This is a genomic window from Staphylococcus felis (genome assembly GCF_003012915.1).
GTDB classification, from domain to species: Bacteria; Bacillota; Bacilli; order Staphylococcales; family Staphylococcaceae; genus Staphylococcus; species Staphylococcus felis.
In genome coordinates, this window is the sequence record NZ_CP027770.1 from 2,133,843 (window position 1) to 2,191,513 (window position 57,671).

Genomic DNA, 57,671 nt, shown 5'->3' on the forward strand with positions numbered 1-57,671 from the left:
GAGATTCAGGATCATTTTTAGCACCGTCAATTAATGTCTCTGTAAATCCTTTCATTGATGTAATCGGCGTCTTTAGCTCATGAGAAACATTCGCAACAAAATCACGTCTTAAATTTTCGAGTTTTTTTAATTTAGTGATATCATGTAAAACAACGACCATACCCTCAAGTTTCTTTCTTGTACGAGATAAGATTGGAACACAAGATGTATCAAAAAACTTTTGATGTATATTATTAACATAAAGTTCAACTTGACCATGAACAGCCTGTTCCGTTCTGAATCCCTCGACTACCAGTTTTTTTAAAGTATCATTTAAAAATTGTTGATAATTTTTGTTTTCAACATTGTCACTCTGATTAAATATTTCATAGTACGTTTGATTAGCGACTACAATCTTTCCATTTTTATTGATCATTAATACTGCGCTTGGAATATTTTCTAAGGTTGTCACTAATCGATTACGTTGAATTTTTTGCGCACGATTTAGCGCTTCCAATCGTCTTGCCAAAACATTGATAGTGACATATAAATCTTTTGTTTCTTTGACACTACTCTCAGGTACACGTACTTTATAGTTACCTTCCGTTAATAAAGATGCAGCATATGATACCTCGTTAATCGGTTGAATATATGTACGATTAATATAACGCACTGAAAAATATATGAGCGCAATGATAAACATCCCAACCAAGATGAGATATTTCCAAAACTCTAATTGCAAGTTATAAACCATTGTATATTTACCACTAATTAATATTGTAACGTCATTATTCTTATAACCGAATAAATACTCCCCTTTTTTACCATTTAAAATATAGGCACTTGTTTCTGTCGATAACTGATTAGTGATTTCGCGTTCCCGTTTTTCTATTGAATAATTATCACTCGAATTAAACTTATATTTACGATTGCCTTCTATGATAAGCATATTAGCTTTATAAATATCAGACAACAGTTGAATTCGAGCATCATTATTTTCGTAGTGTAATGACAGAATTTGTTGTGATTGTTTCGTTAATTCATTTTTTTGATCTTCAACTGAGATGGTATAAATCGCATTATGTACAATAAATCCTAATAGAAGAAAACTTACAACAGTAATTGTTGTAAGTATTATTAATAATTTATGATAAAATTTAAGCATTTATTTAGGTCTCTCCAATTTATAGCCTAAACCACGAACCGTTTTAATAAATTGAGGTTGTTTAGGATTTTCTTCAAGTTTATCACGCAAATGGCTTATATGTACATCTACTATACGAGAATCCCCTGCAAATTCATAGTTCCAAACTGAGTTTAACATATGCTCTCTAGTAATAACACGTCCTTGTCTTTCAACTAGATAGAGTAATAGTTCAAATTCTTTAGGAGTCAGCTCAAGCAATTCATCGTTGCGATACACCTCAAAGAAGTCCGGCCGAATTCTTATCGCCCCAATGACAATATCTTCATCTTGTTCGGAGCTATTTGCAACTTGTGTATATGAAGAGCGTCGCAAAATCGCTTTAACACGTGCAACAACTTCTCTTGGCGAAAAAGGTTTTGTCATATAGTCATCCGCACCTAGCTCAAGACCTAAAACACGATCAAATTCATCGTCTTTAGCTGTTAACATTAATATAGGGACTTGATTCTTGTCAGACCTTATAGTCTTACACACTTCAATACCATCTTTTTTAGGCAACATAACATCTAATACAATAAGATCTGGTTTTGTTTCTTCAACTTTTATTAACGCTTCTTCACCATCTTGAGCAATTTCCACAATATACCCTGCTTGTTCAAGATTGTATTTTAATAATGTAACAATGGATTGTTCGTCATCAACAACAAGCACTCTTTGAGCCATGACGTTACCTCCTAATCATCTTTTTCTTCATTATAACTTAAAATCAACTTAAAAATCATATGTCATTAAGTGATTTTACAGTATCTTAATACAATCATTACATAAAGTTAAAGTTATATTCAATTTCTCTTTTAAATTGATAATATTTAAGCCCTTTGATTAACAACTTGATAATTATATTAAAAAAAGGATAAGATTGACCTTTTTTGGCAATCTTATCCGAAATTGATTAAGCTATAGATTTATTACAAATTTTGTATTAATGCATCTGCAAATTCAGATGTTTTAACTTCAGTCGCACCTTCCATTAAACGAGCAAAATCATACGTTACTACTTTTGAAGCAATCGTTTTTTCAACTGATTGCGTGATTAAATCTGCAGCTTCTTGCCAACCTAAATGTTCTAACATAAGCACACCTGAAAGTAATACAGACGATGGATTAACTTTATTTAATCCTGCGTATTTTGGTGCTGTACCGTGAGTCGCTTCAAAAATGGCATGTCCTGTTTCGTAGTTGATATTGGCACCTGGTGCAATTCCTATACCACCGACTTGAGCAGCAAGAGCATCAGAAATGTAATCACCATTTAAATTCATTGTCGCAACTACATCATGATCTTCTGGGCGAGTTAAAATTTGTTGTAAGAAAATGTCAGCAATTGAATCTTTAATTACAATTTTACCGTCTTTAACCGCTTGATCTTGAGCAGCATTTGCTTCGTCTTTACCTTTTTCATCAACGATTTTGTCATATTGTTGCCAAGTAAACACTTTATCTCCGAATTCTCTTTCAGCTAAATCATAACCCCATTGTTTAAATGCACCTTCAGTAAATTTCATAATGTTACCTTTATGCACTAACGTCACAGTTTTTCGGTTATTATCTAAAGCATATTGAATCGCTGAGCGAACGAGTCTTTCAGTTCCTTCTTTAGAAACTGGTTTGATACCAATTCCTGACGTTTCAGGGAATCGGATATTTTTAGCTCCCATTTCATTTTGTAAAAATTCGATGACTTTTTTAACTTCATCAGAACCCTCTTTGAACTCAATACCAGCATAGATATCTTCTGTATTTTCACGGAAAATCACCATGTCAACATCTTCTGGTCGTTTAACAGGAGATGGTACACCTTGGAACCATCTTACAGGACGTAAACATGTAAACAAGTCTAATTCTTGACGTAAAGCAACGTTTAAAGAACGAATCCCCCCACCAATCGGTGTTGTAAGTGGGCCTTTAATAGCGATTAAATATGACTTAATCGTATCTAAAGTTTCTGCTGGAAGCCATTCTCCAGTTTCATCAAATGCTTTTTGACCTGCTAAAACTTCTTTCCACGCTATTTTTTTGTCACCGTTATATGCTTTTTTGACAGCTTCATCAATAACGCGACTTGCTGCACTCCAAATATCCGGGCCTATACCGTCACCAATAATAAATGGGATAATAGGTTCATTTGGTACTTGTAATCCACTTTCAGTTTTTATAATTTTTTCACTCATCGTTTGAATACCTCCACTAATAGCTTTTATGATTAAACATTTTATAATTAACGTTCATCAATTGATGTGTATTTACGATCAACTTCACCAACATAAGTTGCACGAGGACGCATAATTCTGTTGTCTCTTAATTGTTCAAGAATATGCGCTGTCCAACCAGCTGTTCTACTGACTGCAAAAATTGGTGTAAACAAATCATATTCAATATTCATACTATGATAGACAGTCGCACTGAAGAAATCGACATTTGGAAGCAGTCCTTTTTTGTCTTTCATAATATCAGCAATTTTAACTGACATTTCGAATAGTTCTTTTTGACCTGTTTCTTCTGTTATTTTACGACTCATTTCTTTTAAATACTTCGCTCTTGGGTCTCCGTTTTTGTATACTCTGTGACCAAAGCCCATCACTTTTTCTTTATTTTCAAATGCTTTTTCCAAATATGGTTCAACATTATCAATTGAACCAATTTCTTTTAGCATTTTCATTACTCGTTCATTCGCACCGCCATGTAGAGGTCCCTTTAATGAACCAACAGCTGCAGTAATTCCTGAATACATATCTGATAGTGATGATACTGCACAACGCGCTGTAAATGCTGAAGCGTTTAGTTCATGGTCAGCATGCAAAATTAGCGCTTTATTAAATCCTTCAACCTCTACATCAGTAGGTTTTTCCCCTCTTAACATATACAGAAAATTCGCTGCATAACTCAATGATGCATCTGGTTTAACAGGCTCTTTTCCTTCTCGTACGCGTGCAAATGACGTCACTAGCGATGCTATTTTAGCTTGAATTCTAATCGCCCGTTCTTGCAATGCACTTTCATCATTGTCATCAGCATGTTCATCAAAATGTGCAAGATAAGATACTGATGTTCGTAATGCTGTCATTGGGTGAACTTCATCCGTCGCATACTCTTCAAAATGACTGTACATGCGTGGATTCAAAGTCATATATTTATATAACTTTTCTTTTAATTCAGTCAATTCTTTTTGATTCGGCAAACGGTAATTCCACAACAAGAAAATAATCTCTTCAAATTCAGCATTTTCAGTTAAATCATCTATGTCATAGCCTGCATAAGTGAGCTGACTATCGATAATAGAACTGATTTTAGTTTCTGCTGCGATTACCCCTTCAAGACCTTTCTTTAATTCTGCCATAATAATTTCCCCTTTACTTTATATTCGTTCTTTATAATGGCTTTCAATATCATTATAGCCAATAAATATATATTTGTGAACATTTTAAGAACTCCTAAATTCTGAATTATCAAACATTAATGGTGTGTAAATTTCTAAATATATCCTAAAAATCGCATGACATAAGGGTTTATCATTTTTAAATTACGCTTTTATATAAGACTATCATCATCATTCGCATTATTTATCAATATCAATAAAAAGAATTGATAGCGATTGATTTGTTTTTAATTAACACTAATATTGTAAAAATAACATATCATTCAACTGTATGTTTGTCGATTAACGCTTATATTATGTAATACCGCATGCTGCAGTTAGGATATATCTTTTATCATTTTCTCTTAAAATTATTTTATTTTCAATTATTATGTATAGAGAAGAAAATAATAACTTTCATGAAGAACATTGTCTAGGCTATTTTTCTCATGATATGATTAGGAATTAAAAAAGACGAATGCGCATATTATACGAATTCGTCTTCAATGTTTGGGCTTTATGTTTGATTATAGTACGTTAGCGTAGCCCTCGAATATTTTACCTTGTGCAGAATCTACTGTAACAAGTATATCATTTGGTATTTGTTTTGTTACATTGTTAACGCCAACAATTGTAGGGATACCTTTTTCTAAACCGATGATGGCACTTGGAGATGTTAATCCCCCTTCTTCAGTAACAAGTCCTGCAGCTTGATCAAGGAACGGTACAATTTCATTATCTACTGAAGGTGTGATAATAATAGCATTTCTAAGGTCTTTGCCTTCAAGATCTTGTGCTGTTTCAGCTACAACTGTACGCCCACAAACTGATGAACGACCAATACCTTGACCACTAGCGATATCTTCCCCGATTAAATGAAGCTTCATTAAATTAGTTGTTCCAGATTCACCAGTAGGCACACCTGCAGTTATGATGATTAAATCACCATTTTGAACGCGTTCTGTTTCAATCGCAGTTGCTACAGCATTGTTGAGTAGTTCGTCTGTCGTATAATTTCCTTCACGTACAACAGGATAAACACCCCAAACTAAACTACATTGACGTGCAGTTGTTTCAAATGGTGTTACCGCTATAACGTCTGACTTTGGACGGTATTTTGAAATCGTACGTGCTGTATTACCGCTTTCTGTTGATGCTAAAATGGCCTTAACATTTAAATTGAGCGCTGTATGAGCCACTGATACCCCAATTGCATTGACAAGTGATGTTTCAACTAGTTTAGTGCGGTCAGAAAGTAATTTTTTATAATCTTGTGCTTGTTCAGCTGCACAAGCGATACTGTTCATAGCTTTAACAGCTTCTTCAGGATATGCACCTGCTGCTGTTTCGCCCGATAACATAACAGCATCTGTACCATCATAAATCGCATTAGCAACGTCTGATGCTTCTGCTCGAGTAGCACGTGGATTACGTTGCATTGAGTCAAGCATTTGCGTTGCAGTAATGACAGGTTTACCTAACTTATTACATTTTCGGATTAAGTCTTTTTGCACAATTGGTACTGTTTCTGGTGGTATTTCAACACCCATATCGCCACGAGCAACCATTAGTCCGTCAGATACTTCAAGAATATCGTCTATATTATCAATACCTTCTTGATTTTCGATTTTTGGAATAATACTAATGTTTTGATTATTGACATCTTCTAAAATTTTACGAATCTCAAGAACATCACTCGCACGACGTACAAAACTTGCTGCTATAAAGTCAACATCTTGTTCAATCCCAAAACGAATATCTTCTGCGTCTTTTTCTGTTATACCTGGTAAGTTTACTTTAACACCTGGTAAGTTAACACCTTTTTTATTCTTTAATTCACCAGTGTTTAAAACTTCACATAAAATCTCGCCACTATTTTCGTGAATTTCTTTAACTTTTAATTCGATTAATCCATCATCTAATAAAATAAATGAACCAACATGAATATCATTAATTAATTCAGGATATGTTACAGAAAATTTCTCAGGTGTGCCTTCTACTTGTGACATGCTTACAATGACATCTGACCCTTTTTCTAATGTAATGATGCCATCTTTCATATCATGCGTTCGAATTTCAGGCCCTTTTGTATCTAATAAAATACCTATATTTAAATTTAACTTTTTCGCAACTTTACGTATCGATGTGATACGTGCAGCATGTTCTTCATGTGACCCATGTGAAAAGTTTAAACGAGCCACATTCATTCCAGCTCTCATTAACTTTTCTAACATTTCTTCAGATTCTGAAGCTGGTCCAATCGTACATACGATTTTTGTTCTTTTCATAAATAATGCCTCCTAGATTATATCGATAATTCCTTAGTCAAATCTAACATGCGTTGTGTATATTTAACCTCTGAACTTCCGTTAAAGATTGTATTAAAATCTGTAGCGATGAGTTTATTATCCTTAATACCTACACCTTTTGCTGAATCACCAGACATTAATAATTCTACAGCGTATCCACCTAGACGAGAAGCTAAGACTCTATCTGCCCCTGTAGGACTACCACCACGTTGAATATGACCTAATACAGACACACGTGCATCCACATTAATGTATTTCGTTAACTCAGATGCACATGAATCTCCGGTCATACAACCTTCAGCTACTATGATAATGGAGTGCTTTTTACCACGATCAATACCATGTTGGATTTTTTCGGCGATGTCTTTCATGTCATAGCTTGTTTCAGGTGTAATAATTGTCTCAGCTCCTACTGCCAAACCAGACCATAAAGCTAAGTCACCACAGTCGCGCCCCATCACTTCAATAATAAATGTGCGCGCATGACTTGATGCCGTGTCTCGAATCTTATCCACGGAATCGATAATTGTATTTAAAGCTGTATCAAATCCAATAGTGAAGTCAGTTCCATTAATATCATTATCGATAGTACCTGGTATACCAATTGTTTGAATATCCTTACACTCTTCACTAATACGTTGTGCACCGCGATAACTTCCGTCACCACCAATAACAACAAGGCCTTCAATTCCCCGTTTTCTTAAATTTTCGATTCCTTTAGCTCTTACATCCTTTTCTTTAAATTCTGGACATCTTGCAGAATATAAGAATGTTCCGCCTCTTTGTATAGTATCCCCTACTGAACCTAATTCCAGCTTATGGATATCGTCATTAATTAAACCAAGATAACCTTGGTAGACACCATAAACTTCAATATTGTGATAGATTGCTTTTCTCACTACCGCACGAATTGCTGCATTCATGCCAGGAGAATCTCCACCGCTTGTTAAAACTGCAATTTTTTTCATGAGACATACCCTCTTTTGCATAGTTGTTAAGTTAAAAATACCACAAAATAGCGCATCATTCCATTAAAAACAAGCAAACTATAAAGTGTAAACGTTTTTATATAGCGGATTATACAAGATATGACTTAAAAAGATTAATATGGCAAATCCTAATTATATATTTGACTTTTTACATTGCAAAATGAAAGCAAGTTACATTGTTCTTTATCAAAAATCATATAAAAATGGCTCTCAGTCAAATTGGACTGGTCGCATTAAATTAAGGCGTTATGCAATAATGAATTGCTTAACGCCTTTTTCGTTGTGTGATCATAAAGTCTTGAACATTAATGCCTCTTTTAATACAACATAAATCAGTAAAATTGAGTTAGTAAAACATACTTTATAACTTAGAGGTGTGAATAAATATAGCAAATTTGATTGATTCCTAAGCCGAGACTTCTGAGGCGTCTAGAAAAGCGAGGCTTTATGGAACAATCAAATAAATGAAATTATTTATACACCAGTCCGATTTACTATAGAACCATAAAAATTAAAGTAGTAATTACTTTCAAGTCACTATAAAATCAACAAAAAATGATTGAGCGCTACACAACTTATACGCGTTATGTAGTCCTCAATCATTAACAGTTACTCTACAAATGTACCAATATTTCTAAACTTGTTGAAACGGTCTTCTTTAATATCAATAGGTTCCATATGCGTAAAATCTTTTAACTGCGCAACAAATTCTTTTTTAATTTGCTTTGCAAGCATCTCAATATCATGATGCGCTCCACCTAATGGTTCTTTAACGACTTTATCAGCAATATTCAACTCTTGTAAATCATATGCAGTTATTTTCATTGTTTCTGCCGCTATTTTTGCAAGTGAGCTATCTTTCCATAGAATGCCAGCAGCGCCTTCTGGTGATATAACTGAATATGTACTATTTTCAAGCATTAACAAGCGATTGCTAACCCCTAAACCAAGTGCACCACCACTTCCTCCTTCACCAATTACAATAGAGATAATAGGTACATTGATCGAAGCCATTTCAACTAAATTTTTTGCAATAGATTCACTTTGACCGCGCTCTTCAGCCGATTTACCAGGATATGCACCTTTTGTATCAATAAATGTAAAAATAGGGCGATTAAACTTTTCAGCTTGCTTCATTAAACGCAAAGCTTTTCGGTATCCTTCAGGGTGCGCCATTCCAAAATTGCGATATATGTTATCTTTAGTATCTTTACCTCTTTGGTGACCAATCACTGTAACGGGTTGGTTATTTAAATATGCGATGCCACCTACAATAGCTGGATCATCTCTAAAATTACGATCACCGTGAAACTCGATAAAATCATCAAAAATATAAGAAATATAATCTAACGTTGTCGGTCTTTCTTGTAGTCTTGCAATTTGAACACGATCCCATGGTTTTAAATTCAAATAAACTTTTTCCTTCTCATGTTGCAGAGCTGCCTCGAGTAAGTCGATTTCATCGCTAAGGTCGACGTCATTTTTATGTTGGGTTTCTTCTAATGACTTTATTTTATTTTTGATATCTTCAATAGACTTTTCAAAATTTAACATTACTTATTCACCCCATTATGCATTTCAAAAAGCTGTGCTAATGTTTGTTTCATTTCACTCCGATGAACGACCTTATCTAATTGACCGTGCTCTAATAAGAACTCAGCTGTCTGGAAATCTTCAGGTAATTTCTCGTTGATTGTTTGTTCAATAACACGACGCCCAGCAAATCCAATCAATGCTTTTGGCTCTGCTAAATTAATATCACCTATTGATGCAAAACTTGCTGAAACACCGCCTGTAGTTGGATGTGTCATATATGAAATAAAGAGTTGGTTTGCTGCAGAATGTCTCTCGAGTGACACACTCGTTTTCGCCATTTGCATTAAAGATATAATACCTTCTTGCATTCTCGCACCTCCAGAAGCTGTAAATAGTACGAAAGGCAATCGATGATCAGTACAATAATCCACAACTCGACAAATTTTTTCACCAACGACAGATCCCATACTCCCCATACGAAAACGCGAATCCATTACGCCGACACCAAATTTTATGCCATTTAACTCGGCTACTCCTGTAACAACTGCTTCTGTTAAACCCGTTTTTTCTTGGTCTTTCTCAAGTTTTTCTTCATAGCCAGGAAAGTTTAATGGATTTGCAGAGGTCATCCCTTTATCAAACTCTTCAAAAGTTCCCTCGTCAATTATCGCGTTGATACGATCATGTGCTGATATTTGAATGTGATGATCGCAGTTAAAGCAAACATTTAGATTTTCCGTTAGTTCTTTCGTATACATAATCTTTTTACATTTTGGACATTTCGTCATAATACCTTCTGGAACTTCGTTTTGTTTTGAATCTTGAACCGTAATATATTTTTTCTTTTTAGAATTACGATTAAAAAAATCTTTAAACATTTAAAATACCTCCACATAACCATAGGCTAGACTGTTGTTAGGTTTATTTCTTTAAATCTGTAAGCGACAAAGTTTTTTCATATACATCATCTGGATCCACTTCGATTCTCGCCACCCCTGATTCCATGGCTGCACGCGCAACTTCTTTAGCAACAGTTGGTGCTACTCTATAATCAAATGGCTCTGGAATGACATAGTCAGCACTACGAGACGTATCAGAGACTAAGTTTGCAATTGCTTCGACTGCAGCACGTTTCATTTCTTCATTGATATGTGTCGCACGAACATCGAGTGCCCCTCTGAATATTCCAGGAAATGCCAATACATTGTTGATTTGATTTGGAAAATCCGAACGGCCTGTTCCTATCACTTTGGCACCCGCAGCTTTAGCTTTATCAGGCGTTATTTCAGGGTTAGGATTTGCCATTGCAAAGATAATGGGGTCATCATTCATTGATTTCACCATATCTTCAGTCAAAGCATTCGCTACAGAGACACCTATAAATACATCTGCTTCTTGAACCACATCAACAAGTTTACCTTCAACTTTATCTTTGTTTGTCCATTTTGCTACTGTTTCTTTCGTCTTATTCATACCATACGAACGTCCCTCAAAAATTGCACCTTTTGAATCACACATAATCATATTTCTAACACCATATGAATAGAGTAATTTTACAATAGCGATACCTGCAGCGCCCGCACCATTTAATACCACTTTGATGTCTGACAAGTTTTTTTCAACTAAGCGAAGTGCATTAATCAAACCGGCAACTGTCACAATAGCAGTTCCATGTTGATCGTCGTGAAAGACAGGGATTTTTGTTTCTTTTTTCAATCGTTCTTCTATTTCAAAACAACGAGGCGCGGAGATATCTTCTAAGTTAATGCCACCAAAATTCGGCTCTAACAACTTCACAGTTCGAATAATTTCTTCTGTATCTTTAGTATTTAATGATAACGGAATGCCATCTACTCCAGAAAAACTTTTAAATAATACGGCTTTACCCTCCATCACTGGTATACTCGCCTCAGGTCCAATATCTCCAAGACCTAAAACAGCAGTACCATCAGATATGACTGCAACTGTATTACTCTTTAATGTATAATCATAAACTTTACTTTTATCTTCATGAATATCTTTGCAAGGCTCAGCTACACCTGGTGAATAAGCTAAACTTAATTCCTCTTTATTTGTTACTTTAACTTTAGGACAAACAGCTAATTTACCTTGATTTTCTTTATGCATATGTAAAGCGTCGTCTCTTAATGACATTCGCAATCAACTCCCATTAAAATCGTTAATTAACCTTCTAAACGGCTCGTGCATAATCGTCATTATACTATAGCACATATTCACATGATAGCAAAGCCACTACATAGTTATGAAAAAATGTATCAATTATTGCTCCAAATCATATACCTGTACAAGTTAATTAATTAACTGATAAAACACGAATTTGATCTGGTTTAAACTGAGCAATAAATGCCAATATTTTTTCACCATCACCCTCTATACATCCAATTTTTTCATAAGTATGACTTACTTCATCAAAGTAATATACTGGCAACCCTTTTTGACAAGGTGATTGTAAGTACTGGGTTTGAAGAGTGTCTGTCGGCATGACACGTATAATGATTTGTCGCGCACGCTTGATAACATTATTTTCAAATGATTCAAGCGGCTCAATATCATTTATAATCATTTGAATGTTTTGATGACGTCTTTCAAACTTACCTTTTACAATAAAAGCAACTCCCTTATTAAGTTGGAAAGAGATTTTCTGGTAAACATTTGGGAATATGACACCTTCTATTGTTTTCTGTCCGTCATTTAATTCAACGAAGGCCATTTGTTGCCCTTTTTTAGTACGAATAACTCGTATTCGATCTAAATATATTAATACAGGTTTAAACTTCAATTGTGGATTGAGCTGGTAAATACCTAAATACTGTTTTAAATTAAATAGTTTTTCTACTGGATGCGTTGAAACATAGAAGCCCATATACTGTTTTTCATAACGGCTCAATTCTTGGTCAGGCATTTCTTCAGTTTGTTGATAATCTCTCTTTGTAGTAGCGAAACTCTCGAGAAAACTTTGGTCTAAGTCAGATTTTGTATCAATGACCTTATCAATAGATTGAAGTAAAGTGGCTCGATTTTCGCCAAAACAATCCAAAGCCCCAGTCAAAATAAGGGGTTCGAGTAATCGTCGTGATCTTATACGACTCGGTATACGATCACAAAAGTCAAATAAATCTTTAAATGGCCCATTATCCAGACGTTCTTTTACTATTGTATTGACACTTTGGTATCCGACTCCTTTAATAGCACCTAACGAGATGTATACATTATTTCCATCTGAAACATATCGCCACATACTTTTATTAATGTGGGGGCCGTGTATATTGATATTATGCGTTTTCGCTTCATCAATAATGGCTAACGTTTTTTCTTCATGTCCAATGACATTACTCAAAATATTAGCATAAAAATATGTTGCATAATGAACTTTTAAATATGACATAATATAAGCTATTTTTGAATAACTAACTGCATGCGCCCTTGGAAATCCATAATCTGCAAATTTTAAAATCAAGTCAAAGATTTGCTGACTCAACCTTTCACTATAACCGCGTTTATAAGCGCCATCAATAAAATGTTGACGCTCATTTTCTAAAACTGCTCGATTCTTTTTACTCATCGCACGTCTTAAAATATCGGCTTCTCCATACGAGAACCCTGCAAACTGACTTGCTATTTGCATGATTTGCTCTTGATACACAATGACCCCATATGTACGTTTAAGCAGTGGCTCTAAGTCCGCATGTAAATAGGATACCGTATGCGGATGATGACGTCTCTTAATATAAGTCGGGATTTCTTCCATTGGTCCTGGTCGATATAACGATGTCACGGCTACAATATCTTCAAAATGTTCTGGTTGTAAATTCTGTAAAACTTTCCTAACACCCTCTGATTCCAATTGAAAAATACCGGTCGTATCTCCTCTTGATAATAACTCAAATACATGAGAATCATCGAGAGGAATCTTTTCAATATCTATTTCAACACCTTCATAACGTTGAATTTGTTTAATCATTTCATGGATAATGGATAAGTTTCTTAAACCTAAAAAATCAATTTTTAACAACCCAATGCGTTCAGACTCAGTCATCGTCCATTGCGTTAATAATCCTGTATCCCCTTCAGTAAGTGGGATGAATTCATCAAGTGGTTGATCATTTATGATGATTCCTGCTGCATGGGTAGAGGTATTTCTCGGCAACCCTTCTAATTTTTTACAAAGTTCAAACCAGTGCTCATGCTTATGATTTCGATGAACAAAATCCTGAAACGATTGATTTTGATATGCCTCTTCCAGCGTTATTCCTAAGTGACTCGGTATGTTTTTAGAAGCTTCACTTAGCGTTATTTCATCAAAGCCCATCACACGCCCAACATCACGCGCAACAGCTTTTGCTGATAAATGACCAAATGTGATAATTCCTGCCACTCGGTAATCACCGTATTTTTCCTGAACATACTGAATGACTTTCTCACGCTTTGTATCCTCAAAATCAATATCGATATCTGGCATTGTGACGCGCTCAGGGTTTAAAAAGCGCTCAAAAAGCAAATCATATTTTATAGGGTCAATCGTTGTGATATTTAATAAGTAACTGACTAAAGACCCTGCTGAAGATCCACGGCCTGGTCCAACCATAATATGATTGGATTTAGCATAATGAATCAAGTCACTTACAATTAAAAAGTAATCAGAATACCCCATTTTTCGTATAATATTAAATTCATAAGTCATTCTCTCTTTGTATCTAGAATCGTTCATATCTAACTTTTGAAGTGCTTGATTCAACAAATACCACAAATACTCATCAGATGTTTCATTATTCGGCGTAACAAATTCTGGCAACAATGATTGATGGTAATTTAGTTTTGCGTCACATAAATCTGTAATTTCATCTGTTTGAGCAAGTAACGCTTGAGGCACACCTTGGTTAAGAAGTTCTTGTACTGTTAAAATATACGCAGAATCTGAATCTTTCTTCTCAACAAAATTCACTTTTTGATTCTCTCGAATAGCCTCCAACACTTTCAAGGCTTCTTTCTCATCAGGTTCACCATAATGAGCACTTTTGATCCATACTTTTTTTAAATGTTCAAATTGAGATGATAATTGATCAATATATACAGATGTATCGTCTGACAATCCATCTAACCAATGACTATGTTGATCCGAAAATTGCTTGAAAATGACAATATGATGATTGAGGTAATTTTTGAGATGATGAATCGATATAACATGTCGTTGATTGATCTTAATATCTGATGATAACTTGAATAAATGCTTTAACCCTTCGTTGTTTTTGGCTAGTATGACCGCTTCCATTTGATTAAACTCATCTGTGATATGTACGGTCATTCCAAGTAAAGGTTTAATTTGATGCGTCACACATGCATCATAAAATTGTGGCACACCATACATCACATGAAGGTCGGTGATAGCAACTGCAGAATAACCGGCACTTTTAGCGCGTTTCACTGCATCCTCTACCTTTAAAGTTGAATTTAATAAATCATATGCAGTATGAATATTTAAATGTGCAACCATTACATTTTCACTCCTTATTAATCCTAGCCCCAACAGATTAAAGCATTTTACTATTGCTGATTTAACTTCTCTTTCAATCTTATAGCGAGGGCATCAAATGTTTCCCAGTTTTCAACTGAAACACCTGACGCATTAGGGTGGCCACCTCCACCAAATTCTTCTGCAATATCATTTATCGTCATTGCTTTTGAACGGATGCGACATCTGATATCATCACCTTCATCTACTCCAAAAATCCAAACTTTAATCCCTTTTAAATCAGCAACAGCATTTACAAATAATGAGGCTTCATTCGGTTTAACTTGAAAATCTTCCAATACATCTTGTGTAATTCTAACTTGACAAAAACCATCATGATCTAATTCAAAATTTTGTAATACATAACCGTGAAATGGCATTAAATGCGGATCTTTTTCGCCAAGCTGATTTAGTAATTGCTGAGGTTGAATATCAAATTGAATCAGTTCACTAGCAATTTGTAACGTTCTAGGTGATGTATTGTTAAACATAAAGCGCCCCGTATCTCCCACAATACCTAGATATATCGCTTTTGCTATTTCTTCATTCATCAATGATAAATCGCCTAAATCATCTATCATATTATAAATAATTTCACTTGTTGATGACGCATGTGTGTCTACATAATTTAAATCTCCATATTGATCAACAGGTGGGTGATGATCAATTTTTACCACTTTGTTATCAACAGGCAGCACTATTCCGTCTATTCGTGCTGCGTTTGCTGTATCACAAACGATAATCAGCGCATCATGATACTGTTCATTCTTTATCGTATCTAATGTCCCCATAAAAGATAATGTTGGCTCATGGTCTCCTACTGCATAAATGGTTTTATCTGGATATTTTTTTTGTAAATATCTATGGAGTCCGAATTGTGAACCTAATGCATCAGGATCAGGCCTAACATGACGATGAATTATAATTTTATCGTACTCCTCAATCATTTGCTGTATTTGTTTAAATGTAGTCATATAAACGACACTCCTTTTAGTGATCTAGTAATTGGCATAATATCAAAGCTTTTGCAACAGGTTGATGGCCACTCTGCATAGTGACTTCTAATTTTGCAAAATTACGTCCCATGTCAAGAATTTGGTACAATACTTCTACTTCACTTTCAATTTGGACTGTTTTGATGTAGAAAATATTTAAACTCTCAATCATGACTTCTAATTTCTTATATTTTCGCATGATAGTCTTAATCGTTTCTTCAATAATTGCAAGCGATACTGATTTGCTCAAAGTGCCAAATTGATTTGTTAATTGGGGGGTAATCTCAACTAAGATCTGATTGTTACGTATTTCAATATGCTTTGCAACTTGATCATTGATTGTTTCACCTACTTGTGGCTGGCGACCTACAACTTGCATTGCTTTTAATACGTCTTCTCTAGAAATGACACCAATTAATTGTTTGTGTGTACTTGTTACAGGTAATAGTTCGATTCCTTCCCATATCATAAGATGGGCACAGCTTGCCACGGTCGTGTTCATTTGTACGCTAATTGGCGGTTTAGACATTACTTTTTCAATCATCTCATTGGAGTTGCAACCTATTATATCTTTACTCGTAATAAGTCCTACTAGGCGTAATTCATCGTCAACTACAGGAAAACGTGAATGTCCTGACGTTTTCGACTTATATTCAACCTCCGAAATGGTCATTCTTTCCATCAAATAGGAGGTTTGTTCTATAGGTATAACAATGTCTTCTACGACTAGTATTTCTTTTTTGATCATTTGATTATACATCGCACGATTAATAATATTAGCCACCATAAATGTATCGTAATTAGACAAAATAATTGGTAAATCGTATTGATCTGCTATTCTTTTTATTTCATCAGTAGTGTCAAAACCACCTGTTATTAATACTGCACTTCCTTTTTGTAATGCAGCTTTTTGAACATCAAGTCGGTTCCCCACAATCAACAAAGTATTTTTAGATACAAAATTGACAACGTTATCTACTTCCATAGCACCTATCGCAAATTTAGTTAACGACTTAAATTGTCCACCTTTTCCACCAATCAATTGACCATCTACTATTTTTGCAATTTCACCAAAAGTAAGGTGTTCTAACTGCTCACGACTTTTCTTTTCTATGCGAACAGTCCCGACACGATCTATCGTCGCAACTAAACCTCTTTGATTAGCATCTTTAATCGCTCGATATGCCGTCCCTTCAGACACATCCAGGTCTTTTGCTATTTTTCGTACGGATATTTTTTGACCCACTGAAAGTTTCTCTATATGTTTGATAATTTGCTCATGCTTCGTCATTGATTTACCTCTATTTCATTTTTGATTACATATTGGTCATAACAACTAAAATTGGGACATACCTTAATTTAATATCATTCATCATTATAACGTGTTTTTAATATTAATGCTAAGATGCAATCGCATAGCAAATACTTTTATACAAAATGAAATAGATGAAATCACTTAACTTTTTATTTACACTATAAGAAAGGAGGTTGATTGGAAATGCATAAAAATATTTTGCTAGCAGTGGATACAGATTTGAAGAATGCTAAAGCACTGCAAGAGATTGTTAAACTTAACGGCGAAGGGACGATTGTCACACTATTAAATGTCATTAGTGAACAAGATGCTCAAGCGTCAGTGAAAATGGGAACACATGTTGATGAACTCAAAAAAATTCGTCAAAATAAAATGGCTCCAACACGTGAAACTTTAGAAGACAATCATATCACTTATGAGGAAGTGATAGAAAGAGGAAATCCGAAACAAATAATTGTAGACTATGCGAATAGTGGACGTTATGACATTGTAGTCTTAAGCAATAGAAAAGCTGAAGATAGCAAAAAGTTTGTCTTAGGTAGTGTCAGCCATAAGGTTGCTAAACGCGCTAAAATCCCAGTTCTAATTGTTAAGTAACCCTCACTGTTATAACTATAAACAATTTAATTGTTGGGGCATAGGCGTTTATGAGTGATGCTATGACAATATCTTCTCACATTGACTAGTAGCTATTAGCTCTAGCGCACTCATTTATCATAAGTTTGTCATCTTATTTAACTCATCATTCTCGAATGATATCGCTTTGAAAAACTGATGAATCAATGTCCCAACTCTTGAAATATTTCACTGCTTACATCATTATTTTGTGACGCTTACCATTGATATAGCAATAAAAATTAAGAAGACGATAAAACTTGATTATACAAAATTTTATCGTCCATTTATATTTAGGTTCTATAGTAAATCGGATTGGTGTATAAATAATTTCATTTATTTGATTGTTCCATAAAGCCTCGCTTTTCTAGGCGCCTCACCTCAACTCATTTTAAGATTGAACTTACCCAATCTTAAAATGGATTTTCGGTTACGGCAAGATGCCTCAGAAGTCTCGGCTTAGGAATCAATCAAATGTGCTATATTTATTCACACCCCTAAGTTATAAAATATGTTTTACCAACTCAATTTTACTGATTTATGTTGTATTAAAAGAGGCATTAATGTTCAAGACTTTATGATCACACAACGAAAAAGGCGTTAAGCAATCCATTATTGCATAACGCCTTAATTTAATGCGACCAGTCCAATTTGACTGAGAGTCTATATTTATACGTTTAAAGTTTCGCCCGGTTTAAGAATCTCAACTTTTCCGACTTGAACTTTCTCTTTAAATTGTTGCGGATCTTGTTCAATGAGTGGAAACGTATCATAGTGAATAGGTACTGTTATTTTCGGTTTAATCAATTCATTAATGGCAAAGCTTGCATCATCAATGCCCATTGTAAAATTATCACCAATTGGAATCAAGCATACATCTACTGGGTGACGCTTCGCAATCAATGCCATATCGCTAAATAAACCGGTGTCACCTGTATGATATACGCTCGTACCTTCAACATCTAGAATGACACCCATAGGCATACCTAAATACACAGGAATCCCATTATCATCCGTTAAACTCGAACTGTGAAACGCTTGGACGAATTTAACTGTTCCAAAGTCAAATTCCCATTTCCCTCCAATATTCATAGGGTGAACATTTTGAATTCCTTTAGCCGTCGAAAGATAATCTGCGAGTTCAGCTGAGCCTATCACAGTTGCACCTGTTCTTTTAGCAATTTTGACTGTATCTCCAAAATGATCAGCATGACCATGAGTTAAAATAATATAATCTACTTCTACATTATTTACATCTAAATCAGACAATTCATTTCCAGTAATAAAAGGATCGATCAGAATCCTTTTCCCCTTAGATTCAAGATATACTGTAGATTGACCATGAAAAGATAGTATCATATCTCATCCTCCTCTAACCATGTTACACATATTATACCCTATCAAACCCCTGTTAACACGTTCAGGTGTTTGTATTTTATGAAATACTCACCTAAAATAAAGATATAGGAGGGATAAAAATGCAATCTGAACGATTATTAGATACGTTAGCACATTTTGAGGCAGACGCAATATGGGTCACTCATCCTACAAACGTTTATTATCTCACAGGATTTCATAGTGATCCTCACGAACGTTTATTAGCTTATCTTATTACGAAATCAGGCAAAGAATTCTTAATTTGTCCTCAACTCGATGTAGAAGAAGCTAAGAAGACATCATTTACAGGAAATATTATTGGTTATTTAGATACCGAATCACCGTATCACAAAATCAATGAAACTTTCTCTCATTTGCTCATTGAGGAAGCGCATTTAACTGTTAAACGCTATCATGAGATTAAACAAGCATTTGATGTACAACAATTTAGCAATATTGATGACACACTAAAAAGCTTTCGTAATATCAAAACAGAAAATGAATTAGACATTTTGCGTAAAGCAGCAGAGTATGCTGATCAGTGCATTGACATTGGCGTTCGTTTTTTAAAAGAAGGCGTTAGTGAGCGTGAAGTTGTAAATCATATTGAGCATACGATTAAAGACTTTGGTATTAATGAAATGAGTTTTGATACTATGGTTCTATTTGGAGATCATGCTGCCGCACCACATGGCGTTCCTGGAGATCGCAAACTTTCAAAGAACGAATATGTTTTATTTGATTTAGGAGTTGTATATCAACACTATTGTAGCGATATTACTCGAACAGTGCCTTTTGGGGAACCTGATCAAAAAGCTAAAGATATTTATAATATCGTTTTAAAAGCAGAACAAGAAGCGATTGCTCTTGTTAAGCCAGGTATAACGATAAAAGAATTAGATGATAAGGCACGAGGAATTATCGAAGCATCCGGATATGGGGACTATTTCCCACATCGATTAGGTCATGGACTAGGGCTAGATGTGCATGAGTTTCCTGATATTTCTCACTCTAATACACAACAGCTTGAAGAAGGCATGGTATTTACAATTGAGCCCGGTATTTATGTTCCTGATGTTGCTGGCGTTAGAATTGAAGATGATATTTGTGTTACAAAAGACGGCTGTGAAGTTTTGACACACTACCCTAAATCATAAAAGAAACGCTTTCGAACAAGCATCTTAATCTGTAGCCATAGATAAAGAACATACAAATAAAAATGTACAGGTTAAACATTAAAAAAGGTTAGGACATAAATATCTCGAAGTTTTCTTATGATGAGCGTCGAAACCGGGGCTCGACCCATCCACTAGGAAATGCGAGCCAAACAATACGAATGATTGATAAAGAAAAGCATAGAGGTGAATCAATCGTGAATCATCTCTATGCTATTATTTTGGGATTGATGTCCCAGCATCTTATCATAATATATATTCAATTCTTGCTTTTGATATTTATTTTAATACCTCATTAACTGATGTATAACTATAGTCAAACGCTTCTGCAACAGCTTGATTTGTCACTTTCCCTTCAAAAACATTAAGACCATGAGATAACGGTTCATTATCTAATAAAGCTTGTTTATATCCCTTATTCGCAATTTGCAGCGCATAAGGCAACGTTGCGTTATTCAATCCGATTGTTGAAGTTCGTGGGACTGCACCAGGCATATTAGCAACAGCATAATGAACAACATCATGTTTGACATATGTTGGATTATCATGTGTCGTAATTTTATCTGTCGTTTCAAAAATACCACCTTGATCTATTGCGATATCTACTAAAACAGAACCCGGTTTCATTTGCTTAACCATTTCTTCAGTCACTAATTTCGGCGCTTTAGCCCCTGGAATTAAAACAGCACCGATAACAAGATCACTTTCTTTAACATGCTCCTCAATATTAAGTGGATTTGACATTATCGTATGCACCCTACCGTCAAATAAGTCTTCAAGCTCTTGTAAGCGCTTAGGGTTAACATCAAGAATTGTGACATCTGCACCTAATCCCAAAGCAATTTTGGCAGCATTCGTTCCAGCTTGTCCACCACCAATAATTGTAACTTTACCTTTTTGAACACCTGGAATACCGCCTAGCAATATACCTAATCCACCGTTAAACCGTTGTAAGAATTGCGCCCCTATTTGTGCAGACATACGACCTGCTACTTCACTCATTGGTGTTAATAATGGTAATGAACGATCTGGTAATTGAACTGTTTCATAAGCAATAGCAATTACTTTATTTTTAATCAGTGCCTCAGTCAATTCTGGTTCATTCGCTAGATGTAAGTATGTGAATAAAATTAAATCTTCTCTAAAGAAATCATACTCTTCTTTTAAAGGCTCTTTGACTTTAATCACCATATCAACATCCCAAACTTTTGCTTGATCACTAATGATTTCTGCCCCAGCTTCGACGTAATCCTGGTCTTCAAAATAAGAACCTTCTCCAGCACCCTTTTGAACATAAACATGATGTCCAGCCTCTACTAATGCATGGACACCACTTGGTGATAAACCGACACGATTTTCGTTATTTTTAATTTCTGTAGGAATTCCAATTTTCATACTCCTAACACCTCCATGAATAATCATAACGCATCGTAAATGTAAGCGCAATCATACATGACTTTAAAGTAAAAGAAAATTATTAAACTAAAGATTTTTTATAGAAAAGTGTGCTATAATAAAAGTGAAAATAGAAAGGGGTTTTTGCTATGCTAATGTATAAAAATATTCTGATTGCCGTTGATGGTTCACACGAAGCAGAATGGGCTTTTAATAAAGCTGTAGCAGTAGCTAAAAGAAATGATGCCAAACTTACAATTATGAATGTCATCGATTCTAGAACGTATACTTCTTTTGAAGTTTATGATTCTAAATTCACTGAGAAATCAAAATCATTTGCAGAGAAGTTATTAGAGGGGTACCGAAAAGAAGCTGAACGAGAAGGCCTAAAAAATGTAGAAACATTTTTAGAGTTTGGCTCTCCTAAGTCAATCATCCCTAAAAAAGCAAATGAAGGTGCATTAGATATTGACTTGATTATGTGTGGTACTTCTGGACTTAATGCAGTAGAGCGCTTTATAGTAGGTTCGGTATCTGAAGCAATTGTACGACACGCTAACTGTGACGTTTTGGTCGTTAGAACTGAACAAATCCCTGAAACATTCCAACCGAAAGTGGCTACAAAAGATTTACTTCAAGATTTTGACATTTAAAGCTTTATAAAAGGCTGAGACATAAATATCTCAGTAATCAAAAAACTTCGAGGTTTTCGTAAGCATTTACGAAAAACCTCGAAGTTTTTCTTTTAATTATATATTTAATGCGATAAGGACAAAACCAACTTCTCATGTTACTTTATTCAGTCCTCAAACCGACATTCGATTGAATCGCCACATAGTCTTTATAAACCCAAAAACAGTTTTTTCTTTCTGGTTTAGAAAACTTTTGGTTCATTTGCGCTTTAAAATACTCTCAACTATCGTTTTTCATGATTTCTTATTTGTTTTTGAATGATACGAAAATGTCTTTTTTAAGTATAACAGTGAGTCATATCATACAAAGTTTTATCATAAAAGGAAGCGCTAAGATGCATTTTGATTAAAAATCATCTTAGCGCTATTTATTTTGGGATTTATATCCCGACCTTTTACTATAATCAATTATTGATTAGGCTATTAAAATATTATAAATTACCAAATTTAACGACGTCACGTGCAATCATAACTTCTTCGTTTGTCGGTATAACAAGTACTTTCACAGGTGAATGTGGGTAGTTGAGTTCTGCTTCTTTACCACGTAATCCTTCGTTTTTACGAGGATCCCAATATACTCCCATAAACTCTAATCCTTCTAGTACACGTGCACGAATGACATCTGAGTTTTCACCTACGCCAGCAGTGAAGATAATAACATCTACACCGTGCATACGCGTCGCATAAGAACCCATATATTTATGAATACGTGAAGCAAAAACTTCTAATGCAAGTTCGGCACGCTTGTTACCATTGCTTGCATCACTTTCAATATCACGTAAATCTGATGAAGTTCCTGTAATACCTAATAAACCTGATTCTTTATTAAGAATATTTAATACTTCATCAGCTGACTTTCCTGTTTTTTCCATAATAAACGGAATTAATGCAGGGTCAATATTACCTGAACGTGTTCCCATTGTGACACCAGCTAATGGAGTGAATCCCATAGAAGTATCTACAGATTCTCCACCATCAATAGCAGCAATTGATGCACCGTTACCAATGTGACAAGAAATCATACGTAATTCCTCAATTGGTTTGCCTAAGATTTCAGCCGCACGTTCTGAAACATACTTATGACTTGTGCCATGGAAACCATATTTACGAATACCATAATCTTTATAGTAATCATAAGGTAAACTATATAAATATGATGATTCAGGCATTGTTTGATGAAATGACGTATCAAAAACAGCTACATGTGGAATATTTGGTAAAAGCTTACGGAATGCAAGAATTCCCATTAAGTTAGCTGGATTGTGTAAAGGCGCTAAGTCTGTTAGCTTTTCGATATCTTCAATCACTTGATCAGTTACTAATGCTGATTCAGGAAAGCGTTCACCACCGTGTACTACACGATGACCTGTTCCATCAATATCATTAATATCGTTAATGATACCATGTTTTTGGAAACTATCTAACATCATATTTACTGCTTCTTCGTGATCTTTGATGTCTTCAACAACTTTGTGTTTTTCACCATTTACTTCAATTGTAAAAATAGAATCTTTTAAACCGATACGTTCGATTAGACCTTTTGTAACTAGATTTTCTTCCGGCATTTCAATTAATTGAAATTTTAATGATGAACTACCTGCGTTAATCGCCAAAATTAACTTTGACATAAGGAATGCCTCCAATGTGTTTTAAATTTATTCAAATCTATTTAACCATTAATACAGTCCAATTTCAAGAGTATTACAGATTAATTTTTAGGATGATTTTGTGACAACCATTCTTTTAATTCTTCTATAAAATTTTGAAAAAGTTGTGGATTTTTAAAGTCTGGTATATTTGCTAATAGAACTTCAACAGGCTTTGTTACTCCTTGCTTTTTACGTTGGAGAATTAAAATAGATTTTTGAGCTTTTTCATTTTTAAATAATGTTTTAGGTAAGTTTAAGAATGCTTGCATTTCTGTTTCTGTTGCAATAAAATTTTCAAGCTGTTTTACATTTTTATCTTCAAACAATTGACTAGGTACAACTAAAAAGACATATCCCGTTGATTTGACTGTCGATATCGCTTGTTCAATGAATAAATAATGCGCATAGCTGTGACCTTCTTCAAAACCTAACATCATTTGTTGACTCCTATCATCATTAGGATAGTAACCAATTGGAAGGTCACCTACCACAACATCAGCCTCTTCAAAAGGAAGTGGCATAATTGCATCTTGTGGATATACATCAAATGGTATTTCTAAAAAGTTAGCTAAATGCACACTTAATCGTGATAATACAGGGTCAACCTCTACTAAATGATGCATTAACGTGACATCTTTCATTACTTCATGAATCGATGCGCTTAAGTGGCCTGCACCACTACCAATATCTGCAATATGCAGAGATTCACTTTCGCTTTGAAATTGAGAAATGAGAAATCCTACAATCAATCCAATCGAGTCAGGGGTAATTTGATGATTAGCTTGAACTTCTTCTTTTTGTAATTGACTTAAATAAGCAAATTGAAATGCTTTACGCCGATCTTGTAGTGTCCCTTGTTCAAGTAATTCACGTTTTGAAGTATAAATATATTCCATGGATAGTCCAAGATTTTCAATAAAACTTTGCCCATTTTCTTCATTTAAACGATTTGTTTTTTCATCAAGCGCTTGAAATAACACTTCCATGGTTGTTTTAGATTCTGTCATATTTGCCTTCCTTTCAATACTATAATCGAAAGCGAAACAGAGGTTAGGACAGAGTGATTGTTCTTTAAGAAACTCATTAAACGACGTTTCAAAAGTAGGATTTTGCTATATCTACACAACTTGACAACATTTTGAAAACTTGTCAAAGAACAACTCTCTTTACGAAAATGGTTCTTTAGCGTTGTTACGTTCGAATCCTAGACACTTTTGTCCTAACCTCATTGTTTTACTAATGATTATGTTAAAACTTGTTTATATGATCAACTAGTCTAAACTTTGATATGCAGCTAGTGCTGATTCAAAATCTGGAAAATCTGTTCCTTCAGGTACAATTTCTTTATAGATAATTTCATCATCCGCATTCAATACAAATATAGAACGAGCAAGTAATTGTAATTCTTCCATCACTACACCATAATTTTCTCCAAATGAATGCGTTTGATAATCACTGAGCGTAATCACATTTTCTAACCCGCTTGAAGCACACCATCTTTTTTGTGCGAATGGTAAATCGAGAGAGATTGTTAATACATAGCCATTTTCTTGACTTGCTTCTTCATTGAATCGTCGAGTTTGTTGGTCACAAACACCTGTGTCTATTGATGGTACAACGTTAATTAATTTTTTCTTGCCTTTATAATCTGCTAACGACTTAGAGTTCAGATTATTATCCACTACTTTGAAGTCTGGAGCCTTTTGTCCTACGTTTACCTCTTGTCCTAGTAAGTGAATTGTATTTCCTTTAAACGTAACTTGTGTCATTCCATTCCCTCCTATTAGTACATCACTTCATTATTATACGGATTATCAGAAGACTTATCACGCAATAAAGCTTCATTCTCTTTAATGTATTTTAAATATTTATTTTTGACTACGACTGTATCAGCAAAATAATCATGTACACCTATATGTTTAGGCGTAAAAATAACAAATAAATACGGAAGGCCTAATAATATATTCGATATGATTCGGCCAATCCATTCTCTAAACAAGACATCTGACCAATTAAGTGGTGTGATAGAGACATTATAAACACTTATGCCTAATATCATTTTGCCAATCGTTTGTTGAAAATATTTTGTCATAAATACAAAGTAACTGAAATAGATTAATGCATTCAAAATGTGATCAACGCTAAAATAATTAATCCACAATTTCCATTCATTGATACCAGTCAGTGTATATATCGGATTAAGTATCATCTGTGAAAATCCCCAAAGCACCAACAAATCTATAATATAACTAAAAAACCTGCGTCCAAAACCTGCATAAAAGAATGCATTTAATTCATGCTGATTCGTCTGAACCATTTGGTTTGCGACATAATCTACTTTAGGCGTTCGATTATTTTCATGATATTGGGTTGGATTATAATTTAAATTTTTCGTTTCATGAATCATTTTTTCACCTACCCTTCATACATATACATTGGTCTTGTTTCAGACTTATTATGAATGATTGAAGTGGCTTGCTGAATATCTGCACGTATTTGTTTATATAACGTTTTGACACCAAATAATGAGTTTATGCCATATGCATTTTCATCAAATGAAATCACTTGTGCATCTTTTGCTTTTATATTTTTCTTCAAATCTTTTAAAGTAGCGTCTTTATATCCAATTTGATCGATTAATCCATTTGATTCTGCTTGCTTGGCGCTATATAATCGACCATCTGCGAGTTCTCGTACTTTTGCTTCAGAAAGATTTCGGCCTTTACTCACTATTTGAACAAAACGATCATAGCTGTCTTTATTAATAGATTGTAAAATTTCACGCTCTTCATCCGTCATTTCTCTTGTAGGTGACATAATATCTTTATGTTCACCTGACTTAATCGTATTTGTTTTAACACCTAAGTTATTTAGCAACTGCGAGTAATCTGTTGACTGCGAGATAACGCCTATCGAACCCGTCATGGATTGAGGGCCTGCGTATATTTTATCTGCTGGCGCAGAAATATAGTATCCTCCAGAAGCAACAAGGCTTTGCATTTGAACATATACCTTTTTACCTTTTTGTTGTACTTCTTTAATCTTTTGGTATAATTCGTCACTTTCGTATACACCACCACCTGGTGTATTAATGTTTAATAAGACACCTTTTATACTGCTATCATTTTTAATCGTTTCAAGCTGATTGAGAATCAATTGATGATCATAGCCTGAACCTCCTAACAATCCACCTGCTCCTGCGTCCATGATTTCACCATCGACATTAATTTCTGCTATTTGTCTTGATGCATCTCCTTTTTCAATAATTGTAGGTTGCAAGTCTTGTTCAAATGTATTTGAATCTGTAAAAATTGATGATACAACTGTAGTTACAGTGCTCATTAATATTCCTACGATAACAATAGCAACCGCTAATATCATTGCAACAACTCTTTTAGACATATATAACTTCCCTTCAAATTTTTTTCAATTTTATCATAACAAAAACAAGCTATTATTTCGTTAATTTTTAAGAAATAATAGCTTGTTTTTAAATAAATTAAACATTTTAGATTGTAAGGTTGCTCTTTTAGAACAAATCATCTTCCCATGCAGCTTTTTCATTTTGGTGCGAATCATAGTTTTTATCAATCACAAGCGTTTCGATATTCGCAACCGCTTCATTAATCATTTCCTCAAAGTCAAAACCAGATTCATATTTAAGTACTTTTTCAAATTGAGGTTCAGTAACTGGATTTTTCGGTGTGAAAATTGTACAACAGTCCTCATAGGGTTGAATGGATGTTTCAAATGTCCCTAAATCCTTTGCTTTTTCAACAATTTCAGATTTATCTAATGATAATAGTGGACGTAAAATCGGCGTACTTGTAACGGCATTAATCGCATACATGCTCTTTAAAGTTTGGCTCGCGACTTGACCTAAATTTTCACCATTCACAATGGCATCTGCACCAATTTGATGAACGACTTTATCTGCTATACGTAACATCATACGGCGAGTTGAAGTCATTGTATAACGCTCATGCACTACTTTATGAATTTGCTTTTGTACCTCAGTAAAAGGGACAATATGAAGTTTAATAGCCCCTACTCGTGTTGCCATAATACGTGTGAGCTCAATCACTTTTTCTTTTGCTTTGTCACTGGTGAAAGGTGGACTATGAAAGTGAATAGCCTCAATTGTCACACCACGACGCATGACTTCCATCCCTGCTACTGGAGAATCAATCCCACCAGACAGCATCAATAATGTTTTACCTCCTGTTCCTACAGGCAATCCACCAATTGCTTTAATAGTACGGTCATACATATAGATAGCATCTAAGCGGACCTCAATACGAATTTCGTGATCCGGTTGTCTGACATCAACATGAACATCATTTACTACTTTTAAAATAGCTCCACCAACTGCTCTTTGAATGGCATAAGTGTCATGTTCAAATTGTTTATCGGATCGTTTCACTTCGATTTTAAAACTATCTCCATCACGATATTCTTTAGCAAATCTAACAGCATATTGATATACTTCATCCATTGTTTTTTTTATTTTTACAACTGGACTAATGGAATGTACACCATAAACTTTAGATATACGACGCATCATTTCTTCAATATCTGCTTCTGGTTCTAGTTGAATGTACATACGATCTCTGTTAGCTTTCACTTCATACCCTTTTAAAGGCATTAATGCACGTTTCACATTAGAACGCAATTGATTTACAAAAGTTTTACGGTTAGCTCCTTTGAGTGTAAGTTCCCCGTATCTTACGAGAATATGATCATAAATCATTGATTAATAACTCCTTTACTTCTTGATAGACATCATCAAATACGTTTTTAAATTTTGTCATTTCGACATCATTAAGGGCATGATCAAAAGAGAGTCGAATACTTCCTAAAATACGATTTTTTGAAATACCCATTTCATATAAGACTTCATTAAGTGTAGCATGCTTAGAAGAACATGCGCTTGTTGTTGAGACCATCACATTTTGCTTTGAGAATGCATTAACGAGTACTTCCCCTCTTACGCCTGGAAAGCTGATATTTAATATGTGTGCCGAAGCATCCTCAGGTGAATTAATATAAACGCCATTGTATGTACGTATAAATTGTCTAAGTGCACTGTTCATAGTACGAAGTTCATTGTAACGGTCGTTGTGCTGTTTAATAGTGATATTAATTGCTTTGGCTAATGCAACATTATTAGGTAGGTTTACTGTACCACTTCTTATCCCGAACTCTTGTCCACCGCCTTGGATAATAGGATAAATACTATGTTCATTGTTAAGAATTAATAGTCCTTGCCCTTTTAACCCATTAAATTTATGTCCGCTCAACGAAAGACTATCAATGCCCTCACTTATAAATGGTACTTTACCAATTGCTTGGACGGCATCCACATGAAAATGAACTTTGGGGTAATCCGTTAGTATATCAATGATTTTCTTAATAGGTTGGATTTGACCCATAATATTATTAACATGCATACAAGTTAATAATATAACGTCTTGATTTAACAACGTCTTTAAGTGTTCTAAATCAATTTGACCCGAAGCCGTAATATTGACATATTTTAAGTGAAATCCTTCTTCGTGAAGTTCTCGCATAACTTCCAATACTGAAGGATGCTCCAAACGTGATGTAATAATAGTCTTACCGAAAGACCTTTTTTGATAAGCCGCACCTTTTAAAGCCATGTTATTAGATTCTGTCGCACCACTTGTAAATACAACACATTGTTCGTCAAGATTAAGCGCTTGCTTAATTTGAGCCCTTGCTTCAGTTAATAACCGTTGCGCTTCTAATCCTTTATCGTGTGGGCTGTTAGGATTAAAATAAAAGCTTTCATTAACTTTAACAAAACTTGTTAATACAGCAGCATTGGGTTTTGTGGTCGCTGCATTATCTAAATATAGCATTAAAATGACGCCTCCCATTTTTAAAATCACTATTCATTGTACTACAATTCATACACAGTTTGTAAATCACATTCGATATTTTCTATGATTTCATCACTGCCGTCAAGCTATTTATACGAATATTAGTGCTACTCTAGTTATTAAGCATAAAACATACTTGGACATAAACACTAAAATAAATAGCACTAAGATGATTTTTAATAAAAATGCGTCTTAGCGCTTCCCTTTATGATAAAAATTTGTATGATATGACCTCGCTTTCCGAGGGGCAGTCTCAGGAGTCTCGTCATCAATACGTCGTTTATGCATATAATCATTCACTGTTATACTTTAAACAAAAACCTTTTCGTATCATTCAAAAACAAATAAGAAAACCAGTAGAACCATGTTGGTATTCAATCACATGTCGGTGCGAGGAATAAACAAGGTAAAATAAGGACTCGGTTTTGTGTTTATCGTATTAAGTATAAGCAAATGAGTTGTACATCGTGCGATTATAAAATCAAAGGAAAAACTTCGAGATTTTTCGTAAATTCTTACGAAACCCTCGAAGTTTTTCGATTACTGATATATATGCCTCAGACTCATCTTATTGCTGCTCCATCACTTCACGTTCAATATGCTGGGTAATACCCGGTTCAACATGCTCTAAAGCTTGTTCTGAAATCTCACTTGAACGTTTGTAACGGTTATTTTTAAATAATCGTTCTGCTTCATTTAAACTTTTATCTAAATCATGATTATCTTTTCTGTATCGATTACCGTACTGTATCAGTTTTTCAGCGTAAACCGCATTAATTAAAACATCATTCGCTTCATCTTCAAATTTGTTCATTTGAAGTACTACTTTATTTACTTTATCTTTTAAGTGTTGGACATTAATTGGTCGCTCACTAAAACGCTTATTAACTTCTCTTACTTCATAATCAATTTCATTTTTCAAAATAATAAAACGTTCAGGTACACTAGTCAGATTAGAAGCAAGTAATCGTCTGTATATTTCTTCTTTTTTACTTTGAACACGTAGAATATGTTGTTCTGCCTCTGCTTCATCTTCACGTAACGACACAAGATGATTTTGAAGTTTACCTTGCTTTTCATTAATAACAGTCACATGGTCTTCAATATATTTGAGATTATCTTGAACTTCGCTATATCTCACAGTAGATTTGGCCATCTCAGATAATATTTCATCATATACTGTAATTAAATTTTGAATTTCATTTTCAAACTGACGAACACTTTGAATATCACTTTCATTAATATAGTAGTTTTCACGTACATATTCGATTTCAGTTTGTAATGTATAATTCATGTCTTTCGCATGAAACAAATCATCTGTGATGCGCTCTTTTGACTCTTCAACTGCATTTTTAGATTTTACTTCATGTTCAATTAAATCATACATTTCATCTAATCTCTGGTTAATCTCATCTAGTTTATCGTTTGCTTTGTCTAATTCTAAACGACTGATCATAGGTTCCACAAAACTCAATTCAGTTTTTAGGTCTTGTAATGTACTATCGACTTTTACATGATCTAAATCATAACCTTCGACCTTTAAATCTCGAACGCCGTACTTAATATCTTGAAATTGCCCAGGTAACTCTTTTTGAGCTTCTCTGATTAACTCAGGAATTTCTTTCATATCTTCTTTCAAAAATAAAATATCTTCATTTAATTGCTTAATATGATGATGTGCTTCTTGATAATTACCTTCAGATTTGAGCGTTTGATACACATCAAGCTCTGGTTCAAATGTTTCAATTTCCTTTTCAAGAGGCTCTGCAGCTTCACCATATTGATGTCTATTCGCCAAGACATCTCGTTTCATTTTGCGATGTGCTGCTTTTGTTTCTTCGTATATAACATCATTTTCTTGATGTGTTTGAAAAACTTTTTCAGCCTTCTGTGTTAATGACTCATGATTGGCTTCGAACTGATCCATTAATGCGTGTGCATCCTCAATTTCAGACTGCGATTGAGAAAATTTGAATTTATCCAAACTGACCTCAGCATCATGGATTTTCTCTTCAACTGGAATCAAAAATTCGTTATTACTTTGTGTCCAGTTTTCATTTAATTGGTCATATTCGTGTTTAGTTTCACCAGATAATTGAAGCTTTTTTAACTTTTCTAAACTTTCGTCATAAGATAATGACTTTAACTTTTCTTTGCGTTCTTCAGCTGACTGAATCATAGATCTTTTGTTTGAACGCATATAAATTAATACGCCTATTACAATAAGACAAATTAATATAACTGCTAGTATGATATATAATGCCATGTCCACTCGACTCCTCCTATGTACATAAAACTATTATAACGTAATTTAACAGTGCAATAAAATGAAATCTTGAAATAAACGATAACTTCTTTATAAGACATTTTCAATACTAAAGATTCCACTCATGATTGCGTTTCAATTTTACTACTTATATAATAGCAATAATCATTTCAACAAGGTGTGATATTTAATGGAAAAACCAAATTATAAACTTTTAGCACGTCAACTAGATGCTCTACTTGAAGGCGAAACAGATTTAATTGCCAATTTAAGTAATGCATCTGCTTTATTAAATGATCAACTAGACAATATCAATTGGTTAGGTTTTTATTTAATTAAAGATAATGAACTTATTTTAGGCCCTTTTCAAGGCAAACCTGCTTGTGTACATATCCCAATCGGTAAAGGCGTATGCGGGACAGCAGTTGCTAAAGCAGAAATACAGCGTGTCGCTGATGTTAATACATTCCAAGGCCACATTGCCTGTGATGCAAATAGTCAATCTGAAATTGTTTTACCGATTTATCAAAATAATACCATCATTGGTGTACTTGATATTGATGCGCCAATTACAAATCGCTTCTCAAAAGATGATGAAGAAGGATTAAAAGAAGTTGTAACAGTGTTAGAAAAACATTTGTAGTCTATTAATGGTTGACTTTTATTTCTGTTATGGTACAATATTCATCGTGTGAATAAACGAAAATAGCAGTTGTATATTGGTGGGCTCTATGGTGTTCCCAAAGCGGACGTGCCGTGTAACCGTAGCTATGAGGCGAGGACACATAAAACACTATACCCTCCCAAGTCTACAACACTCTTTTTTGTTTTTTCATAACAACAAAAAAGAAAAGGAGGAATCTCTAATGGCAAGATTCAGAGGTTCAAATTGGAAAAAATCTCGTCGTTTAGGTATCTCTTTATCAGGTACTGGTAAAGAACTTGAAAAACGACCATACGCACCAGGACAACATGGTCCTACACAACGTAAAAAATTAACTGAATATGGTTTACAATTACGTGAAAAACAAAAATTACGTTATTTATATGGAATGACTGAGCGTCAATTCCGTAACACATTTGAAACTGCAGGTAACCAAGGTGGTATTCACGGTGAAAACTTCATGATTTTACTTGCAAGCCGCTTAGATGCAGTTGTATATGCGTTAGGTTTAGCACGCACACGTCGTCAAGCACGTCAATTAGTTAATCACGGTCATATTTTAGTTGATGGAAAACGTGTTGATATTCCATCATATACTTTAAAACCTGGTCAAGAAATTTCAGTTCGTGAAAAATCATTAAAATTATCTATCATTGCTGAGTCAGTAGAAATCAATAATTTCGTACCTGACTACTTAGACTTTGATGCTGATAACTTAAAAGGTTCATTCGTACGTTTACCTGAGCGTAGTGAATTACCAGCTGAAATTAACGAACAATTAATCGTTGAGTACTACTCTCGTTAATGCATGGTTCAAAAGCCTAATTTGGAATCTTTCCAAGTTAGGCTTTTTTTATCATCAATCTATTATCTTAAATCCCCTCTCATATGTGCCCTCTTATCCACTATTTTACAATATACTGTTGTTTACCTATACTAGAGGTAATCCACCTGAAAGCGAGTGATATATCATGCAATTTTATGATGATGCGACAATCCAACAACACTATCAAATGACAGATGCTATCCAAGATATCAAATTATTGTTAAAAGAATTAAATCATGTGAGCCATACAGAAAGGCTCGTGATACCGACTGGTGAAGGCTCGCAATCTATGTTGTATATGCCTTCTATTCACTTTGGCAAACAAATGGGAATGATTAAAATCACATCAATTACCCCTCAAAATCCAACTGCTAATCGTCCAACTACTCAAGCGAATATCGTAATTACAAATATTCAAACAGGTGAACATATAGCGACCATTGATGCAAGTTATCTCACACGTTTACGGACTGGGGCATTAAGTGCAATTGCGACTGAATATTTAAGTCGTGAAAATGCTCAAACACTCGGCATGATTGGTACAGGTGGTATGGCATATGAACAACTATGGGGAAATATCGAAGTACGAAATATCCAAAATGTGATACTTTATAATCGTACCTATGAAAAAGCAATTCAGTTTCAAAAATATATTCAAGATCGCTTCCCACATTTAAATGTTTTAGTGAGTGATAATGTAAATGATTTAGTCGTTCAGTCTGATATTATCAATTGTCAAACTCAGTCTACCCAACCTGTCTTTAACGCAAAAGATATTCAAAAAGGAACACATATTAATGGGATAGGCTCATATCGACCAGATATGGTGGAAATAGATTATCAAATCCTACCGAATGCCTCACATGTTGTATTTGATGATATTGACGGCGTAAAAAAAGAAGCAGGTGAATTCATCAAAGCAAACGAAGAAAAAATATTCTGTTTTGAAGATGTCTATGGAAATTTAAAATCTTTAATTGAGTCGTCAGATTTAGCGCGGTCAGAGGATGATATTACTGTATTTAAGAGTGTTGGCGCTTCATATTATGACCTTGCAGTTGCCTTAGGTGCTTATCACTGTCTCCAAACATCAATTGAATAGTCAAATAAGGCTGAGACACTTCTTTTTACGCCGTTTATCGGTTTTCTGAAAAGACTTATATCTCAGCCTTATTTTTACAATCTAAATAATTCGTCAGGAACATCTGAAATGACACCATTCACACCTAGTTGAATCAGTTTTTTGACATCTTTAGAAGTATTGACAGTATATGGAAATACTTCTAACTGATACAGCTTTGCTCGCTCCATAAAGTGTCGATTGACCATACTGTATTCTGGATTGATATATTGAGCGTATTGTGCAATTTTTTCAAATGGTGGTTGTTTGAACCAATATTTTCTTTTACTTAATAATACGCCTAATTTTAATGTTGGATGTAGTAATCTAAAACGTTGAATAGATAATTGATCAAATGATTGAATAATAATACGAGAAATTGGAAATGCGCAGTCTTCAATCACTTTAAGAACATCTGATTCGATATTTGGATAATTTGCAGGCTTTTTAATTTCAATTAATAAGCACTTAGAATAATTTTTAGCCAATTCAATGACTTCTTTGAATGTTAAAATGGATTCATAATCGCCTTTACTTTTCCATCCCCCAAAATCGTAACGCTTCAATTCTTTTAATGTTAAATCCTTTATTGCTCCTTTATGATTAGAAGTGCGATCTACAGTTTCATCATGTATTACAACGAGTTCGCCATCTTTAGTTCGATGAATATCAATCTCTAGCATATCAATATGCTGACTTAACGCTGCGATAAATGCACTTTTAGTATTCTCAGGAAAACGTTGTGATAATCCTCGATGTGCAATAATATTAAACTCAGGTTGAGGCTTCATTATTTTCATAAGACATGTTCCTTTCATTTTGATAAAGAGTTCAATACACTTAACTTAACATATTTTAAGGAGAGATGTATTTTGATTGAACATGATTTTTACGTCAAGACACATTGGGAAGGTGGACGAAATGCTACTGGTCAAATAAGTGCAGATCATTTAAACCACGAGTTCTCTATTCCAAGTGAACTTAATGGTCGAGGTGTCGGAACAAACCCTGACGAATTACTAATCAGCGCTGCTTCTGGATGTATCACTATATCTTTAGCCGCTACATTAGAGCGGGCTCGACTCACTTTTTCAAAATTAATAGTCAATAGTAAAGGAACTGCTTCTTTAAAAGATGGCTTATTTAAAATGGAAAAGATAGTACATGAACCCTTCATTTATGTTAAGACACCTTCACAAAAAGAAAAGATAGAAAATAGAATCGACAGATTAATCAAGATTTCAGACCAAAATTGTATGGTTTCAAATAGTTTAAGGCATAATGTCAAAATCCTTATCTATCCTCAGGTCATTTTAGAATAGCACTAAACTTTAAACTATTCTAAAATACCTCTGTAATTTTGTCAGAAAATTTGGTAAAATTATCTTCATTACTACAAAGGAGGTTTACATATGTTATTTACACATCATTCATCTTTATTGACCCCTGGCCCTACTCCTGTACCACTTTCTATTCAATCAGCAATGAATCTGCCAATGGTAGGTCATCGTTCTAAAGATTTTGAAACGATTGCTAAAAAGGCATTTAGTAGTTTAAAACCTGTTTTTGGTACAGATAATGATGTTTTAATACTCTCATCTAGTGGAACGAGTGCTCTTGAAGCAAGCTTACTCAATATCGTTAATAAAGAGGATCATATCGTCATTATTGTATCAGGTGCTTTTGGACAGCGTTACCAACAAATTGCTGAAACATACTTTTCTAACGTACATATATATAACGTGGAATGGGGAAGCGCGCTCCATGTCAAAGATATTATCGACTTTATTAAAGGTCTTGAAGTATCCATTACTGCTGTATTCACTCAATATTGTGAAACATCTACCGCCGTACTACACCCTGTCTCATCTCTAGGTCAAGCCTTGCATGAATTTGATCCATCTATTTATTTTGTTGTAGATGGTGTCAGCTGTATTGGTGCTGTTGATGTCAATATGAAACAAGATCATATCGATGTTTTAGTTTCTGGTAGCCAAAAAGCACTAATGCTACCTCCAGGCATTGCCTTTGTTGCATATAGCAACCGAGCTCTTCAACGATTCAAAGATGTGGATACCGCACGATTCTATTTAGATTTAGATAAACATTATCAATCTTTAGAAAAAAGTTCCACACCTTTTACACCAAATATCACAGCTTTTAGAGGTGTTATCGAATACTGTCGTTTAGTTGAAGATGAAGGATTTAAACAAGTGGTTGAGAGACATTACAAAATTCGTGATGCCATACGTAAAGCGCTTAAAGCATTAGATTTAGATTTATTAGTTGATGATGCAAATGCATCTCCAACAGTAACTGCTTTTATTCCTAACGACAAAGAGGAAGTTAATGAAATTAAAAGTCGCTTAAAAAATGATTTTAATATTACAATCGCTGGTGGACAAGGGAAGCTAAAAGGTGAAATATTAAGAGTTGGCCATATGGGATTTATTTCTCCATTCGAATTACTTCCCTTTGTAGTAAGTTTAGAAATTATTTTAACTAACTATAGAAAAAAATCGTACATCGGTGCTGCTACAAAAGTATATTCGGAGGTGTTAATGCATGAATTATAAAGTGCTTGTAGCTGATCCAATTTCAAAAGATGGTTTGAAAGACTTATATCAAGATCATGCCTTTGAAGTGACACATCAAACAGGTTTGACTGAAGCAGAATTATTAAGCTGTATTGAGCAATATGATGCAATGATTGTTAGAAGTCAAACAACAGTAACAGCTCGTATCATTGAGAAGGCGAAAAATTTAAAGGTAATCGCTCGAGCTGGTGTAGGAGTTGATAATATAAATATAGAAGCCGCAACAAAAGCAGGTATTATTGTCATCAATGCACCAGACGGTAACACTATTTCAGCAACCGAACATTCCGTAGCAATGATACTCAGCATGGCCCGCAATATTCCACAAGCTCATCATTCACTCAAAAATGGTGATTGGGATCGCAAATCATTTAAAGGAACGGAACTTTATCAAAAAACATTAGGCGTTATCGGAACTGGCCGAATTGGTATTGGTGTTATCAAACGATTACAAAGTTTTGGTATGCATATTCTTGCATATGACCCGTACCTTTCAGAGGACAAAGCTAAAGAATTAGAGATTACTCGAGCTACTATCGATGAAATCGCAGAACAGTCTGACTTTATAACAATTCATACGCCTTTGACTGAAAAAACTAAGGGCCTTATTAATCATGACTTTTTCAATAAAACGAAGCAAAACCTTAGGATTATCAACGTTGCACGTGGCGGGATTATCAATGAGTCTGATCTAATTGAAGCACTTGATAATGGTAAAATTGCAGGTGCTGCTTTAGATGTATTTGAGGAAGAACCCGCGCATCAATCTCCAGTTGCACAACATCCAAAAATCATTGTCACACCGCACCTTGGCGCATCCACAATCGAAGCTCAAGAAAAAGTTGCCATTTCGGTTTCAAAAGAGATTATTGAAATTTTAAAACACCAGCATATTAATCATGCAGTCAATGCTCCAAACTTTATCTTTAATGAAGATGATGATATTCAACCTTTTATTGACTTAGCACAAATGACTGGTGAAGTTGTGATTCAATTGATGCCAAAAGCGCCACGCGAACTCAAAATATTATATGCTGGTGATATTGCACTTGACGATACTAGCCTAATTACACGTACATTGGTTAAAGGCGTACTACAGCAAGACATGGCTGACCGCGTTAACCTTATTAATGCTCTCGTTTTATTAAACGAACAAAATGTAACGTATACAATTGAGAAAACAAAAAAGAAGAAAGGTTTTAGTAATTATATTGAGATTGAACTGATTAATAAAGAAAACTCTGTAAAATTAGGGGCAACAGTTTTAAATGGCTTTGGGCCTAGAATTGTACGTATCAATGATTATCCTGTAGATTTCAAACCAGAAACCTATCACCTACTCATCAATCACAATGACCGTCCCGGTGTCGTTGGGAAGACTGGTCAAATCCTTGGACAACACGGCGTCAATATTGCATCAATGCATTTAGGACGAACACAATTAGGCGGTAATGCTATGATGATATTAACCGTGGATGATATTGTCAGCGAAACAGTTCAAAATGAGTTGCTGTGTATTGATGGCTTCGAAAAAGTAAACCAAATTATTTTAAATAGCAATAAATAAAGATTTTCCCTCTCCTAAGCAACCATTTTTAGTGAAACACACACTTATCAAAACTCAGGCTGGGACATAAAAATCTCGAAGTTTTCTTATAATGAGATGATTCATTCAATTAGGAAATGCGAGCCAAACAATACGAATTATTGATAAAAGAAAAGCGTAGAGAACACACCCATCTCTACGCTATTATTTGGGGATTGATGCCCCAAACTCCTATCTTGAATATGTTTACTGCTGTAATCTCTAAACTAAGTTTGCTTCATTTTGTTTTAAAGGTCATTCGTTAAACAAAATATGATTCAATGTCCAATACTGTATCAACTAAATTTGTTGCCCCGTTATTTTGTAACTCTTCTGCTGCTTTTTTCCCTTTTAAGCCGGTTAATGTACCTATAAATTGCACTCCTAATTTTTGTGCACTGATTAAATCAGCTAGTGAGTCACCTACTATTGTGATATCTTCTCTTTTGAAGCGGTTCGTTTGTTCTGTCGCAAAATCTTGATATAATGTTTCATGATTACCAAGGTACGCAGCAATATAAGTAAATGGATTTGGTTTTCCTAACGGTCTTAAACTTGGATACATTTGTTCTGCTTTCAACACTTCAGATGCAGTGATGACATGATTAAGGTCAAAGTATGGCAGTAAACCAAGTGTCTCAAATGGAACTATTGTTTCAGTTCTTGGACGACCTGTTGCAATACCAATCGCATATCCTCGATCTATTAATTTTTGAAGTAACTGACGAATAGAATCGATGGGGGCTAATATCTTTTCTTGATAAATATACCCCTTTTTATAATCTGACTTTGCTATTTTCTTTTCTACCTCTTCATATAATTGAGTACCTAAATACCATTCTTGATAGATCTCTTGACACAATTGCCATAAAGGACTTTGAATTTCAAACAGGCTTACTGATGTCGTATTTAAATTTTGAGCTACATACTTTTTTAAATCTTGATAAATGGCATCTTTACCTTTCGAAACAGTATTTATAAATTCAAATGGCAAAGTGTAATCGATTTTACACGCTTTTACTTTTTCACCCAGACACTTTAGAGTTGTTTCATCAAAATTTGACTCGCTTAAAAAGTATTCTTTATCCTTGTCATTCAATGAACGTAAAATTGAGACTAAATGAATCGAAAAAACAATAAACAACATATCCCAATTTGAATTTAATCCAAGTGACTTGAGTTGATTTAAAATTGAATCATCTTGAAACACGGATGACCGAATTAATTGTATCTCATCATCAGTGATTTCCTCTAAATGGATAATGGACGCCAAGTTTAAAAATTTTGCATCATATAGTAACTCATATATCGTTAATGCCGAAACATCAAAACATCTTGATTCATCTAAAAATACCCCATCAACATCAAATAAAATTGCTTTTGACATATTAGCCCTCCTTATGTATAGAATATTCAGACTACTTAATTATACCATGTCTGCTAAAAAATGAACATATACGTCATTGGTATACCCGATTCAATATATTCATTTAATTTTCCGTCTCCTCAAAACAAAGAGTAGAGTTATACTAATGATTCACTCTACTCTTGGTCTATTTATTGATGATTAACATGTTCACGTAATTCGTGTTGTAAAGCTTTTGTTCGTTCGTTAATTTGCTGAGTGATGTAATCCACTTTTTCTTGTCTTTTAAGACCTTGAGGTAAATCAGTTACATCAATCGGCGTTCCAAATTTAATATACGCCTTTTGTTTAAACATTCCAGGAATTGTATCAGGCCCCATATAAGCTGCTGGTAAGATTGGTTTTTTTGCTAATAACGCAATAGTAGCAGCCCCTCTTTTTAATGGTACTTCCTCAGATGTACGTCGCCCATTAGGGAAAATACCTACAGTTTTATTATCGTTTAATAACTTTACAGGTCGCTTTAACGTACTTGGTCCAGGGTTTTCGCGATTAACGGGAAAAGCGTTCAAACCTGTTAAAAGTTTCCCGAAAATTTTGTTGTTAAAAAGCTCTTGTTTGGCCATATAATGAATTTGATTTGGCAATAATGATACACCTAACAAAATAACGTCATTATAGCTTTCGTGATTGCATGTGACTAAGTAGCTATCGTGCTCTCGCTGATTCTCTTCTCCTAACACTTCTAGATTTTTAAACAATTTTACAATGACAAATCTTATAAAATGACCTATTAAACTATATAACATCGTTACACCTACTCTTGTTAATTATCCTCTAAATTTTATCATTTTCCCTATTAATCAACAAGTTTTGTTAAATTTAAGTCTAAAGTCTGATATCAAGATACTGGTAAAATAATCTTCAAAGAAGCATAATAAGGGCTAGGGAGGCGTTTTTATGACAGAAAATGAAAACTCAAATTATTCATCTCTAAATAATAACCAAAACACCCCATTTACTCACAATCCCCCACCTCCTCATAAGCCGAAGATACCATGGTTCAAAATCATATTGATTGCATTAATTTCTGGACTATTAGGTGGTTTGATTGTTTTAGGATTAACGGGCGCATTTTCTAATCTAACTTCACAATTGACTCATCAATCAGGTTCTGAAGTGAATGTAGCTAAAAACCAAAATGGTGGGAATTTATTAGATGGACAAAGCAAAAGTTTTTCAAGTATTAATGAGATGATTAAAGATAAGTCCCCTTCTATTGTGGGCGTTATCAATGAACAAAAAGCAACCAACCTCGAAGATTTATTAAGAGGTCAAAGTGCTAAAGCTGAACCAACAGGTGTTGGATCCGGTGTTATATATCAAAAAGATGGCAATAACGCGTATATCGTAACTAATAATCATGTAATCGATGGAGCAAGCTCAATCAAAATACAGTTACACAACTCAAAACAAGTTTCTGCTGATTTAATTGGAACGGATGCCTTAACCGATATCGCTGTGTTAAAAATAAAAGACCGCAACGATATCAAAGCCATTTCTTTTGCAGACTCTTCGAAAGTGAATACTGGAGACAGCGTATTTGCAATGGGCAATCCTCTAGGTTTAGAATTTGCTAACACTGTCACTTCTGGTATTATTTCAGCAAATGAACGTACGATTGAAGCTGATTCTTCGCAAGGTAGCCATAAAGTAACAGTACTTCAAACAGATGCTGCTATAAATCCAGGTAACTCAGGAGGGGCACTTGTAGATGTCAATGGAAACCTTATAGGTATCAATTCTATGAAAATCGCAGCACCTCAAGTTGAAGGTATTGGATTTGCTATACCAAGTAATGAGGTCAAAACAATTATTGAACAGCTCGTTAAAAACGGTGAAGTCAAGCGACCTTCAATTGGAATTGGCATGATTAACGTTTCAGATATACCTGATCGTTATAAGGGAAATCAAAATTTAAATAGTGGCATATACATTGCCGAAGTACAGCGTCCAAATATTGATCTCAAAGAAGGAGATATTATTACTCAAATTGACGGACAAAAAATTGATAATGATTCAGAACTCCGCAATTATTTATATAAACATAAAAACCCAGGTGATAGTGTTACATTTACCGTCAAACGTGACAGTAAAGATATAAAAGTTAATGTTGAATTAACCGAAACAGATAGCCAACAGTAACATTGATTACTACTTGCTTTTATGAAAAAGAAGTTCGAACAAAATAACGTTCGAACTTCTTTTTAGCAAGCTATTTATTGATAATTGACCATAAAATATTTTTTCTTACCACGACGTATAATGGTAAACGCATTTTCATACTTATCTTCATTACTTAATTCATACTGTAAATCTTGTTGACGTTCTCCATTGATATATATAGCCCCATTTGAAACATCTTCTCTTGCTTGACGTTTAGATGATGAGATTTTTGTTTCAACTAGCGCATCAACAATATTCGTTGTACCTTGTGATAATGTCACTTGCGGTACATCTTTAAAACCTGTCTTAATTTCATCAGCAGTTAATGCTTTTAAATCTCCACTAAATAAAGCTTGAGAAATTCTTTGTGCTTCGCTCAGTGCTTCTTCACCATGAATAAAACGCGTCACATTTTCAGCTAAAGCTTTTTGAGCTTTTCGTAAATGTGGTTCATCTTTTACAGATTGCTCAAGTGTTTCAATCTCTTCTTTTGATAAAAATGTAAAATATTTTAAAAACTTAATCACATCTTCATCACTCGTATTAATCCAAAATTGATACAATTCATATGGACTTGTTTTTTCACGGTCTAACCAAACTGTACCTGATTCTGACTTACCAAACTTTTTCCCGTCTGATTTTGTCACTAATGGAATTGTTAGGCCATACACATCTGTAGTCCCATACATACGTCGCATGAGTTCAATACCACTTGTAATATTACCCCATTGATCTGAACCACCGATTTGTAATTGAACATCCATTTCTTTGTTAAGATGACCAAAATCAATCGCTTGCAAAATGGTATACGTGAATTCTGTATACGAAATACCATGTTCAAGTCGTGTTTGAATAGAGTCTTTACCAAGCATATAATTGACACCGACATGCTTACCATAATCTCTCAAAAACTCAATGAGTGATATTTGGCTTAACCAATCTCTATTATTAACTAAAATTGCTCCATTATCACTATTAAAATCAAACAATTGCTCCATTTGTTTTTGAATTCCTTTAACATTTTGAGCAACTTGATCTTCTGTTTGCAAAACGCGTTCTTCCGTTTTACCTGATGGGTCACCAATCATACCTGTACCGCCACCAATTAATACGACAGGTCGATGCCCAAATTCTTGAAAGCGTCTTAAAGTTAAATATGGCAATAAATGGCCAATATGCAAACTATCTGCCGTTGGATCAGCACCACAATATAATTTAACTTGCTTTTGATTGAGTAATTTTTCTATTTCTTCTTCATCAGTTTGCTGATATATCAATCCTCGCCATTTTAAATCCTCTAATAATGTATTCACTATAAGTCATTCCTCCTTTAAAAATAAAAAAACACCACTTACATCAAAAATGTAAGGGCGCACTTTGCACGTTACCACCATACTTGGGTTCTTTTACAATGATACGTTCATTGTCAAACGCTGAAAATCTATCCGAAGTGTATTCATATAATCACTCTGCTAGTTTCCACCGACCACTAACTCTCTGTAAATAAGTTAATTATATTACTTGTCTTCACTTTCAAATTATATATCCATTTGCTACTCATTATAAGACTTCCACGAGGTACTGTCAATTAGTATATCATAACGGTTATTTATAAATTTATGATATACTTAATTTACTGTTTGGAGGTTATACGACATGATCCCATCCCAATACTCTAAATATGAATCTTTTATCCAAAAATACGATAATACCTTTCATAGAATCAAAAAAATCGTATTATCTTTTTTTATATTTACAATTATAGCTTCACTATTTTTAATAGGTGTATGTATAGGCTATTTTGCAAGTATTATTTCCAATGAACAATCCATAGAAAATAATTATCTATTCTCACAAGTAGTCGATCTACCTGATATGTCAGAGCATATATCTGAAACAACAGATTTATTGGCATATTTCGATGAACCTGAACCACCATTAATAGCCGGCCCTTCTGAAGTGACTCCCTACCTGTCTAAAGCTATAGTGGCTTCTGAAGACGCACAATTTTACGAACACAATGGCATTTTACCAAAAGCTATTTTACGCGCAATGTATCAAGATCTTTTTGATCAAGAAGGCGCAACAGGTGGCAGTACTATTACGCAACAACTGATTAAAAATCAATTGTTAACAAATGAAAAAACATATGACAGAAAAGCCAAAGAAATCATGTATGCAATGCGTATTGAAAAACTATTAACAAAAGATGAGATTATGTATATTTATATGAACATTGTTCCGTTCGGATACGACCATAACGGTCAACACCTTACAGGTATTACTTCTGCTTCTTATGGAATATTTGGCAAAGCACCTATTGATTTATCTATATCAGAAGCCGCCTATCTTGCCGGCATCATTCAAAGTCCATATTATTACACACCATATGATGAAGATGGAAACTTTAGAGGTATTGAAATTACAAAACCATCTATCGACAGACAAAAATACGTCCTTAAAAGGATGTTAATCGAAAAGCAAATTACGCCTAAACAATATAAAAATGCTCTTAATGATAACCTTTATGATCGTATAATCAAATCAAAAACGTAAGCCTACATAGATTATACACGCTTACGCTAGTATCAGGCTGGGACATAAATATCTCGAAGTTTTCTTATAATGAGATGATTCATTCAATAATACGAAAGTGTATTTTTTTAAAGGATTTTAATGTAAAATTACATGTATATCACGTCGTATTGTTGGCGAGACTTCTAAAGGAATAGGATGAGCTTCGAGACCGGGGCTCGACCCATCCCCTAGGAAATGCGAGCCAAACAATACGAATGATTGATAAAAGTAAAGCGTAGAGGTGATTCAATCAAGAACCATCTCTACGCTATTATTTTGGGATTGATGTCCCAGACTCAGCTCAATAATACAAATATCTCCTCAGTGGAAAGTACTTAGTAAAGTTAACGCCTTCATTCTGTCAATAATCCATTCATTAGAATAGTCCTTTAGCATGGCCATCTTCAGTTACATCCATGTTTAGCGCTGCAGGCTTTTTAGGTAGCCCTGGCATTGTCATAATAGCACCAGTCAAAGCAACAACAAATCCTGCTCCTGTTTTGGCTTCAAGTTCACGAATTGTAATTTCAAAATCTGTTGGTGCACCAAGTTGTGTTTGATCTTCTGTGAATGAATATTGTGTCTTTGCCATACAAACTGGGTACTGATCCCATCCATTTTCTTTAAATGTTTTAAGTTGCTTTTTGGCTTTTGACGTAAATGTAACTTTAGAACCTCCGTAAATATCTTTAACAATTTTTTCGATTTTTTCTTCTAGAGGTAACTTTAAATCATACAGGCGTTTGAATTCATTAGGTTGATTCATCACATCTAATACTTTTTCTGCTAAGTCAACGCCACCTTCTCCACCTTTTTCCCATACCTCGGTTAATGATAAACGAACATGGTTTCGTTCTGCCCACTCTTTAACAAAATCAAATTCAGCTTCTGTATCATGAATAAATGCATTTAATGCGATAACTGGTTCTACACCAAACTTACGTATATTATTCACGTGACGCTCTAAATTGGCAATACCAGCTTTAACTGCATCAACATTTTCTTCTTTTAAGTTATCTTTGGCAACACCACCGTGCATTTTTAAAGCACGGATTGTCGCAACAAGCACCACAGCATCTGGCTCAAATCCAGCTTTTCTTGACTTAATATTAATAAATTTTTCAGCACCTAAATCTGAACCAAAACCAGCTTCAGTTACGACAACATCAGCTAAATCACGAGCTGTCTCTGTTGCAATGATTGAATTACATCCGTGTGCAATATTGGCAAAAGGTCCGCCGTGAATCAATGCTGGTGTTCCCTCAATCGTTTGAACCAAGTTTGGTTTAATTGCATCTTTTAAAATCATAGCAAGAGCACCTTCAACCTTTAAGTCTCTTACAGTGACAGGCTTACGATCACGTGTGTATCCTATTGTAATATTTGCAATATTTTCTTTTAAATCTAAAATGCCTGTACTCAAACATAAGATAGCCATAATTTCAGAAGCAACTGTAATATTAAAACCATCTTCTCGTGGAATACCTTGAGTTGCGCCTCCCAGACCTACAACAACTTGACGTAAAGCACGGTCATTCATATCTAAAACACGTTTCCATTCAATTCGACGTTGATCAATGCCTAATTCATTACCTTGATGAATATGATTATCAATAAATGCTGATAATGCGTTATTCGCTGTGGTAATCGCATGGAAATCACCATTAAAATGTAAATTAATATCTTCCATAGGTAATACTTGTGCATAACCGCCACCTGTCGCACCACCTTTAATACCAAAGATTGGGCCAAGTGCAGGTTCTCTTAATGCAACCATAACATTTTGGTTGATTTTGTTGAAAGCATCTGCCAATCCAACCGTTACTGTTGATTTACCTTCCCCAGCAGGTGTTGGACTCATTGCAGTCACAAGTACAACTTTTCCTTTATTTCCCTTTGTTTGAATTTTAGAAATATCAATTTTGGCTTTATAATGACCATATTGCTCTAACGCATCTTCAGAAATTCCCGCCTTACTAGCGATTTCTGTGATAGGTTTTAATGTAGATTGGTTTGCAATTTCTAAATCTGATAAATGACTCAACTTATTCAGCCCCTTAAGTGAAATTGAATTTAATGAGGTTGAGACAAAAGCAGTCAGGATTTAAGCAAATGAGAATCTCTTTTTGACCCCTAAAAATAAATATTGCCATGTCTCATCCCCGATGAAGAGCGATGCTTCACTAACAATGATAACGAACTACTCATGAAAAGTCGAATAAAACCAGATTTACTTTTAAAAGATAAATATGTTGGATTTTCACTATTTTTAGACCGACATAGAAATTATGAATCTTCCATTGTACTTAAGTCACCCGTTGGTAAATCTAACTCCCACGCTTTTAAAACACGTCTCATTATTTTACCTGATCGTGTTTTTGGTAATTTGTCTTTAAATTCAATTTCTCTAGGTGCTGCATGAGCTGCAAGGCCTTCTTTAACAAATTGTCTAATGTCCTCTTTTAATTGATCTGATGGTTTATAACCTTCTCTTAACGCAATGAAAGCTTTAATAATTTCACCGCGAACTGGGTCGGGTTTACCGATAACACCTGCTTCTGCGACAGCGGGGTGTTCTACAAGTTTCGATTCAACTTCAAATGGACCTACACGTTCACCTGCTGTCATAATAACGTCATCAACACGACCTTGGAACCAATAATACCCCTCTTCATCTTTGTATGCAGAATCACCTGATACATACCAATCGCCAATGAAATAGGAACGATATTTTTCTGGATTTTTCCAGATTTTATACATCATGGATGGCCATCCTTTTTTGATTGCTAAATTCCCCATACGATTAGCAGGTAGCTCATTACCATTGTTATCAATAATAGCCGCTTCTATTCCTGGTAAGGGTTTGCCCATTGAACCAAGTTTAATATCCATTGATGGGTAATTAACAATCATATGGCCCCCTGTTTCTGTCATCCACCACGTATCTAATACACGTTTATCAAATACATGTTTCGCCCACTTAATCACTTCTGGATTTAGCGGCTCTCCTACAGACAATATACTTCTCAAAGATTTTAAATTATATTTATTAACTATATCGTCACCTGCACTCATCAACATACGTAATGCTGTAGGTGCTGTATACCAAATCGTTACATTATAATCTTCAATCATACTATACCAAGATTCTGGTGAAAAACGGCCTCCAACAATACAATTCGTTACACCATTTAACCATGGTGCAAATACACCATATGAAGTTCCAGTTACCCATCCTGGATCAGCTGTACACCAATAAATATCATCTTCCTTCAAATCTAGAACGTACTTGCCTGAGATGTAATGAACAAGCATTGCATTTTGGACATGAAGTACACCTTTAGGTTGTCCCGTAGATCCAGAGGTATAATGTAAAATAAGTCCATCATTTTTATCTAACCACTCAATATCAAATTCAGAGCTTGCTTCACTCATCTCTTTATTGAAATCTAAATAACTATTTTCAACCTCCTCATCGACTATGACGACTGTTTCTAAATGTGGTAATTCATCGATTGGCACACGTGGCAATAATGAATGCGTTGTAATGATTACTTTTGCTTCACTATTCTCCAATCTATCCTTGACGGCTTTTTCCATAAACGCTTCGAATAACGGACCTACAATTGCACCTATTTTCAAACTGCCTAATAGAGCAAAATAAAGTTCTGGTGTCCTTGGCATAAAGATAAATACACGATCCCCTTTTCGAACATTTGCTTTATCTTTTAAAACGTTAGCAGCCTGATTAGACTTTTGTTGTAAATCTTTATAAGTATAGGCTTCCTGACGTTGACTATCTTTATAATATAATGCTACTTTTTCCCCTTTTCCATTTTCGACATGACGGTCAATACATTCATATGCCATATTGATTTGACCGGTTTGATACCATGAAAATGATTTTTCGACTTCTTCCCAATTAAAATTTTGATATACTTCCTCATAATTCGAAAGGTTAAAATCTCCTTGCTCTCCTTTATAAATTTCAACTTTCATAGTCATACCCCCTGTTTGAAATCATATTTCAAAATAATTATAGCTTAATCGGAAAACGTTTTCAAAAAATTCTACTTTTTCTGAATTATAGTGCATAAAATGTATCATTACCTTATAATTGTATATAGTACATCATTAGCAAAGGGGTTAAACCTGATGAAACACATTAAAACATATGAAAAAGAAACGTATACAATCAATGATGAAACTATCGTCATTGAAGGTCCACTCACTAAGCATAGATTAAAACAAATGACTTATGATCAAGGATTAAATGCCTTTCGTAATCCTGCTGAACAATTTGAAGCTCTTCAAGAGATTAGTATGTTAGATGAGGGTCGCATTTATGTTATTCATGTCACAAATCATATCATTGGTTATGTCACCTATCTTTATCCTGACCCTCTTGAAAGATGGTCTACAGGTCAATTGCCCTATTTATTAGAATTAGGTGCGATTGAAATTACACTCAATTACCGAGGTTTAGGGTTAGGCAATGAATTATTAAAGGTAAGCACAAGAAGTCCAGAACTCGAAGACTATATCATAATTACAACTGAGTACTATTGGCATTGGGACTTAACAAATTCTGGTTTAGACGTTTTTGAATATAAAAAATTAATGAATCGTATGATGTCTAGTGGAGGATTAGAAGTTTTCGCAACAGACGATCCTGAAATTACGAGTCATCCTGCAAATTGTTTAATGGCACGTATAGGAAAAAATATTGATGTTGAACAAATGCGGGCATTTGACGACATTCGTTTTATGAATCGATTCTTTTTTTGAGGGGCGGTTAGTGTATATATGAAGAAACAACAATACTCACAGACAGGCTATGTTTATTCTGATGAATTATTAAATTACCGATTTCACAATAAACATCCTTTCAATCAAATGAGACTGAAGTTAACGACTGAATTATTACAATGTGAAGGTTTATTACATGATCATCAAATGATTAAGCCTCGACAAGCTACTATTGAAGAAATTGCATCTATTCATAAATATGACTATATTGAAGCAATCAGACGCGGAGAACGAAACCTTCTCAATTCAGATGAAAAAGAAAAATATGGTTTAAATGAGGAAGACACCCATCTATTCCCCAAAATCCATAGTAGCGCAGCCACAATTGTTGGAGGTGGATTAAACCTTATTGATGCAATCATGGCGGGGCAATTTCGAAATGGTTGCCACTTAGGTGGAGGATTACACCATGCTTTAGAAGGTCGTGCAAATGGATTTTGTGTATATAATGATGCTGCGATATATATTAATCATTTAATTAAAAATTATCACCAACGTGTTTTGTATATTGATACAGATGCGCATCACGGAGATGGTATCCAATGGTGTTTTTACAACTCCGACCAAGTGTTAAATTATTCTATTCACGAAACTGGAAAATTTTTATTCCCAGGTTCTGGCCATTATTCTGAAAGAGGCACTGAGCAAGGATTTGGGTATTCCATCAACCTCCCTTTAGAACCTTTTACAGAACACGATTCTTATATCGAAGTTTTTACTAAAACTATCGAGAAAATTGCTGAGCGTTTTAAACCTGATTTCATCGTCAGTGTTAATGGTTCAGACATTCATTATTTAGATCCTTTAACGCATATGCATTGTAACTTAAATACACTGTATCAAATTCCTTATATTGTTACAGACATTGCTGAAAAATATTGTGAGGGCCGCCAAATTATGCTAGGTGGTGGTGGTTATAATATATGGCGTGTCGTTCCTCGAGCATGGAGTCATTTGTTTTTAAGTCTTATTCACCATCCACCACTAAAAGGCAAACTTTCAAGTCAATGGTTAAATAAGTGGAAACAGTATAGTCCTGTACATATCCCTGAGTATTGGGAAGAGCAATTTACAGATTATACACCGATACCCAGACGACATGAAATCACTGAAAAAAACCGTACAACTTCCTCTTATATATTAAATTGGTTTTAAAAAAATTACGGGTTGGGCATAAATATCTCGAAGTTTTCTTATCATGAGATGATTCATTCAATGATACGAAAGTTTTTTAATATTTTAATGTAAAATGAAATGTATATAACGTCGTATTGTTGGTGAGACTCCTGAGGGAATAGGATGAGCGTCGAGACCGGGGCTCGACCCATCCCCCTAGGAAATGCGAGCCAAATAATACGGATTATTGATAAAGGAAAAGCGTAGAGGTGATTCAATCATTGAACCATTTCTACGCTATTATTTTGGGATTGATGTCCCAGACTCTAACCCAAATATTTATTTTCAGTCATCATCGATTTAAAATGCATAAAACACTATAATGAGGCATTTTTCACTATCTTTAAATATTATATTTCATTCGCCAAACCAAAAACGTTTAAGTTTTAAATCATATTAATGACGTGTTGTTCCTCTATATCTTATTGTGTAAGGAAGTACGACATTAGGCTCAGCAATTTCTTCATTATTCATATATTTAGTTAGTAATCTCATGCCAACTGCCCCAATATCATATAAAGGTTGAATGACACTTGACAATTGAGGACGAACCATTTCCACAAGACGTGTATTATTAAAACTTACGACTTGAATATCTTCAGGTACACTTAACCCTGCATCTAAAGCACCATGAACAATACCAATTGCTTGCTCATCACTAATGGATAAAACAGCGTCAGGTTTATAAGAGCTAAGTTGTTCATATGCTCTGATACCATCCTTATATGTTTCATTGCCTATATACATTAAATGATCTTCTACAGTCAATTTATGTTTTTCAAGCACATTTTTTAAGCCTGTAAATACGTCTTCTTGGGCTTTCTTTGAATAACCAGCACCCACAAAAGCAAACTTTTCCGCACCTGATTGTACAAGCTTTTCAGTCACTTCTTCACTCGCTTTTACAAAATCAATATTTACTGAAGCAATTCCGTCATCTTTGCCATTTGTACCAGAAACAACAACTGGTACTGATGCTCTATTAATTTGAGCTTTAATATCGTCAGTTAAAGTACCACCTAAGAAGATAATCCCATCAACTTGCTTACTTAATAGATTATTAAAAATTTCTTGCTCTTTTGCTGGATCATCGTCTGAATTTGATATAATGGTATGGTATTTATACATTGTTGCAATATCTTCTAATCCACGTGCCAATTGTGAATAATAAATATTAGAAATATCTGGAATGACAACACCAACAGTCGTTGTTCTCTTACTTGCTAAACCTCTAGCAACTGCGTTAGGTCGATAATTCAACCGTTTAATCACTTCATTCACTTTATCTCTTGTTTCCGGTTTGACATTTTGATTGCCGTTCACTACACGTGACACTGTTGCCATTGATACGCGTGCTTCTCTAGCGACGTCATATATCGTAACTGTCATTTTTTTGCCTCCTCGAAATCGCTATTCTTTTTAGTCCATTCCGTTTTCATTTTATTTTCATAGTTTATCACAAATGCCCTATCTATAACATCTAAAACGCTTTCTTGTCATTTTTTTGTCAATTTTATAAAGGGTAAAATGTCAAATTTCTTCTTTTAATACGCTTAATATAAATTTTTCAATAAACATAAAAAAGCTTGAACATCAATCCCAAAATAAATAGTGCTGAGATGATTTTTAATAAAAATGCATCTTAATGCTACCTTTTATGATAAAACCAAAAAAATCAAAGTGACTATTTAACACGCAAAACTATCCTTCAACGATGAATTTATTTGTGCAAATTATAAACGTTTAGTTTAGGATTTAAAAGATATGCATATTGAAATGATTGTTATAGTTTTTGCAATGATCGTTCTGGTTGTTCATTTGGAAACCAGTGTATGAAGTTTAATTCAAAAGCGAATAAGAAAATCATGAAAAATGATAATTGAGAATATTTTAAAGCGTAAATAAACCAAAAGCTTTCTAGCCCAGAAACACAATGAATCTAAATCAAAGAAAAGTTGATGGAGACCCTGTTTTGGGATTTAATCGAATGTCAGTGCGAGGATTAAACAAGATAAAATGAGAACTCGTTTTTGTAATTATGGCATTAAATATAATTAAAGGAAAAACTTCGAGATTTTTCGTAAATTCGTACGAAAATCTCGAAGTTTTTCGATTACTGATATTTATGTCCCAGACTCTAAAAAATTATTTTATTTTATTTTGATTATATAATTCTGATAGTGGTTTAATTTCATTGTAAAATGTATTAAACTCATCTAAATCCATTTGTTGGCCACTATCGCTAAGTGCTACTGAAGGTTCTGGATGAACTTCTGCCATCACTCCATCTGCCCCAACAGCTAATGCTGCCTTAGCTGTTGGTAACATAATGTCTTTACGTCCAGTACTATGTGTTACATCAACTAACACTGGCAAGTGCGTGCCTTGTTTTAATATAGGGACTGCTGATATATCAAGCGTATTACGTGTAGCTTTTTCGTATGTTCTAATACCACGTTCACACAAAATAATGTTTTGGTTTCCTTGAGCAGCAATATATTCAGCAGCATATATAAACTCTTCAATAGTTGCTGAAAGACCTCTTTTAAGTAGAATCGGTTTATTCGTGCGCCCTGCCTCTTTAAGCAATTCAAAGTTATGCATATTTCGAGCACCAATTTGGAAAACGTCTAAATATTGATTAGCAATTTCAAAATCTCTAGGGTGTACTATTTCACTGACAACATTTAAGTCATATTGATCTTTTATTTTCTTAAGTATTTTTAAACCTTCTTCCCCTAAACCTTGGAAATCATATGGAGATGTACGTGGTTTAAACGCGCCTCCACGAATAAATTTTTCGCCTTTAGATTTTAAATCTTTTGCAACTGCTTCAACTTGTTCGTATGATTCTACTGAACATGGTCCAAATACAAATGACTTTTGGCCTTGTCCTAAAATACCACCATTTTTAAACTGAACAATAGTATCTTCAGGCTTGAGCTTTCTAGAAACATACAAATGTTTTTCGTTTTCAGATTTCTGTAAATCTGTTGAGGCTTTAAATATTTCTTTGAATAATTGTTTAATCACATTGTCATTAAATGGACCATTATTCTTATCGATTAAAGTATTTAACATTTCTTTTTCTCTTTGAGGATCGTAGATAACTGTACTTTGCTTGCGCTTTTCTTCGCCGATTTTTTGAGCTAGCTCTCCTCTTTTTGAAAGTAATGTTAATATTTGATCATTCAATTCTTCTATTTCTTTTCGGTATGTCTCTAATTTATTTGACATCATATCACCTCAACACATATTTTCTTGTCACTTTAAAGCAATGAAATTGTTATTAGATATTTTGTATCATATCAAGTAATCTTTTAAAATTCAATAGTAACAGATAAATTTATGTAAATTTTTAGAATATTCTTTATTGTTGCGCTTTTTACTGCTATAAAACAGGCTGGGACATAAATCCTAAAATAAATAGCCTAAGACGATTTTTTATTATCAACCTTCGTACGATATGACTTCTCTTTCCGAAGAGGACAACCTCATCCTGTATCTTCGACTAGTCCTATTCCTTTAGGAGTCTCGTCAGAAATACTTCGTTTATACATGTCATGACTCACTGTAGTACTTTAAAAACCCAGATACTTTCGTATAATCTAATACTAAATGAGCGAGGTTCCGTATGTATAAAGTTTATAACATGACTCATTTTACACTACCAATAGAAGCATCCCTTTTGATTCCTAATCATATTGATCACGACATGTGAATAATATTACTTGAGAATGGACTTAAACATCATCGTGGTGGGGCTAAATATATCATTATATGAAAAACTTCGAGATTTTTTCGTGAATTCGTACGAAAATCTCGAAGTTTTTGGATTACTGATGTATATGTCTCAAATTCTTTCAGTTTCGCTATTGATTAAATTTTTGTTTTTCAACTTTACTATTCTTTTTTTCTATTCTTTCAGTCGCATCTGATTGAGTTGTCTTCATATCATGAGTAATAACACCATTTTCAAATTTAGCTTGGCTATGCTTATTTTGATTTGAAGCATTGCTTTCATTTTGTGATGGTCGATGCCCTTCTAATCGGTCTGAGTCTACTTCACTCTGAATTGCACGACGTTGTGCTCTTAATGAAGCCTCTGAAGGTTCATCCTTTTTTTGAGTTTTGAATTCATTTGTAACAGGTGTTGTCTTTTCTGTTTCTTCTTTTGTTGTTTGTGCTACAGCATTTTTCTCTTTATCCACTTCAGATTGTGCTGTTTGTGTAGGTCCTGTTTGACCTTCTAATCGGTCTGAATCTACCTCACTGCGTATCGCGCGATGTTGTGCAGCTAGTTCATCAGAGGTAGCTTCATTTTTATTGTCATCTAATGATGACGTTAAAACTTTACGAGCTTGTTCTTTTAGGTTATCAGCTTTACGTTGTGCCTCTTCTCTGATTTTTGCTGATACTTGAACTGATTCATCTTGTTTTTTCTTATTGAATTTTATTTGAGATGATTTTGAGGAAGTATTTAGTATAATCCCTAATGCACTTCCTAATATGGCACCCGCTACAAAGCCGAACACAAGATCTAAACGTCTACTGCTTTCATCATTCGGTACTTCATAACTTTCTAAACCTTTTGTATATAAATCGCGATTATATTTTTCCATAAAATAACAGCCTCCTTATATTAAAAGCACTTAAATAAAGTTATAAACTCATTTAAGTGCTTCAGTTAAAGATTCTAATTTTGCAATCGAATCATTTATTATTTGTTAGAATCATTTAAAGTTGTGTACTTAGTATTAACTGATTCTGGATTTGTTGCAAAATCATTAATATCTTTGTTTTCATATTCATTGTTGACTAAGTCTTGGTTCGATAATGACTTAGCATCATGAGCCTGCTGATTACGACGTGCATCATCAGCCACATTTGTTGTTTTATATGCTGCACTACTTCTACGTTGTTTGCGGTTTTGCCATTTATCTGCAATTTCCATTGCAACATTTGACCATTGAACCACTTGAGATATTTTATCTTCATTTTGAGAGATATTGTGTGTAATTGAGTGTGTCACACGATCAACTGATCCATTTAAAGTTTGTACTGAATCACCAATGCCTTTTACAGCATTGACAACTGAATTTAAACGATTTGATTTATCTTGAATATCTTCAGTAAGTCTATTTGCTTTATGCAATAAATCTGTAGATTCACGTGTAATACCTTGAATTTGTCCTTCAACACCATCAAGTGTTTTAGCAACATGATCTAAATTTTTCTTTACAGAAACTAATACAACAACAATCCCAATACATAAAATTAAAAATGCAATTGCTGCTATAATACCAGCGATTGGTAAAATCCATTCCATTCGAAAACGCCTCCTAATTGACATTAAAATATGCTATTTAGTTTATTATATATCCCTTCATTCCATATCTCAAACATTAAAAATCGTGTTCAACACCAATTTTATCCATATATGCTTTAAGTACATTTTGAATGTCTCCAGCACCCATAAACAATAAAACTGCATCATCATGTTTTTTCAAGATATCAACGTTTGATTCAGAAATGAGTTGTCCATTATCAACTAAATCAAGAAGATTTTGGATTGTTAACTCGCCACGCTCTTCACGAATCGATCCAAATATATCGCATAAATACGTTTGATCTGATAAGTTGAGAACATCCGCAAATTCCTTCAAAAATGCTTTAGTCCTTGAAAAAGTATGTGGTTGAAATATTGCAATAACTTCCTTTTTGGGATATTTCTTTCGTGCAGTCTCAATTGTTGCACTAATTTCTCTTGGATGATGTGCATAATCATCGACAAGCACTTGATGTTGCGCAATGGTTTCATTAAAGCGACGTTTGACACCGCCAAACGTAAGTAGTGCCTCTTTGATATTTTCTACGTTTAGATTTTCAAGATAACTAATTGTTAAAACAGCAAGTGTATTTAAAACGTTATGATCACCGTATTGTGGTGTTATAAATCTACCATAATATGTCCCTTTAATGTACACATCAAAGGCAGTTCCTTTGTTCGTAATTTCAATTCGATCTGCAAATACATCCATATTGCGATCAAAACCATAATAAAAAATAGGTACGTCTACTTTCAAGGTTTTTAAATGAGGGTCATCTCCCCATGCAATGATGGCCTTTTTTACATTTTGGGCCATACTTTGGAATGCCGACACCACGTCATCAATATCTTGAAAATAATCAGGATGATCAAAATCGATATTTGTAATAATTGCATAATCTGGTGAATAGCTTAAAAAGTGTCTACGATATTCGCACGCTTCAAAAGCAAAATATTCACTTTGTGGCAATCCCATTCCTGTACCATCACCAATTAGAAATGACGTTTTTTTATCACCATTCATCACATGAGATAAAAGTCCTGTCGTCGATGTTTTACCGTGCGCTCCAGTTACAGCAACAGAAATATATTGATTAATCACTTCACTT

At 34.3% G+C, this 57,671-nt stretch carries 46 protein-coding genes and 1 pseudogene (2 of these 47 cut by a window edge); 14 read left to right on the top strand and 33 right to left on the bottom strand.

Features of this window, described 5'->3' with window-relative positions; all coding sequences use genetic code 11:
- The 12 genes from pnpS to C7J90_RS10060 form a co-directional block, all read right to left on the bottom strand.
- Positions 1 to 1,144 carry the 5' portion of a two-component system histidine kinase PnpS gene (pnpS, locus tag C7J90_RS10005; RefSeq protein WP_103209661.1) on the bottom strand. The gene continues 557 nt to the left of window position 1, outside the view, so the window shows 1,144 of its 1,701 coding nt (coding positions 1-1,144); it begins with the start codon at positions 1,142 to 1,144; its stop codon lies beyond the left edge, outside the window.
- On the bottom strand, positions 1,145 to 1,849 hold the full coding sequence (locus C7J90_RS10010) for a response regulator transcription factor (protein WP_103209659.1): 705 nt from the start codon (positions 1,847 to 1,849) through the stop codon (positions 1,145 to 1,147). It lies immediately after the preceding gene.
- A 245-nt stretch (positions 1,850 to 2,094) separates the two neighbouring features.
- The gene (gene icd / locus C7J90_RS10015; RefSeq protein WP_103209657.1) at positions 2,095 to 3,357 is read right to left on the bottom strand and encodes an NADP-dependent isocitrate dehydrogenase; all 1,263 of its coding nucleotides are present in this window, start codon (positions 3,355 to 3,357) and stop codon (positions 2,095 to 2,097) included.
- Between the two features lie 47 nt (positions 3,358 to 3,404).
- On the bottom strand, positions 3,405 to 4,523 hold the full coding sequence (locus tag C7J90_RS10020) for a citrate synthase (protein ID WP_103209655.1): 1,119 nt from the start codon (positions 4,521 to 4,523) through the stop codon (positions 3,405 to 3,407).
- A gap of 545 nt (positions 4,524 to 5,068) precedes the next feature.
- A complete protein-coding gene (gene pyk, locus C7J90_RS10025) occupies positions 5,069 to 6,829 on the bottom strand; it encodes a pyruvate kinase (protein ID WP_103209653.1) in 1,761 nt (586 codons plus the stop codon).
- 17 nt (positions 6,830 to 6,846) lie between these two features.
- On the bottom strand, positions 6,847 to 7,818 hold the full coding sequence (gene pfkA / locus C7J90_RS10030) for a 6-phosphofructokinase (protein WP_103209651.1): 972 nt from the start codon (positions 7,816 to 7,818) through the stop codon (positions 6,847 to 6,849).
- 630 nt (positions 7,819 to 8,448) lie between these two features.
- Positions 8,449 to 9,393 (bottom strand): acetyl-CoA carboxylase carboxyltransferase subunit alpha, encoded by a 945-nt coding sequence (locus C7J90_RS10035; protein WP_103209649.1) that lies wholly within the window; start codon positions 9,391 to 9,393, stop codon positions 8,449 to 8,451.
- Entirely contained in the window at positions 9,393 to 10,253 is an 861-nt protein-coding gene (accD, locus tag C7J90_RS10040; RefSeq protein ID WP_103209647.1) for an acetyl-CoA carboxylase, carboxyltransferase subunit beta, read from the bottom strand. Before accD ends, C7J90_RS10035 begins: the two co-directional genes overlap by 1 nt.
- Before the next feature lie 43 nt (positions 10,254 to 10,296).
- The gene (gene ystJ, locus C7J90_RS10045) at positions 10,297 to 11,529 is read right to left on the bottom strand and encodes an NADP-dependent malic enzyme (protein WP_103209645.1); all 1,233 of its coding nucleotides are present in this window, start codon (positions 11,527 to 11,529) and stop codon (positions 10,297 to 10,299) included.
- A 160-nt stretch (positions 11,530 to 11,689) separates the two neighbouring features.
- Positions 11,690 to 14,887 (bottom strand): DNA polymerase III subunit alpha, encoded by a 3,198-nt coding sequence (locus C7J90_RS10050; protein ID WP_103209643.1) that lies wholly within the window; start codon positions 14,885 to 14,887, stop codon positions 11,690 to 11,692.
- Between the two features lie 50 nt (positions 14,888 to 14,937).
- Positions 14,938 to 15,879, bottom strand: coding sequence for a DHH family phosphoesterase (locus C7J90_RS10055; RefSeq protein WP_103209641.1), 942 nt, complete (start codon positions 15,877 to 15,879; stop codon positions 14,938 to 14,940).
- Between the two features lie 16 nt (positions 15,880 to 15,895).
- Positions 15,896 to 17,191 (bottom strand): DRTGG domain-containing protein, encoded by a 1,296-nt coding sequence (locus tag C7J90_RS10060; RefSeq protein ID WP_103209639.1) that lies wholly within the window; start codon positions 17,189 to 17,191, stop codon positions 15,896 to 15,898.
- 207 nt (positions 17,192 to 17,398) lie between these two features.
- Here C7J90_RS10060 and C7J90_RS10065 point away from each other — a divergent pair, with 207 nt between their 5' ends.
- The gene (locus tag C7J90_RS10065) at positions 17,399 to 17,812 is read left to right on the top strand and encodes a universal stress protein (RefSeq protein WP_103209637.1); all 414 of its coding nucleotides are present in this window, start codon (positions 17,399 to 17,401) and stop codon (positions 17,810 to 17,812) included.
- A 687-nt stretch (positions 17,813 to 18,499) separates the two neighbouring features.
- Here C7J90_RS10065 and C7J90_RS10070 read toward each other — a convergent pair.
- Complete coding sequence (locus tag C7J90_RS10070) at positions 18,500 to 19,189, bottom strand: metal-dependent hydrolase (RefSeq protein WP_103208231.1); 690 nt, start codon at positions 19,187 to 19,189, stop codon at positions 18,500 to 18,502.
- Between the two features lie 119 nt (positions 19,190 to 19,308).
- On the opposite strand from C7J90_RS10070, the gene C7J90_RS10075 reads away from it, so the two are divergent.
- The gene (locus C7J90_RS10075; protein WP_103208232.1) at positions 19,309 to 20,364 is read left to right on the top strand and encodes a M24 family metallopeptidase; all 1,056 of its coding nucleotides are present in this window, start codon (positions 19,309 to 19,311) and stop codon (positions 20,362 to 20,364) included.
- A gap of 297 nt (positions 20,365 to 20,661) precedes the next feature.
- Here C7J90_RS10075 and ald read toward each other — a convergent pair whose 3' ends face one another.
- The gene (gene ald / locus C7J90_RS10080) at positions 20,662 to 21,777 is read right to left on the bottom strand and encodes an alanine dehydrogenase (RefSeq protein WP_103208234.1); all 1,116 of its coding nucleotides are present in this window, start codon (positions 21,775 to 21,777) and stop codon (positions 20,662 to 20,664) included.
- A gap of 149 nt (positions 21,778 to 21,926) precedes the next feature.
- Here ald and C7J90_RS10085 point away from each other — a divergent pair, with 149 nt between their 5' ends.
- Positions 21,927 to 22,430 carry a universal stress protein gene (locus tag C7J90_RS10085; RefSeq protein WP_103208236.1) on the top strand — a complete coding sequence of 168 codons (504 nt, stop codon included), beginning with the start codon at positions 21,927 to 21,929 and terminating at the stop codon, positions 22,428 to 22,430.
- 470 nt (positions 22,431 to 22,900) lie between these two features.
- Here C7J90_RS10085 and C7J90_RS10090 read toward each other — a convergent pair whose 3' ends face one another.
- The 8 genes from C7J90_RS10090 to ezrA all read right to left on the bottom strand — a co-directional run bounded on the left by C7J90_RS10090 (position 22,901) and on the right by ezrA (position 32,287).
- Positions 22,901 to 24,097, bottom strand: coding sequence for an acetate kinase (locus C7J90_RS10090; protein WP_103208238.1), 1,197 nt, complete (start codon positions 24,095 to 24,097; stop codon positions 22,901 to 22,903).
- An 80-nt stretch (positions 24,098 to 24,177) separates the two neighbouring features.
- Positions 24,178 to 25,125 carry a class I SAM-dependent methyltransferase gene (locus tag C7J90_RS10095; RefSeq protein WP_103208240.1) on the bottom strand — a complete coding sequence of 316 codons (948 nt, stop codon included), beginning with the start codon at positions 25,123 to 25,125 and terminating at the stop codon, positions 24,178 to 24,180.
- A 264-nt stretch (positions 25,126 to 25,389) separates the two neighbouring features.
- On the bottom strand, positions 25,390 to 25,887 hold the full coding sequence (tpx, locus tag C7J90_RS10100; RefSeq protein ID WP_103208242.1) for a thiol peroxidase: 498 nt from the start codon (positions 25,885 to 25,887) through the stop codon (positions 25,390 to 25,392).
- A gap of 14 nt (positions 25,888 to 25,901) precedes the next feature.
- Positions 25,902 to 26,435: an RDD family protein gene (locus tag C7J90_RS10105; RefSeq protein WP_232618951.1), complete on the bottom strand. Its 534-nt coding sequence runs from the start codon at positions 26,433 to 26,435 to the stop codon at positions 25,902 to 25,904.
- 98 nt (positions 26,436 to 26,533) lie between these two features.
- Positions 26,534 to 27,520, bottom strand: a complete 987-nt coding sequence (gene sppA, locus C7J90_RS10110; RefSeq protein ID WP_103208246.1) for a signal peptide peptidase SppA — start codon at positions 27,518 to 27,520, stop codon at positions 26,534 to 26,536.
- A gap of 127 nt (positions 27,521 to 27,647) precedes the next feature.
- Positions 27,648 to 28,868: a tRNA uracil 4-sulfurtransferase ThiI gene (thiI, locus tag C7J90_RS10115; RefSeq protein ID WP_103208248.1), complete on the bottom strand. Its 1,221-nt coding sequence runs from the start codon at positions 28,866 to 28,868 to the stop codon at positions 27,648 to 27,650.
- Positions 28,858 to 30,000 carry a cysteine desulfurase family protein gene (locus C7J90_RS10120; protein WP_103208249.1) on the bottom strand — a complete coding sequence of 381 codons (1,143 nt, stop codon included), beginning with the start codon at positions 29,998 to 30,000 and terminating at the stop codon, positions 28,858 to 28,860. The genes thiI and C7J90_RS10120 overlap by 11 nt, the downstream gene beginning before the upstream one ends.
- A 589-nt stretch (positions 30,001 to 30,589) precedes the next feature.
- Positions 30,590 to 32,287, bottom strand: a complete 1,698-nt coding sequence (ezrA, locus tag C7J90_RS10125) for a septation ring formation regulator EzrA (RefSeq protein WP_103208347.1) — start codon at positions 32,285 to 32,287, stop codon at positions 30,590 to 30,592.
- Positions 32,288 to 32,477: 190 nt separating this feature from the next.
- On the opposite strand from ezrA, the gene C7J90_RS10130 reads away from it, so the two are divergent.
- The 3 genes from C7J90_RS10130 (at position 32,478) to C7J90_RS10140 (ending at position 34,879) form a co-directional block, all read left to right on the top strand.
- A complete protein-coding gene (locus C7J90_RS10130) occupies positions 32,478 to 32,930 on the top strand; it encodes a GAF domain-containing protein (RefSeq protein WP_103208251.1) in 453 nt (150 codons plus the stop codon).
- Positions 32,931 to 33,153: 223 nt separating this feature from the next.
- A complete protein-coding gene (gene rpsD, locus C7J90_RS10135; RefSeq protein WP_103208252.1) occupies positions 33,154 to 33,756 on the top strand; it encodes a 30S ribosomal protein S4 in 603 nt (200 codons plus the stop codon).
- Positions 33,757 to 33,922: 166 nt separating this feature from the next.
- The gene (locus C7J90_RS10140) at positions 33,923 to 34,879 is read left to right on the top strand and encodes an ornithine cyclodeaminase family protein (protein ID WP_103208254.1); all 957 of its coding nucleotides are present in this window, start codon (positions 33,923 to 33,925) and stop codon (positions 34,877 to 34,879) included.
- Between the two features lie 74 nt (positions 34,880 to 34,953).
- Here C7J90_RS10140 and C7J90_RS10145 read toward each other — a convergent pair whose 3' ends face one another.
- Positions 34,954 to 35,697, bottom strand: a complete 744-nt coding sequence (locus C7J90_RS10145; protein ID WP_103208256.1) for a glycerophosphodiester phosphodiesterase — start codon at positions 35,695 to 35,697, stop codon at positions 34,954 to 34,956.
- Between the two features lie 72 nt (positions 35,698 to 35,769).
- Here C7J90_RS10145 and C7J90_RS10150 point away from each other — a divergent pair, with 72 nt between their 5' ends.
- From C7J90_RS10150 to serA, 3 genes are all read left to right on the top strand, one after another.
- Entirely contained in the window at positions 35,770 to 36,219 is a 450-nt protein-coding gene (locus C7J90_RS10150) for an SACOL1771 family peroxiredoxin (RefSeq protein WP_103208258.1), read from the top strand.
- A 90-nt stretch (positions 36,220 to 36,309) separates the two neighbouring features.
- The gene (locus C7J90_RS10155) at positions 36,310 to 37,473 is read left to right on the top strand and encodes a pyridoxal-phosphate-dependent aminotransferase family protein (RefSeq protein WP_103208259.1); all 1,164 of its coding nucleotides are present in this window, start codon (positions 36,310 to 36,312) and stop codon (positions 37,471 to 37,473) included.
- Positions 37,463 to 39,061: a phosphoglycerate dehydrogenase gene (gene serA / locus C7J90_RS10160; RefSeq protein WP_103208261.1), complete on the top strand. Its 1,599-nt coding sequence runs from the start codon at positions 37,463 to 37,465 to the stop codon at positions 39,059 to 39,061. The genes C7J90_RS10155 and serA overlap by 11 nt, the downstream gene beginning before the upstream one ends.
- Positions 39,062 to 39,341: 280 nt before the next feature.
- Here the strand turns inward: serA and C7J90_RS10165 are convergent, their stop codons facing one another.
- Together C7J90_RS10165 and C7J90_RS10170 are read right to left on the bottom strand one after the other, a co-directional pair.
- A complete protein-coding gene (locus C7J90_RS10165; protein WP_103208262.1) occupies positions 39,342 to 40,466 on the bottom strand; it encodes an HAD family hydrolase in 1,125 nt (374 codons plus the stop codon).
- Positions 40,467 to 40,636: 170 nt separating this feature from the next.
- On the bottom strand, positions 40,637 to 41,254 hold the full coding sequence (locus C7J90_RS10170; RefSeq protein WP_103208264.1) for a lysophospholipid acyltransferase family protein: 618 nt from the start codon (positions 41,252 to 41,254) through the stop codon (positions 40,637 to 40,639).
- A gap of 151 nt (positions 41,255 to 41,405) precedes the next feature.
- Between C7J90_RS10170 and C7J90_RS10175 the strand changes: the two genes are divergently transcribed.
- The gene (locus tag C7J90_RS10175) at positions 41,406 to 42,650 is read left to right on the top strand and encodes a S1C family serine protease (protein WP_103208265.1); all 1,245 of its coding nucleotides are present in this window, start codon (positions 41,406 to 41,408) and stop codon (positions 42,648 to 42,650) included.
- 74 nt (positions 42,651 to 42,724) lie between these two features.
- Here C7J90_RS10175 and tyrS read toward each other — a convergent pair whose 3' ends face one another.
- Positions 42,725 to 43,987: a tyrosine--tRNA ligase gene (gene tyrS, locus C7J90_RS10180; protein ID WP_103208267.1), complete on the bottom strand. Its 1,263-nt coding sequence runs from the start codon at positions 43,985 to 43,987 to the stop codon at positions 42,725 to 42,727.
- Between the two features lie 340 nt (positions 43,988 to 44,327).
- Here tyrS and C7J90_RS10185 point away from each other — a divergent pair, with 340 nt between their 5' ends.
- The gene (locus C7J90_RS10185; protein ID WP_103208268.1) at positions 44,328 to 45,227 is read left to right on the top strand and encodes a biosynthetic peptidoglycan transglycosylase; all 900 of its coding nucleotides are present in this window, start codon (positions 44,328 to 44,330) and stop codon (positions 45,225 to 45,227) included.
- 397 nt (positions 45,228 to 45,624) lie between these two features.
- Here the strand turns inward: C7J90_RS10185 and C7J90_RS10190 are convergent, their stop codons facing one another.
- A complete protein-coding gene (locus C7J90_RS10190; RefSeq protein ID WP_103208270.1) occupies positions 45,625 to 47,292 on the bottom strand; it encodes a formate--tetrahydrofolate ligase in 1,668 nt (555 codons plus the stop codon).
- Positions 47,293 to 47,534: 242 nt separating this feature from the next.
- Positions 47,535 to 49,247 carry an acetate--CoA ligase gene (acsA, locus tag C7J90_RS10195; RefSeq protein ID WP_103208272.1) on the bottom strand — a complete coding sequence of 571 codons (1,713 nt, stop codon included), beginning with the start codon at positions 49,245 to 49,247 and terminating at the stop codon, positions 47,535 to 47,537.
- Positions 49,248 to 49,403: 156 nt separating this feature from the next.
- On the opposite strand from acsA, the gene C7J90_RS10200 reads away from it, so the two are divergent.
- A complete protein-coding gene (locus C7J90_RS10200) occupies positions 49,404 to 50,036 on the top strand; it encodes a GNAT family N-acetyltransferase (protein WP_103208275.1) in 633 nt (210 codons plus the stop codon).
- A gap of 18 nt (positions 50,037 to 50,054) precedes the next feature.
- Complete coding sequence (locus C7J90_RS10205; RefSeq protein WP_103208277.1) at positions 50,055 to 51,212, top strand: acetoin utilization protein AcuC; 1,158 nt, start codon at positions 50,055 to 50,057, stop codon at positions 51,210 to 51,212.
- Between the two features lie 417 nt (positions 51,213 to 51,629).
- Here C7J90_RS10205 and ccpA read toward each other — a convergent pair whose 3' ends face one another.
- The gene (gene ccpA / locus C7J90_RS10210) at positions 51,630 to 52,622 is read right to left on the bottom strand and encodes a catabolite control protein A (protein WP_103208278.1); all 993 of its coding nucleotides are present in this window, start codon (positions 52,620 to 52,622) and stop codon (positions 51,630 to 51,632) included.
- Between the two features lie 270 nt (positions 52,623 to 52,892).
- Between ccpA and C7J90_RS12340 the strand changes: the two are divergent.
- Positions 52,893 to 53,397: pseudogene (locus C7J90_RS12340) on the top strand (transposase); the annotation flags it as partial.
- Here the strand turns inward: C7J90_RS12340 and C7J90_RS10220 are convergent.
- The 4 genes from C7J90_RS10220 to murC form a co-directional block, all read right to left on the bottom strand.
- Positions 53,379 to 54,470: a bifunctional 3-deoxy-7-phosphoheptulonate synthase/chorismate mutase gene (locus C7J90_RS10220; protein ID WP_103208280.1), complete on the bottom strand. Its 1,092-nt coding sequence runs from the start codon at positions 54,468 to 54,470 to the stop codon at positions 53,379 to 53,381. The pseudogene C7J90_RS12340 and the gene C7J90_RS10220 overlap by 19 nt on opposite strands.
- A 635-nt stretch (positions 54,471 to 55,105) precedes the next feature.
- Positions 55,106 to 55,855, bottom strand: a complete 750-nt coding sequence (locus C7J90_RS10225; RefSeq protein ID WP_103208282.1) for a hypothetical protein — start codon at positions 55,853 to 55,855, stop codon at positions 55,106 to 55,108.
- A 98-nt stretch (positions 55,856 to 55,953) separates the two neighbouring features.
- Entirely contained in the window at positions 55,954 to 56,562 is a 609-nt protein-coding gene (locus C7J90_RS10230) for a DUF948 domain-containing protein (RefSeq protein ID WP_103208284.1), read from the bottom strand.
- A gap of 76 nt (positions 56,563 to 56,638) precedes the next feature.
- Positions 56,639 to 57,671, bottom strand: partial view of a UDP-N-acetylmuramate--L-alanine ligase gene (murC, locus tag C7J90_RS10235; protein WP_103208286.1) — the 3' portion only. The gene runs 281 nt beyond the window's last position; 1,033 of the gene's 1,314 nt are visible here — the last part of the coding sequence; the start codon falls outside the window, past its right edge; the stop codon is at positions 56,639 to 56,641.

Coding starts and splice junctions, on each gene's coding strand:
- C7J90_RS10220 (WP_103208280.1), bottom strand. CDS start 54,470: ATGTCAAATAAATTAGAGACATACCGAAAAGAAATAGAAGAATTGAAT.
- C7J90_RS10230 (WP_103208284.1), bottom strand. CDS start 56,562: ATGGAATGGATTTTACCAATCGCTGGTATTATAGCAGCAATTGCATTT.
- acsA (WP_103208272.1), bottom strand. CDS start 49,247: ATGAAAGTTGAAATTTATAAAGGAGAGCAAGGAGATTTTAACCTTTCG.
- C7J90_RS10165 (WP_103208262.1), bottom strand. CDS start 40,466: ATGTCAAAAGCAATTTTATTTGATGTTGATGGGGTATTTTTAGATGAA.
- accD (WP_103209647.1), bottom strand. CDS start 10,253: ATGTTTAAAGATTTTTTTAATCGTAATTCTAAAAAGAAAAAATATATT.
- C7J90_RS10185 (WP_103208268.1), top strand. CDS start 44,328: ATGATCCCATCCCAATACTCTAAATATGAATCTTTTATCCAAAAATAC.
- C7J90_RS10175 (WP_103208265.1), top strand. CDS start 41,406: ATGACAGAAAATGAAAACTCAAATTATTCATCTCTAAATAATAACCAA.
- C7J90_RS10155 (WP_103208259.1), top strand. CDS start 36,310: ATGTTATTTACACATCATTCATCTTTATTGACCCCTGGCCCTACTCCT.
- C7J90_RS10205 (WP_103208277.1), top strand. CDS start 50,055: ATGAAGAAACAACAATACTCACAGACAGGCTATGTTTATTCTGATGAA.
- ystJ (WP_103209645.1), bottom strand. CDS start 11,529: ATGTCATTAAGAGACGACGCTTTACATATGCATAAAGAAAATCAAGGT.
- tpx (WP_103208242.1), bottom strand. CDS start 25,887: ATGACACAAGTTACGTTTAAAGGAAATACAATTCACTTACTAGGACAA.
- serA (WP_103208261.1), top strand. CDS start 37,463: ATGAATTATAAAGTGCTTGTAGCTGATCCAATTTCAAAAGATGGTTTG.
- C7J90_RS10200 (WP_103208275.1), top strand. CDS start 49,404: ATGAAACACATTAAAACATATGAAAAAGAAACGTATACAATCAATGAT.
- C7J90_RS10095 (WP_103208240.1), bottom strand. CDS start 25,125: ATGACAGAATCTAAAACAACCATGGAAGTGTTATTTCAAGCGCTTGAT.
- C7J90_RS10020 (WP_103209655.1), bottom strand. CDS start 4,523: ATGGCAGAATTAAAGAAAGGTCTTGAAGGGGTAATCGCAGCAGAAACT.
- ald (WP_103208234.1), bottom strand. CDS start 21,777: ATGAAAATTGGAATTCCTACAGAAATTAAAAATAACGAAAATCGTGTC.
- C7J90_RS10060 (WP_103209639.1), bottom strand. CDS start 17,191: ATGACGAAGCATGAGCAAATTATCAAACATATAGAGAAACTTTCAGTG.
- C7J90_RS10055 (WP_103209641.1), bottom strand. CDS start 15,879: ATGACTACATTTAAACAAATACAGCAAATGATTGAGGAGTACGATAAA.
- C7J90_RS10120 (WP_103208249.1), bottom strand. CDS start 30,000: ATGCTATATTTAGATAATGCAGCGACCACAAAACCCAATGCTGCTGTA.
- icd (WP_103209657.1), bottom strand. CDS start 3,357: ATGAGTGAAAAAATTATAAAAACTGAAAGTGGATTACAAGTACCAAAT.
- ezrA (WP_103208347.1), bottom strand. CDS start 32,287: ATGGCATTATATATCATACTAGCAGTTATATTAATTTGTCTTATTGTA.
- C7J90_RS10010 (WP_103209659.1), bottom strand. CDS start 1,849: ATGGCTCAAAGAGTGCTTGTTGTTGATGACGAACAATCCATTGTTACA.
- C7J90_RS10070 (WP_103208231.1), bottom strand. CDS start 19,189: ATGATACTATCTTTTCATGGTCAATCTACAGTATATCTTGAATCTAAG.
- C7J90_RS10075 (WP_103208232.1), top strand. CDS start 19,309: ATGCAATCTGAACGATTATTAGATACGTTAGCACATTTTGAGGCAGAC.
- C7J90_RS10170 (WP_103208264.1), bottom strand. CDS start 41,254: ATGTTATATAGTTTAATAGGTCATTTTATAAGATTTGTCATTGTAAAA.
- rpsD (WP_103208252.1), top strand. CDS start 33,154: ATGGCAAGATTCAGAGGTTCAAATTGGAAAAAATCTCGTCGTTTAGGT.
- C7J90_RS10085 (WP_103208236.1), top strand. CDS start 21,927: ATGCTAATGTATAAAAATATTCTGATTGCCGTTGATGGTTCACACGAA.
- C7J90_RS10225 (WP_103208282.1), bottom strand. CDS start 55,855: ATGGAAAAATATAATCGCGATTTATATACAAAAGGTTTAGAAAGTTAT.
- C7J90_RS10145 (WP_103208256.1), bottom strand. CDS start 35,697: ATGAAAATAATGAAGCCTCAACCTGAGTTTAATATTATTGCACATCGA.
- ccpA (WP_103208278.1), bottom strand. CDS start 52,622: ATGACAGTTACGATATATGACGTCGCTAGAGAAGCACGCGTATCAATG.
- thiI (WP_103208248.1), bottom strand. CDS start 28,868: ATGATTTATGATCATATTCTCGTAAGATACGGGGAACTTACACTCAAA.
- C7J90_RS10090 (WP_103208238.1), bottom strand. CDS start 24,097: ATGTCAAAGTTAATTTTGGCGATTAACGCAGGTAGTTCATCATTAAAA.
- C7J90_RS10105 (WP_232618951.1), bottom strand. CDS start 26,435: ATGGTTCAGACGAATCAGCATGAATTAAATGCATTCTTTTATGCAGGT.
- C7J90_RS10050 (WP_103209643.1), bottom strand. CDS start 14,887: ATGGTTGCACATTTAAATATTCATACTGCATATGATTTATTAAATTCA.
- pyk (WP_103209653.1), bottom strand. CDS start 6,829: ATGAAAAGAACAAAAATCGTATGTACGATTGGACCAGCTTCAGAATCT.
- sppA (WP_103208246.1), bottom strand. CDS start 27,520: ATGTCTAAAAGAGTTGTTGCAATGATATTAGCGGTTGCTATTGTTATC.
- C7J90_RS10065 (WP_103209637.1), top strand. CDS start 17,399: ATGCATAAAAATATTTTGCTAGCAGTGGATACAGATTTGAAGAATGCT.
- pfkA (WP_103209651.1), bottom strand. CDS start 7,818: ATGAAAAAAATTGCAGTTTTAACAAGCGGTGGAGATTCTCCTGGCATG.
- C7J90_RS10140 (WP_103208254.1), top strand. CDS start 33,923: ATGCAATTTTATGATGATGCGACAATCCAACAACACTATCAAATGACA.
- C7J90_RS10035 (WP_103209649.1), bottom strand. CDS start 9,393: ATGTTAAATTTTGAAAAGTCTATTGAAGATATCAAAAATAAAATAAAG.
- C7J90_RS10130 (WP_103208251.1), top strand. CDS start 32,478: ATGGAAAAACCAAATTATAAACTTTTAGCACGTCAACTAGATGCTCTA.